Raw genomic sequence first — 57,671 nt, forward strand, 5'->3', positions numbered from 1 at the left:
GGGCGCTTTCAGCCGATCAGATTTCCGAACTGACAGGCACGCAATTGCACGCCATCAAGCCAGAGCATATCGCCAAGCTGGCGCCTGAGCAGGTTGCTGCACTGAGCCCCGAGCAGATCGGGCAGCTGACGTTTGATCAACTTGCGGCGCTTCGGCCGAAGCAGTTGCGGGCGCTGAGTGCCGAACAGCTCCAGGCGATCAGGCCAAGCAGATTGCAGGCCGTTGCCCCTGGCCGTATCACCGGCTTGCGACCGGATCAGGTCGCTGCCTTTTCACCCGAGCAGCTCGCTGCCTTGACCATTGAGCAAGTGCGCAAGCTGACACCCGACCAGATCGCCAAGCTCAGTGATGAGCAGCGCAATGCCCTTACGTCGGAACAAGTCGCCGCCATGAGACCTGCCCAATTCGGCCATCTCGATGCGACCCAGTTCGCGGCGTTGAACCCTGATCTCGTCGCAGCACGCGATCCGGTGGCAACGGCAAAGCTGTCGCCGGACCACATCTCGGCGCTTACGCGGGAGCAGCTTGGCGCTCTGACCATTCATCAGATCGAGGCGCTGACGAAGCAACAGATAGCGGCGCTGACGCCGAAGCAGCTTGCCGAGTTGAGCCCCGGCCAGTTGCGCAAGTTCACGCCTAAGCAGTTTGCCTGGATGTCGACGGAGCAAACAAACGCCCTCTCCGTGCTGCAACTGACGACCTATCGGGCAACGCATAAAAAGGCGATGACGCCGGATCAGGCCACCAGCGTCGATCTGGCCCTCAGCTATGCCAGGATGCGGGAAAACGCTCAGGCGCTCGCCACCTTTGGCGGCATGTCGACCACCTCCTACATGTTGTGGAGTTCATTGCCGCCAACCTGGACCGCCACCGCCGGATCGGTGGCATTTGGCGTGCGAGGCATGGTTTTCGGCGCCCAGGCGCTCTTCCCCAACGCAACCGCAGGTCACAAGCCGTTCGGGCGATTCCTCAACGCGCTCGGCGGAGCCACATTCATTGCCGCAGCGCCAGGTGCCGCGACCGGGATGATCCAGGGTAAGGATCTTGTCGTCAACAGCACGTTCACGCTCGGCAACATCGTCTATGGCACGAAGTCGATGCTGCAGTCGTTCACCGGCAGACCGGTGATCCGAAACCTGGCCGAACATCTGGCTGGACCCGGCTATGTGCTTGGCTGCGCCGTCTATACGCTGCACTCCTGGCCGGCGCCGATCGCCACAGTCGCCGGCACCATGTTCACCTTCGGTTGCGCGGAATTCTGGGCGTCGGCCATAAGGACGGACCGGATGAATCGCCGTTCAGTGCCGCGAACCGATGCTGATATCGCGGCGGCGGAAAAGTCCGACAAGAGATGGGCTGCATGGGATCGGTGGACTCTGGGCATCACCTTCGGCGTTGGAATGCTTCTCTTCTCGCTGGACGCCCTGCTCGCGGAGCCTTGGGAGGGCGCGAAGACGCCCCCTCCACCCGATCCGAAAAAACCGGATGGCGATGCCTCGTCCCAGCAACCCGATGATCCTTCGGATGTTCCAGGTGGCCCGCAGATCTCGGGGGAGGATTTCCCGCAACTTGTCGTGGTCGCCGATGACGGCCTGAATTTGCGGACCCAGTCTGACGGGGATTCGACTGTGGGAACGGTTCTGCAACCCGGCACATTCGTCGAACAGACCGCGAAGCCATCGACCGATCCGTCAGGGGAGACCTGGATACCTGTCGAAGGTTTCGCACCGGATGGCGAAATGCATAGCGGCTGGGTTTCCGGCGACTATGTCGAGGCTCATGCCGAGGGCAGCAGCAATCCTGAGGGCCGCACGAACCCAACGCTGGAGAAAGACGGTTATCGGTGGGTCGAGGTCAGGGATGGCGACAGCATTCGCCTGATAGCCAAGACCCATTCTGCGGATGTGGCGGACACGGTTGTGCTCAACATGGATCATATTCTGAGCCCGGACGTGATCTTCTCAGGCGACCGCGTCTATCTGCCGATCACCTCGATCGGCTGAGAAACCGCGGGCCGAGCCTATCGTCCATTGACTCCTGCGCCTTGTCGGTTCTCGCGGCATACGCGTTTGCGACACTGGCGGCGAGTTTTGCCGCCCGCTCAGCTGCCGGATTGGACGGTTCGGAGGAGTAGGAGGCGGTAAACTGCAGATCTGACGGATGCCATTCGCAGTCGACAATGCGCAGTTTACCGCTTGCGGTATAGTCCTGGACGACTTCCTCAGGGAGAGAGGCGATGCCGATACCATTGAGTGTCATTTTGATGGAAGCGGCCAGCGAATTAGCGGGAAAGATACGCGGCGTCTCTTCCAGTTCGCCGGTCAGCTTGCGGTAAAGTTCGCTGTAGGGTCTGGTGGTCCGCGCATAGCTGATGATTGGGAATTGCATCAGATCAGTCAGCGTCAGCTTGCGCCGCGGAGGCAGGTTCAGGTGCGGCGAGCAGACCCACACGAGCGGAAAGGACGGCATCTCGATGTTCTCGATGCTGTGTTCCAGAATTGGGCCCATCAGCACCGCAAGATCGAGTCGGTGTGACATGAGTTCATTGCGAAGGGTCGTCGTCGCATCGACGACGATATCCGTCTCGACAAGCGGATAGTTTGCCTTCAGTGCCTCGAGGAAATCCGGGAGCCAGGTGTGCACGATCGTTTCGGCCACCCCAAGCCTCAGCACCCTCGTCGTCTCTGAAGTCTGTGAAAGAGAGCTGGCCATCAGTTGCAGCCGCTCCGCTACGCGCAGAACCCGTTGGGCAGGTGGTAGCAGCCGTTGTCCTTCGGCGGTCAGCCTGACTGTGCTGCTGTGCCGCTCGAACAGCTTGGCACCCAGCGCTTCCTCCAACCCGGCGATTCGTGTGGATACCGCCGGCTGCGTGGTATTCAGGCGTTCCGCCGCCTTTCGAAAGCTTCCGAAAGTCGCCACCAGGAGAAAGGTTTCGAGCTGCTTGATGTTGAAAGGTATCATTACGGTCGATCGCTCATCTGCGGCTTTCGGGGAAGGGGGCGTCGAACCATCAATGCCGTACAATAATCTGGGTACCGATCTTCACTCGGTCGTAAAGATCGATGACATCTTCGTTGGTCATGTGAATGCAACCGGAGGAGTTGGCCTGTCCGACGGTCCATAGCTGGTTGGTGCCGTGGACGCGATAAAGCGTGTTGCCGATATACAATGCGCGCGCGCCCAATGGATTGTTCGGTCCTCCCTCGACGTGCGCGGGCAGGAAGCGGCCTTTTGAGGCTTCTCTGGATCGCATTTCGGCCGGCGGCCGCCAATCTGGCCAGTCCTTCTTTTTCGAAATCGTGTCGCGACCGGACCACTCCAGCCCCTCCTTGCCAACCCCCACCGCGTATCGCAGCGCTTTGCCGTCCCCCAGGATGTAATAGAGGCGCCGCTCCGTGGTGTTGATCACAATCGACCCCTTCGGCTGAGCCTCGCTGAATGTCACGACCTGCCTAGGAATCTCTGACTCTTCGGGCGTGAATTCTCCGCCCGCCGTCAGGCCGGAAGCGCTAGGCGAGACCAGTACATTTCTTCCCCGATCGTATGTCCAACTTCTAGGGTCATAACCGCTGTTCGATTGGGCCTGCGCCGACGCGATTGCGGCAATCGACGCCACCGCGACCAGAACCGATGCACTCAATGCCTCGATGAGACGCGTTGCCGCAAACCTCTTGCCTCGAGCAACGCCTGCGGGCACGTCCAACTTCGCGAGCAGGCTGTTGGTTGCCGTCACCGAGACCACTCCTTTCCACATTGAACCAATGACCCCGAACCCGGTGGTAACCGATTCCTACGCCGCACTGTATCGTCTTGCGGTTCCTTCGCAACATTTGGCACAGGTCGTTGATATGCAATCCAATTGGACTTCCAATTTTCGAGTGTCCACGATAGAATGACATCGGCGGACAAGCTATGAAGCAAGCGAGGCGGGGCATTACTCGTGGGTCGCTTTCGATAGGAGCAATGTGACGGGACCCGGTATCAACCATGCTGATCGGTTATCTGGAGGCAGAGCTGCCCTTGTGGCCCGCCGGCTTGCCGTCGTCCTGGCGCTCGGCTTTGGCTCCCAGCCTGCGTTTGCTGCCGAACCGCGCTGGCCCCCTGGCCCGTACAAATACATCACGATCGATCAGTCCGTGACAGACGCGCTGGTTGAGCTCGGCCGCAACATGCGGGTGCCCATGCGTCTCAGCAAGCTGGTAAAGGGGCGCCTGAGCGCCGGCATGCCGGTTGGAACGGCTCGCGAGTTCCTCGAAGAGATATGCAATCGATACGGGCTGGTCTGGCATTTCGACGGTATCGTCATGAACGTCGCGACGGAAGCGGAAGTCCAGACGGAAATGATCCCGCTTGATGCCAACATGGCTGCTGGCGCCGAAGACAGGCTTTCACGGCTGGGCGTCAGCGACCCGAAGTTTCCAATAAAGGTTTCCAAGCAAGACGATGTCATCTCGGTATCGGGGCCGCCATCCTACATCGAACTGGTCAGGAAAACGCTCGGGGTTCCTGCCACGCCGAGCACGAAGCAGGAAGCCGGCAAAGCTGTGTCGGTCCGCGTTTTCCGCGGAAAGCAGGCGGAGGCGCAGACTGTCCCCTCCGCCAAACCGAACTAAGAACTGGAGGGCACATTCATGCAAATCGCGCCGATTGGAGCCCTAGAGGCTACGCTTGCAAACTTGACCACCAGCATAAGTTCGCAACAGCAAATCACCGCCGGCGCGGCAGCGCAGCCCGGTAACCGAATGGTGGGCGCCAAGCAAGAAAAGCACGATGCCGCGAAGGTCAATATGCCTCAGCGCAGTGATGTCGCGACGCCGGCTGGTCAGCAGGTGGCGCAGACGCCCGGCGCCAATCCGGCAATAGGCGGACAGACTTCCAAACCGGAGAAGACCGAGCCGATCGTCGAACACAAACTCTTCGACTACATGGCCGAGACGGAAAAAGCCGCAGGTGGGGTGTTCACGGAACCATCGGCCCTTTTCGGTTCTGCCGTTAAGTCGCTCGAAGGAACCATGCAGCAGGTCCAGAAGGCTCTTGGCCAGGCTAACGCTTCCCCAAGTGCTGAAACGGCCGCCACGCCGGATCGCGCCGACAAGACGGCCCCGTCCGGCAAGGAAGGCGAAGACTCCCCAGCCAAGAACGCAGAGCAACTCCTGGAACGATCGATTTCGGTGATGTGGGCAGCCGCCAATCTCGAGGTGGTTACGAGCAGCGTGACGGCCGTCACGTCGTCCACCAGCACGCTGATCAAGCAACAGTAAGCGCCGCGGAGTGTTCGCGCCCATGCCAACCTCGCAGCGGCGTTTAACGCGATTGGATCGATGCGGCGCCAGGTTTCGCGTTGCGCTCGTTGTCATGGGTATGCTTGTGCTCCAGGCGTGTTCGGTGGAGTTGTATTCCAACCTCAACCAGCGGCAGGCCAACGAGATCGTGGCCACGCTCATACGTCACGGGATCCCGGCCCAACGCGAGGTCGGCAAGGACGGCAAGATGACGGTTTCCGTACAGAAGGGCCGCTTCGCCGAAGCTATGGCCATTCTCGACGAGAGCGGCTTGCCCAAACAGGAATTCCAGACGCTCGGCGAGGTGTTCAAGAGGGATGGGCTTGTGTCCTCGCCGGTGGAAGAGCGGGCAACGATGATCTATGGCCTGAGTCAGGAGCTGTCGCAGACGATTTCGGACATCGACGGCGTACTTTCGGCGCGCGTTCATCTCGTCCTGCCCGAAAACGATCCACTGAGGCAGCAACTGCTACCGTCGTCCGCCTCCGTGTTCATCCGGCATCGCGCATCCGTTCCGATGAATGAGCTCATCCCGCAGGTCAAGATGCTGGTGGCCAAGGGCATCGCCGGACTGACCTATGACAATGTTTCCGTCACCCTCATTCCGGTTGCAGCGACAGCCCCCGAGCAGGAAACCGGCGAGGCCGGGTTCACCAGCTTCCTCGGCCTGTGGCTACATCCCGACAGCGTCGCCGCCGCGATGTCACTGTTTTATGGCATGGCGGCGGCCATATTCGTGCTGGCTGGTCGGTTGGCCTACATGCAGTGGTATCGACGGCCCGGCATCTATGCGCTCGATGCTTCCGCAATGCCGGTGAAGAAAACATGACCCAGCCCGGCTCGGAGCAAACTGCCAGCCCGGAATGGCAGGCATTCATCTCCAAACCCGCATCCTATGTGGATGCGGCTTGGCTCGCGGAGTGCTTTGACGGCGCGGTCGGCGAGGCTGCCTGCGAGCGCATGCTGCGCTCGCAACGCTTGCAGGAGCGACTGTCGAAGCTTCTGCTCGATCGGCATAGGCTCTCTCCAGTGGTCGAAGAGCCGGCCGACGAGGTGGATCGAGCGATCGCCTTGTCGTCTGGCGAAGAGCTGGAGGAACTTGCACTTCGCTCGGGCGCGATCTACTGGGCTGGGAGTCTGGCCGCTGTCATTGTTGGGCGCGAAGCGGCCGCATTGCAGGCGGCGCTTGGGGCTGATCTGTGCGCTTTCGCCCTCGCCAACCGCGATCTGGCCGGCCCGATTGATCGATTGGGGCCGCTGGAAGACATTTCCGGTCGCGTCTACGGCGACGGCCTGAGCTGCCTTGGCGCCTGGTGTCAGATCATGCCGGGCGATACGAGCATGCGGGTGCGTCTCAAGCTGGTGCCGCAAGAGCTCATCCACCAGCCGTCAGCCGAACAATTTGCCGAGGTCGGCCCCGCAATTGTTCGACGAGCGATGAGCTAGACGAGATGATCGAATCGGGCAAAGCGTCGGAAGCTCTGAGGCGTCCCTACGCTCGGATCCTGCGGGCCGCCGAGGTGCGCGCTCTGCAGGATGGGCATGCGTTTCTCGATGAAGCAAGGCGTGATGCGCAGCAGTTGCGCGACGCCGCTCGGCGAGCCTATGCGGCCGAATATGCGCAGGGCTATGACGACGGCAAGACGCAAGGCGATGCCGAGGCCACGCGGCTAGTCAGCGAGACGGCGGTCAAGGTGGATCGCTATTTTGGTGGGCTGGAATCCGAAGTCATTGGCCTTGCCGTCGATATCGTCAGGCGAATTCTGGGAGAATTCGACGTCGGCGCCCTTGTCGCCAAAGCCGCAAGACAGGCGGTGACTGAAATCCGCCGCGCCAAGTACCTGAAACTCCGAGTTCATTCCGCGTCCATCGAAAGGGTTCGTGATGAGTTGGACGCAGTCTTGCGCGAGAGTGATCTGGCGATGACGGTTGAGATCGACGCGGATGACGCGCTGGCTCCGGACGCCTGCATCGTTTCGACCGACTTTGCCGTCGTCGACGCGAGCATCGACGCGCAGCTCAAAGCCATAGCTGCCGCGATTGCGCCGAAGACGGAGGTCCGATGACCGCGCCCGCCGCTGATATCGAAAGCCGTCTGGCCTCCATCATTCCGAATTTGCGTTCGGGCCTGCGCGACGATACCGGCCGGCCCAGGAAGGGGCGTGTACGGCGTGTCGCCGGCACCGTCATTCATGCGACTGTGGAGGAGGCCCGTATCGGCGAGATATGCGAACTCGTCGACCCTAGGACCGGAAGGGTGACCAAGGCGGAAGTCGTCGGCCTCATGGACGAAATGGCGATCCTTGTTCCGCTGGGCGATTTGGCCGGTCTTTCAAACCTGACTGAGGTCGTGGCGACCGGAAAAGACCAGCAGGTGCCCGTCGGCCCCAGCCTTCTTGGTCGCGTGATCAGCGCGCTTGGCGAGCCATTGGACGGCAAGCCGCTTTCGCCGGACGGCATCGCCGGCAGCTATCCGGTCAATGCCTATCCGCCATCTCCGCTGGAGCGCGGCTTGATTTCCCAGCCGATCCAACTCGGAATACGCGCGCTCGATGCGCTGCTCACCTGCGCGCGCGGCCAGCGCGTCGGAATCTTTGGCGAACCGGGCGTGGGAAAGTCGATCCTGCTTTCCGATATCGTCAGCGGCACCGATGCCGATGTCGCGGTGGTCGCCCTTGTTGGAGAGCGCGGACGTGAGGTACGCGAATTCCTCGAACAACAGCTCGGGCCCGAGGGCAGGGCGAGGGCCATTGTCGTTGTTGCGACCTCCGACCGTCCCGCCATTGAGCGTGTCAAGGCTGCCTATGTGGCGACCAGCATTGCCGAATATTTTCGCGACCAGGGCAAACATGTGTTGCTTGCAATGGACAACCTAACCCGGTTTGCCCGTGCGCACCGAGAGATTGGCCTGGCCGCGGGCGAGCCGCCGACGCGTCGCGGCTTTCCGTCTTCGCTGTTTGCGGTCTTGCCCCGTCTGCTCGAGCGGTCAGGCACGGGTCGCGTCGGATCCATCACCAGCCTCTACAGCGTTCTTCTTGAAGGCGACGGTACGCTGGATCCTGTCGCCGAGGAAGTTCAGGCCCTCCTCGATGGCCACGTCTTCTTGTCGAGCGAGCTTGCGCAGCGCAACCATTTCCCGGCCATTGATGTCCTGCGCAGCCGAAGCCGCCTCATGGATGCGGTTGTGGCGCCGGAACATCGGTCCGACGCCGGCCACCTGCGTGAACTGCTTGCCCGCTACGCTGACATCGAGCTTCTCCTGCGCGTCGGTGAATACGAAAAAGGCAGCGATCCCGTGGCGGACGAGGCAGTGGCGAAGATCGATGTCATCAACGCCTTTCTGCGTCAGGCGTCCGCCACTCATGAGAGCCTGGAGAGGACACGCCAACTCATGCGGGAGATCGTCGGTGAAAGATCGTGAGATGATCACTCGATTACGCGAGCTCAGACGCCGCCGTGAGGACCGTGCAAGGGAAGAGGTGATCAAACGGCACGCCGCTTTGGACCGGGCCGCGAGGGAGGGTCGGCAGGCGGCCAGTGCGGTCACGGAGCACCTGCAGCGCACGGTCGATGCCGAAGATGCAGCGTTCGGCTCGCTTATTGGGCATCGGATAAAAGCTGCCAGCCTTCACCAGCTACAGGGCCGGTTTGAAATCGCCGCCAGAAAAACCGAGCAATTGCGTGAAAACGAGAAGATGGCCGGCGTCGCCGAGCAGCAACGGCAAGCGGAACTGTCGGCAGCTCGCAATGATCATCGTGAGGCCATGAAAGCTCTGACGAAGCTGGACGGGGTATTGGACCATCTGATCAACCGCACCGCACGACGTTGCCTGGCGCTTGCCGAGCTTTCCGAGGAAGAAGAGCGCGGTCCAACGCGCCTGCCCACATAGCCCAGTTTGTGATCGTGAATATGGATGTGATGCCCCAAGCCTTTGCGTCGGGAAAAACGAGAGCGCAGGTAAAGCCGGCAAAATGCAAGGCCTCACGGTCGAGCGTTGGCGAGCGGCTGGTGCTGAACTCTGTTGCGTCTGTCGACGTTGAGGCATTGAACGCCTTCTACCGCCGGCGCGCGCACGCGGAAATCACGATCGCGGGCAGGGCGGTGCCGATTGCCGCCGTCTGGCCGGCGCCGAACCCTGCGGACCAGCGGTGGTACACCATTGCGTTCTCCGTCGGAGACACGATGGGCAAATTGCGCCTGCCGCTTTCCGTGGTCGAAAGAGGCTTCGCCAGGGCAGACGAACTGGTCGACATGAAGCGGCTGGCCCCCGCCCACGCCGCACTGCTGCTGGAATCCGCGTTTGAAGAGGATCTCGAATGGATTGAGGCCAAGCTGGGCGACAGTATCGCGCTCACCTCGGTCACACAAACAGAAGCAGTTTCGGTTTCGGGCGAGACCCCGTTGGCTTTTGTCCTGACTGACAGCCAGGAGACGATTGACTGCGTCTTGAACACGAGTGACGCCAGCCTGGCGGTTCGGATCGGCCGTCTTTTTGACGAGATCGCCAAGGCCAGACCGCCGATCCCGGCCGAATTTCCTTTGCCGATCTGCCTTCGGCGTGGCGCACTCAAAGTAACCCTTGGCGAGCTGAAAAGCCTCCAGGCTGGCGACGTGGTGCTTTTCAGGAATGAGGCGGAAGAACGCAACGCGGCACTCATCATTGCCGAGCACCTTTATGCATCGGTGGCCCTGACTGCCGCCGGGCCGCAATTGCTTGCCGCGCCGACCCCCGTCGCCGGATCCAATTGGGAGTGGACCATGAATCAGAACTCGCCGCCGTCAGTTGGCCAGACCTTGGAAGAGTCAACTCTGGACGAGTTGCCGGTTGTACTCGCTTTCGAAATCGGCCGCACGGCAATGCCTCTGGGAGAGGTGAGGCAGCTTGCGCCCGGCGCCATCGTTCCGCTCCCCGATGTAACGGAGGCGATTGTCGACATCATCGGCAACGGTAAACGTGTTGGCAGTGGCGAGATCGTGCGGATTGGGGAAAGCCTGGGCGTGCGGATCGTTCGTATGTTCGATAATGCTTGAGAATTCGCCCAATCTCCTTGGTATTCTGATCGCCGTCGGCTTCGTCGGATTGCTGCCTCTGGCGGTGGTCACGATGACGGGGTTCTTGAAGATTTCGGTCGTGCTGTTTCTCATCCGCAATGCACTCGGCGTCCAGCAGATGCCACCCAATCTGGTGCTGTACGGCATAGCGCTTGTGCTCACCGTCTATGTCACGACACCGTTGCTGAGCGAGATGTCTGGCCGACTTCAAGAAGGGCAAGTTCAGTTCCAGACGACCGATGACCTCGCCAGGGCAGCGCAACTGGTCAGGGAACCACTGCAGCGACACCTTATGAAATTCACTCAGCCGCAGGAGCGGCAGTTTTTTCTCGATGGAACGAGCCGCCTTTGGCCGGAACAGGCGCGGCAGAACCTGAAGGACGACGATCTCTCGATTCTTGTTCCGGCCTTTGTTGCGTCCGAGCTTACCCGAGCCTTTGAGATCGGTTTCCTGCTTTACCTTCCTTTCCTCATCATCGACATCGTTGTCGCCAATATCCTGATGACGCTCGGCATGATCATGGTCTCGCCGGTCCTTATTTCGATTCCCCTGAAACTGTTCCTTTTCGTCGCCATAGATGGCTGGTCGCGCCTGATGCATGGCCTGATCCTGAGTTACGCCTGACGACACGGCGGGTACGCATGAGCAATGACTTCATCCTGGCGAAGGTCCAAAGCGCGCTTTTGACGGTGCTGTTCGCGTCCAGCCCAGCGATCATTGCGGCACTGGCGGTCGGCATCCTCGTCGGCCTTGCCCAGGCGCTGACACAGATTCAGGACCAGTCGCTGCCGCAGACGATCAAGCTTGTCGTGATCCTGCTGGTCATCATCGTCTTAGGTCCTGTGCTTGGCCAGCAGATCGCGCAGCAGGCATCGACGGCTCTGGACGAATTCCCCGTCGTCACACGTTGAGGCACGCAGGTGCCGGTCGAACCACTCTTCGCATCTGTCAAAGACCTTCAGGTCTATCTCCTGGCAGGCGCTTTCGCGCTCGCACGCGTGGGTGGTTTCATGCTTCTGATGCCGCTGTTTTCGCGTGTGCCGCTATCAGGGCTTCTGCGCAATGGCGTGGCATTGGCGCTGGCAGTTCCAATCTTTCCAATGGTCGTGAGCAAGCTGACGAACAGCGACGTCACGACCACGATGATCGCAGCCTACATTCTCAAGGAGGTTGTGGTCGGTGTAACGCTCGGGCTGTGTATGGGGATACCGTTCTGGGCAGCAGAGGCTGCCGGTGACATCCTCGACCTGCAGCGGGGCTCTACGATGGGGACGCTGATCGACCCTATGATGACGCACGAGACGAGTGCTACCGGCACCTTGCTCGCGGTCATCATGGTCACAATCTACCTGGCTGCCGGCGGCCTGCAGCTTTCCCTGACCAGTCTCTACGAGAGCTACGGCCTGTGGCCGATCGACAGTCTTCTGCCTGTATTCAGCAAGGATGCTGCGGGAATATTCCTGCGTCTGCTGAATCGCATCGTGGCGATGGCGCTGACCCTCGTTTTCCCACTCATCATCAGCATGCTCCTGTCCGACATTGTGCTGGCTTTCCTGGCGCGGGCCTCTCCGCACCTGAATGTTTTTGCACTGTCGCTGGTCGTGAAGACGCTGGTGTTCAGTCTCGTCTTTGTACTCTATGCGGCTTTCCTGCTCTTCTACATGAACCGCGATCTTGGTTTCTTGCATGAGGCAAGCCGACAGATAGAAGCGATCGGCTGCCGCGAGTGTCAATGAGAATAAATATGAGCAAAAGCTAATAAAAAGCGCCATCCTTCGCCGGCCAATAAATACGATTTATCAATGAGGAAAGATTCTGATGATTTGACAAGCGGCAGACCCGCCGATGATCTTACGCGCTCTCGACGTGTCGTTGAAACGCGCATCCGTTGGAAGCCATGGCTCGCCCGATCACTTTACCGATCTACGAGGATTTGCGAATGGTCGATGCGGGCAGATTGCGCAGACTCGTCAGGATGGGTGCCTATGAAGGGCATACAGGAGGGCTTGCGCGCGGCAAGCTCCAGGCCAACGTCGTGATTGTGCCGCGCAGCTTTGCCGCCAATTTCTATCAGTTTTGTGTCCGCAATCCGAAACCCTGCCCTTTGGTCGGTGTGAGCCGTGCGGGCAGCCCATTTCTGCCTGCGCTGGGCGATATCGATATCCGGACCGATGCACCACAGTACAGCATCTATCACTTCGGCGAGATGATCCGCCAGACCACAGACATCATCGACCTGTGGCGAGATGACTTTGCGGCCTTCGCGCTCGGCAGTTCGCTCACCGTCGAGGCCGCACTTGTCGAACGAGGCGTGAAACTCCGGCGTATCGGCCGTGGAAAAACCGCCCCCAAGTTCCGCACCAACATCGAGACGTCCCAAGTCGGACCGTTCGGTGGCGAAATGGTCGTCTCCATGCGTCCGATACGGCATAGCGAAGTCGACAAGGTTCGCGTGCTCACCGCGCGCTTTCCGCATGCGCACGGGTCTCCCATCCATGTCGGAGAGCCCACGACGGTCGGCATCCGAAATTTGATGGCTCCCGACTGGGGTGATGCCGTCGAAGTCTTGGACGGGGAGATCCCTGTATTCTGGGCGAGCAGCCTGACCGCCCAAGACGCTCTTGCTCGTGCCGAACTCGCGATCTCCATCACAGTCTCGCCGGGCCATATGCTGATCACCGACGTGGATGCACGAGCGCTGTCTTGGCCTAATTTCGAACTTGGCGCGAGCTTGCAATGATCGTGCTCAAGTCGGAGCTTGCCTGATCCAACGGCTCCGAATCACTTCGACTGCAGGGCGGACGCGAGGATAGGCACCCTTTGCCGCCGTTCGGTTTTCTGAGAGCATGACTCGGGTACGCGCAATCCGGGAGCCGATATTCCATGCCGACAAGAACCGATGCCAGCGCGCCGATGATTTGCCGAAGACCTGCGTGTCGCGTCACCGGTCTTACACAACCCTGCGGTCATCGAGGCCTTCGCAAAGGTTCCGCGCGAACACTACCTTGGCAACGGGCCATGGCGCATCCATTCGAGGTTGCAGATCGGGGCGGTCCATACCAGCCCTTCAGCCGCACTTCATGAGATTTGCCACGACGTTCTGGTCTCACTTGACGAAAAACGCGGATTGCACAGCGGTTTGCCGTTGCTTTGGGCCTTGGTTTTCGACCATGTGAACATCGCTCCCGGCCAGACCGTCCTTCAGGTCGGCGCCGGTGTCGGCTATTTCACCGCCATCCTCGCTGAACTGACGGGTTCTCAAGGGCGCGTGATTGCCTATGAGATCGACGAAGAACTAGCCGGCGCGCGCAAAGCAATCTTGCCCATTACGCCCATGTCGAAGTGGTATCCGGTGATGCAACGCAGGCAGTTGATCTGCCAGACCTCAATGTCGTGGCGCCTTTGCCGGAGTGACGCACGTGCCGGAACGGTGGCTTTCGAATTTGTCCGACGCTGGCAGGATGGCACTGCCGTTCACGGCTGAAGACCAACGAGGCTTCATGATGCTTCTGCAAAGGGCTGGCGATACGTTTCCTGTACGGTCTCTTATGCCATGCGGGTTTTACCCCTCCAGCGGAGCCAGGCGCAGTGACGAAGAAAAGGCCTTGAAGGCTGCCCTCAAGGCTGCCCGAGGCAAGGTCACCCGTCTCGCGCAATACCATCGAGGGCGGCCAGCAAATGGTCTCGAGAACGGTTGGCTGATGACCGACACATACTGGATTTCGAAAGCATAGAGATTGATGTCAATCTTGCGTGTCGCCGTCGTAGCGTGCGGCACGTCGTTCCACGAGCGATCTATGCCGTCGGGAGCAGTCCGAAACATCATTGCATCCGAAATTTCCCCGATCCGCGCGCGCGGATCGCAACCGCGGTCCTGGCCGGCTGCAGCGCAGGCTTTCTCTTGGCTTCGAGAATGCTTGGCTGATGACCGACACATGCTGGATTCGAAAGCCTGGCGATCGATATCAATCTCGCGTGTCGCCGTCGTAGGGTGTGGCACGCATTGAAGGGCGTTCCACGAAGGATCTATACCATTGTGCCAGTCGTGGCCTTCCCTGCAGGAAGTCGGGCACTCCGCGGAATTCCAGCCAGCTTAGACAAGTGGCTAGCGCGATGTGGCCGGAGAGATAGTGATGCAGCACCTCGCCAAGGTTTCGCTTGTCGAACGTCTGGCTACACTCGAGGGCGATTATAGCGATGATTTTGGACCTCGCATCCGTCGCGACCTCGCCCGACTGAAGATACTCATTAGGAGGTCAATGTTGTCGGGCGACCCGTACTAAAAATCCAGAAATCAAATAATTAGAACATCTGGTAGCAGGAGCGCGCTGCCGCTTTTGCCATACTCACCGGAGTACCAGTTCCGGCTTCGCTGCTGCGGCTGAACGAACGGAGCCTATTCCGGATCTTCGCGTGCCGATTTTTTACTAGCTTCCCGCCAACGACAACCCACGGGCGCGCTCGCATAGCAGGGCAAGCAATTCGCTGCGCCGCGCTTCCGGTGTGTCGACGGGCAACACGAAGCAAAGCGTCTTGTTGATGGCCCCGTTGCCGTCGCGGATGGGCGCGGCCATGCACCACGTGAAGCGGTCGGCCAGAGCAGCCGTCTCGCTGAAACCTTGCTGGCGCGCCAGAGCGACATCGCCGAAGAACTCGGCTGGTGCAATGACGCGGCCGTCGGGAAGCTTGTAGTCGCCAGGCGCAATGAAGTCCCGTATTTCCTGCTCGCTCATATGGCCGAGCAGCAACCTTCCGGACGCCGTCCACGGGATCGGAACCTCGACTCCCACATCGCTTGAAATCCGGAACGGGCCAGGAGAGTCCCGGCAATCAAGGACGACGTATTTGTTCCCGCGCAGGCCACACAGTTGGACGGTCTCGCCCGTCTCCGCGGCTAGTCTGTCCAGGGTTTCGATGATGCGCCGGTAATGGGCATTATGATGTGAGTAGGCCCAGCCGAACAGATGCATCGCCTTTCCGAAATAGACGTAGCCTTCCGTTCCGACATTTTCGAGCATTTCGGCTTCAAGCAGACTGTTGACGATTTCATAAGTGGTTGAACGCGGCGCGCCGATCATCTTGGCGATGTCGCCGACGCGCATCGGCGCGCGGTGCCGCAGAAGGGCCTCGAGTAGCATGATGACGCGGTCGATCCCGCGGCGGCGCTCGCCATTGCGCGGCTCTGCGCCGGCTTCCGTTTCAATTAGACCAGTGACGCCATCGCTCATGTAGGCCGCACCCGCGCAAAAATCATTTCGGCCCTCGTCTCAAGACGCTTGAAAGATGTCAAGGCTCAGTCTAGCATCCATTTGTCCGATATACAGGCCTAACGTCTGAAATATCGGACAATAACGAGCCAGGCGCAGAAAGTCCTGACGAGAAAACAGGCGGTTTTCCGAGATGCGGCAACCGGCGGGTTTTCTCGTCCCGACCCCGCACGCCCAGGCCATAACCTCAGAAGGGAACAATCATGACGAAATCCTCGTTTTTCGCATCCGCCAGTGCCCTTTGCCTCGGCCTTCTCCTCAGCCTCGGCGCCGGTTCGCAAGCCAACGCCGCCGCTAAATGCATCAAGGGCGATCGCAAAGCACCATATACGATCGGCTGGGCCAATATCTATTCAGTGCCGACCTGGATGAAGCAGACACAGGGCACGATAGAAGCCGAAGTCGAGACTTTGAAAAAGCAAGGCTTGGTGGACAAGCTCGTCGTGACCGATGCCCAGGGCGACGCCAACGTCCAGATTCAGCAGATCCAGTCGATGATCGATTCCGATGTCGATGCCATCATCCTGATCGCTGGTTCGTCGACCGCGCCGGCGCGCGTGCTGGCGGACGCCTGCGCCAAGGGCATCGCCATCATCAACTTCGACAGCCTCGTCGATACCGACCAGGTGACCGCCAAGGTCAACACCGATTCCTCACAGTGGGGCGACCAGGCGGCCAAGTTCCTGATCGACGCCATCGGTGGCAAGGGCAAGATCCTCATCCTCAATGGCCCAGCCGGCGTTTCGGTCAGCGACGACCGGCGCAAAGGCGCCGATGCCGAGCTTAAGGCCCATCCCGATGTGAAGGTGCTTGCCGAGACGAACACGCCTTACAATGTCGCGCCCGCCCAAGAGGCCGTCACCAGCCTACTTTTCGCCAACCCCGAAATCGACGGCATCCTGTCGCTGGGCGGCGCGTTGTCGGCGGGCGCCGTGCTCGCGCTCGACAAGCAGGGCCGCGACCAGGTGCCGATCACCGGCGAGAATGCGCGCCAGTTCCTCGAACTGTGGAAGGAAAAGGGCCTGAAGAGCTGGGCGACGATGCAGCCGAACTGGCTCGGCGCCTTCGCCACCTACACCGCCGTCCAGGCACTGGAAGGCGAGGATGTGCCGGCTTTCGTCAAGATCCCGTTGCCGGTGATCGACAATTCCAACATCGACGAATACCTCGCCCGGGCGAAGGATTTCCCGGCTGACGGGTATATCTATTCGCCGTACGATGAGGATCTATTTAAGAAGCTGCTGGCCCAGAAATAAGCCTGAAGGGTTGTAGCATTGACAACCACGGCTCCGCTTCTCGCCGCGCGGGGGGTGTCGAAGTCCTTCTTCGGCAACCCCGTTCTGCGCAACGTTTCCATCGCTCTCCAGCCGGGCCGCGTGCATGCGCTGCTGGGCGAGAACGGCGCAGGTAAGTCGACACTGATCAATCTTTTGTCCGGCGCCTTGCGCCCGGACGGCGGGGCGATCGAGGTCGATGGGCGCCCGGTCTCGCGCATGACCCCCGCTAATGCGCGACAGGCCGGGATCGCTGTTGTCCAGCAGGAACTGAGCCTGACGGCCAGCTTGTCCATTGCCGAAAACATCGGGCTCGGTGCCTATCCCAAACGGTTCGGCTTGATCGACTACAGCGAGCTTGCCGTCCGGGCCAAAGCCGCATGCGATCTTGTCGGGCTTTACGAACCGCTGTCTACGCCGGTGGGGCACCTGTCCCTCGGCCGCCGGCAGATGGTGGAGATCGCCAAGGCGCTTTACCGCCGGCCGCGCGTGCTCATTCTCGACGAACCCACCTCATCGCTATCGGCAACTGAGACAAAAATCCTCACCGACCTGCTGGAGAGGCTTCGGGGCGAGGGCATCGCTATTCTCTACATCTCACACCGACTGAACGAGGTGATGACGCTGTGCCAGCATGTCACCGTGCTCAAGGACGGGACCTGCACGGCGGACTGCTCGCTGGAAGGAACCGATGCCGCCGGACTGGTACGGCTGATGGTCGGCCGCGACCCCGGCGATCTCTTTCCACGATGGCGGCCTTCGCCATCGCCGGCCGACGCCATCTCGGTTCGTAAATTTTCGGCCGGCCTGATGCGCGACGTCGATCTCGACATCAGGACGGGCGAGGTGCTTGGCATTGGCGGCCTGGTCGGGCAGGGGCAGGAAGATCTGCTGCTTGGCCTCTACGGCGCGATCCCCGCCAGGACGGTATCCGCGACGGTAAACGGTGTTTCGGGTTTGCCCCGCGGCGTGCCGAACGCCAATGCGCTCGGCCTCGCTTATGTCCCGGCTGACCGCAAGCGCGAAGGCCTGCACCTGATCCATCCCATCATCACCAATATGATGCTGCCCGCCTTCGCAAGGCTGCCGGCGCTGAAGCTGCGCAGCCGGCGTGCCGAGCGCGATATGGCAAGGCGTCTCGCCGCCCAGCTTGCCATAAAGGGCGACCTCGACCGCCCGGCGCAGGCACTCTCAGGTGGCAACCAGCAGAAGGTCGCGCTGGCGAAATGGATGCCACACGAGCCGCTTGTACTTCTCCTCAACGACCCGACGCGCGGCGTCGATGTCGAGACCAAGCGTGAGATCTACATGATGCTTCGCAAACTCGCCGCCGCCGGCAAGGCGATCGTGCTGCTCAGTTCCGACACACCCGAACTGGTGCACCTTTGCGACCGCGTCGGCGTGGTCCGCGAAGGCCGCATCGTGGCCATGCTCGAGCGCGAGGCACTGAGCGAGGAAGCCATCGTTTCCGCCGCAATGGGTGCCGAACAGCAGAAAGTTGCGGCATGAGCGCGGTTGCATCCTCAAGCCAAGCCGGCGCGCTCTACTGGCCGGTTCAGCTGCGCCGCAATGTCGGCGTGCGCAGCCTGTTCGCTGTGGTCCTGGCGTTCGTCATTGCCTACGGTTCCCTGTTTCCCGGCCTCTTGACAGCGTCCGGTTTCGCGAAATTCACCCAGAGCTGGTTTCCGCTGGCGCTGGTCGCCATGGCCCAGGCGATCCTCATGCTCACCGGCGGCATAAGCCTGGCCATCGGTGCCATGGTCAGCCTGGGCGCGGTGATCGCTGCGACGACGATGACTGGGCCGCTGGGCGTAGCCGGCGGTGCCGCTGCGGTGGCGCTGACCGGTCTCGGCATCGGTGCCGCGATCGGGTTCATCGTCGTGAAACTTCGGTTGCCGGCGATCGTGGTGACGCTCGCTGGCTCCTTCATTATCGGCGGCGCTGCCCTGCTCATCCTGCCGAGGCCGGGCGGCGCCATACCCGAGTGGCTGTCGGACCTGCTTGCCGGCAACACGCCGGCGGCATTCGTGCTGCTGGTACTCATCGTGCTTTTGTGGAAACTCTATCTCGCCACGCCGCTTGGTTTGAGCATCTATGCTGCAGGCGAAAATCCCGTCGGCGCCTACCGCTCCAGCGTGCCGGTCGACGGTGCCCGGATCGCCGCCTACGCGATTAGCGGACTGCTTTGCACAGGCGCCGGCCTGTTCATCGCCGCGCAAACGGGTTCGGGCGATCCAGTCATCGGCACGGCGTTCACGCTGAATTCCATTGCCGCCGCAGTGCTCGGCGGCATCGGTTTCCTCGGCGGCCAGGGTACCATGCGCGGCGCTCTTGCGGGCAGCCTGCTGCTCAGCCTGATGATCAGTGTCATGTTCTTCCTCGGCTTCACGCCGGTCGCCCAATATGTCGCCCAGGGCCTCATCATCATCGGGGCGGTCGCCATCCCGCAATTCCGCAAGGTGCAGCAATGACAGCACGGAAAGACAGCGTGAGCGGCAGGCGCGCCGTGACGATTCTGCGCAGCCGGCCCTTCCTTACGATCGCTATAGTTGCGGCGGTATGGATCGCGGCGAGCTTCGCTTCACCTGGCTTCGGCGCTTATGGGCATTTGCGCTATTTGGTTGAATTGGGCGCGGTGATCGGCCTGGTCGCGGCGGGCCAAACTTTCGTGGTGATTGCCGGCGGCATCGACCTTTCCGTCGCGGCGATCGTCACGGTTAGCGCTGTCAGCCTGCCGCTGCTTTCGTGGCAGGCGGATCCGACAGGGCTCACCGCCGTTCTTGCAGTTCTCACGTTGACGAGCGCAATCGGTCTGGTGAACGGGCTGGGCGTGGCGCTGTTGCGCGTTCATCCAATGATCATGACACTGGCGATGGCGACATTCCTGCAAGGTCTGCTGATCATCATCGCCGGCGGCAGTGCCGTGACCGCCGAGAACCCGCTGGTCCGCTGGCTCGGCAATGCGCGGCCGGTCGGTATTCCGGCAGGCGTGCTTTTGTGGGTGGTCATTTCAGTGATCGTTCTGACCACGATGCATGCGACATCCCTTGGCGCCCGGATATTCGCGATGGGCGCCAATCCGCTCGCCGCGGCGCTGTCCGGGGTTCCCGTCGCCTCGACCACGCTGGCGGTCTACGGCATCAGCGGCTTCTGTGCGGGACTTGCCGGTGTGTTGGTCCTCGGCATGAACGGACAAGGCTATGTCGGTATCGGCGATCCTTATCTGCTCGCCTCGATTGCCGCCGTGGTGCTTGGCGGCACCTCGATCCTCGGCGGGCTCGGCACCTATGCCGGCACCATCCCCGGCGCCATCCTGCTGGTTACGATCACGGCGCTGATCACCGTGGTCAACGCATCGCCCGGCTGGCGCAGTATCCTGTTCGGGTCGCTGATCCTGGGGCTGCTGCTTCTCTCAGGCAGAGAGCAGGCCCGCCGATGACATATCCTCCAGCCGATAAATGCGCCGTGCATTGCCGTAGAACAGTGCCGTCTGCTCGTCCGCGGAAAGCTCTCCTGCAATGGCCTTGAAGCTGTCATACACCGCATCGAACGATGCATGCAGGCCGGCGACTGGAAAGTCGCTGCCGAACATCGCGCGCCACGTACCGAAACAGTCGATGCAATGCATGACAACCGACCTTAGGCTGTCGAGCGTCCAATCATGATCGTAGGCGACCAGATCCGATATCTTGATGGCGACGTTCTCGCGTTCCGACAAAAGCCGCAGCCCTTCGCGCCACACCCGCATCCCGTCCGCATCGCGATCGATCGGGCTGCCGCAATGGTTGAGAACAAAGAGCTGGTCCGGAAAGGCCGCTGCGAGGCGCGCCGCGCCGGTGAGCTGGCGCGGAAACACCATCAGGTCAAAAACCAGCCGGCGGCGCCCAAGCAGGGACAGGCCGGCACGCCAGGCCGGATCGTCCATGATGCCGTCGCGGGCGGCAAAACGACGGGCGGGATTCGGATCCCAGCTCAGTATGTCGCGTACGCCGACGACACGGTCGAATGCCGCCTGCGCCTGGACCAGCGCCGGCGCTTGGCGGTTCGCCAGAGGTACGTGAACGACGTAACGGGCGGCCACGCCGCGCGACTTGTCGAGGGTTTCAAGCCACCGCGTTTCACCGACGCAGTCATCCCCGGCCCAACCGGCTTCAACATGGACGGTGGCGACGACACAGTGCTGGCCGGCGTCGCGCAAATAATCTTCAGGAAGGTAGTTTCGCCGCAAGGGGCCAAGCTCGCCCAGACCGCCGCGTTCGCCAGCCGTGGGCGTGAGCCAGGGATGGCGGCCGAGGCCGAGATCCCAAAGGTGATGGTGGGCATCGATGATCGGTCCGCAGTAACGCTTTGGCACGTATCTCTCTCATGGGTGTGGCCGGCATCGGAAATCGATCCGGACTTCATCCTGCGAAAGCGAAAGGACTAGCATCGGATGACCGAAAACTCACCCGTACTGTCGCTCGCGACTCGTGAAAATTTCCTGCTCGACGATCGTATCCGCGGCGTGCCGCCTGGCACCCTCGGGCTGGACAGCAGCTTTGTCGCATCTGAGCGCTGGCATCCAGCGCATGGACGTATGTCGTTGCCGGTGTTGACCCTCGACGAGGAGGCCTTCATCGCCAATCGTGACCTGTTCCTGGGGTATGCGCGAGAACAGGGCGCCGTGATCGCCCCGCATGCCAAGACCCCGATGGCGCCTGACCTTGCCCGGTCGCTGATCGAGGCCGGAGCATGGGGCACGACCGTCGCCGACATAAGGCAGGCCACAGTGATGCTCAGAGCCGGGCTCTCTCGGCTGATCATCGCCAATGAGGTCGGCGGACCAGGTGGTGCGAACCGACTTGCTGTCCTTGTCGGCGCCTGGCCAAGCGCCGAGTTCTACGTTTTTGCCGACTCTTTCGACGCAGTGAATGCGCTTGCTGAAGCTTGGCGCGCCAATGCGACGCTGCCGCCATTGCGCGTGCTCGTCGAACTTGGTGTGGGAAGGGCAGGCGCCCGGACCACCGGCGAAGCCGAGGCGATCGCCGACGCGGTTGTAGCAGCCGGAGGGCGGCTGCTGATCGCCGGCGTCGCAGCCTACGAAGGTGCCGCGGCGCAAGCCGATCCTGGCCGCACCGATGAGGCGATATCCGCCCTGTTGGCAATGACAGCCGATATGTTCCTGCGGCTCCGCGCCCGCGTCGGCGGCGACACCCCGCTGATCGTCACCGCCGGCGGCTCGGTGTACTTCGACAAGGTGGTCGCAGCGCTTTCGCCCCTCGTCTCCAGGGACGGCAATGCCACGTTGGTGCTGCGCAGCGGCGCCATCTTCTTTCACGACCATGGCGTCTACGACAGGTCGCTCGGCGCACTCGATGCCCGCGACGGTTTTGCGATCGGCGGCGTCAGTGCTTCCGCACGAAATTCCTTCCATCCGGCTTTGCGCCTGTGGGCCGAGGTACTGTCGCGGCCGGAGCCCGGCCTTGCTATCTGCGGTATGGGCATGCGCGACGTGTCGTTCGACCAGGGCTTTCCGAAGGTCGTGACCATCTTTCGTGCCGGCAAGCAGCTGCCGAAAGCGCGTGCCGAGGTCTTCAAGCTCAACGACCAGCACGCCTTCCTTACAATTGCGTCGGGCGACGATATTGCCGTTGGTGACGTCGTTGAATTCGGCATCTCGCACCCCTGCACCTGCCTCGATCGCTATCGCGTGATTTTCGGCGCCGACGCGGACGGGTATGTCCGCCACGCCTTTCCCACCTATTTCGGCTGACCAGATATCGCGGCCACTTCCAAAAAAGAGAACCTCGAAAGGATCTGATATGATCAAGTACTTCCAGTCCGGCTCCCGCATGTCCCAGGCAGTCGTCTATGGCGGCCTCGTGCACATCGCAGGCCAGGTGGCAGACGACCGCAAGGCCGGCATCGAGGCTCAGACGAGCGACGTGCTCTCCAAGGTCGAGGCGCTCCTCGTCGAGGCCGGCAGCAGCAAGTCGAGGCTAGTGGCGATCAACATCTTCCTGCCGCAGATCGCCGACTTCGATGCCATGAACAGCATCTACGATGCCTGGGTGGATCCTGCGCGCCTGCCGGCGCGCGCCTGTGTCGAGGCGCGTCTCGCCGATCCCGACCTCCGCATAGAGGTCACTGCGATCGCAGCTGTCTGAGCCGCCGCCATGCACACCGGCCTCAGCCATACGCTCGACTTCGACCGGGACGGCAAGACACTCGGCCATCTCAGCATTCCGTTTTCGATCGACCGTTCGCCCTATTTCCAGGTCAAGGTCCCGATCTGCCTTGTCCGCAACGGCGAGGGCCCGTCGGTGCTTCTGATGGCCGGCAATCACGGCGACGAATATGAAGGCGAGCTGTCGCTGGCAAAGCTGGTGCGCCGGCTCGATCCCAAGCAGATCAAGGGTCGCGTCACCATCCTGCCGATGGCGAACGTGCCGGCGGTGATTGCCGCAAAGCGCTGCTCGCCACTCGACGGCGGCAATCTCAACCGCGCCTTTCCGGGCGACCCGTCAGGCACGCCAACAAGCCGGCTTGCCAATTTCCTGGAGATGGAACTGTTTCCCCGCCACGACGTCATCTTCGACATTCATTCTGGCGGCACCTCGATGGAGCATCTGCCGACCGCGCTTGTCGAGCACAATACCGATCCCGACCGGCATCGGCGCGGTGTGGAGCTAATGCGGACGCTCAGCATGCCCTATGGGTTCGTGGCCGACAACGGCCAGGCCTCACCGACCTCCATGGGTGCGGCGCGCCGGGCCGGCGCCATCGGCGTCAGCGGAGAGTTCGGCGGCGGTGGCACTGTCACGGTCGATACGATGGAGATTACCGCCCGCGCACTCGACGCCCTGATGGCCGCCTTGGGAGTGGTTGAGGCGCCGGTTCTTGCACCGGCAACCGGGCCTTCGGCGCCGACGCGGCTTCTTTCGTTGTCTCGGCACAGTCAGGGCCTTTATGCCACAAGCCGTGGTTGGTTCGAGCCGGCAGTCAGGCTGGGCGACAGCGTGACTTCAGGCCAACTGGCGGGCTGGTACCACGACCTCGAACGGCTCGACCTCGCCGAGCAAGCCCTGCACTTCCTCGAAAGCGGCATTGTGCTTTCGCGGCGGCTGCACACGATGTGCGAGGCGGGAGACTGCCTCATGCAGGTCGCCGAGCCGGTCGACTGATAAGAAGCCCTCCCGACCATACGCTCATATCGGGATCAAGACTGAGGATAACCGGATGCAACTGTCCATGTGGACCTATCCTTGGGATGTCCAGGATCTGGGCTTGGAGACGGTCGAGCGCGATCTTGTCGAGCGTGCCGGGCTCAACATGATCAGTCTGGCGACTTCGTATCACGCTGGCCGGTTCCTGCAGCCGCGCAGCCCGCGCCGGAAAGCCTATTTTCCGGAAGACGGAACCATCTATTTCAAGCCAGATGCGGCACATTGGGCCGACCTTGCCATCCAGCCCAAGGTGGCGGACGTGATCATGGAAGGCGGCGATGTGCTTGGCGACCTTGTGCGCCGGCGCGAGGTGGGCGGGCTCGGCGTTTCGTGCTGGACGGTCTGCTTGCACAACACCCGGCTCGGCATGCTTCATCCGCAGGCCGTAACCCGCAACGCCTTCGGCGATGCCAACTACTACAATCTCTGCCCATCACATCCGGAAGCGCGCGCTTATGTCCGCGCGCTGGTCGCCGATATCTCGCACAGCTACAGGCCGGACCGGATCGAGCTTGAAAGCCCGTCCTTCATGGGCTTCGCCCACGAATACCATCATGAGAAAGATGGTGTCGGGCTGACGCCGGAAGACGATTTTCTGTTGTCGATATGTTTCTGTCCGTCCTGCCTTGCGCGCGCGGCCGAGGCCGGCGTTGACGGCGAAGTAGCGCGCAAGCTCGTCGGGCAATGGATCGTCGAGACCTGCGAGCGCGCCGTGCCCGAACGGCGCTTTCCAGACTTTCCGGGGAGCGGCCTCGACACTTTTTTGCCATGGCCGGAACTCCATGGCTACCTGCTGTGGCGGTTCGAACCGGTGACCAGCCTGGTCGCCGAACTGCGCGAGGTGGCCAATCCGGCGACCCGCGTTGTCATCATCGATTTGAAAGACGGTTGGCTTGGCGGCTGCGATCTCGCGGCGCTCGGCAAGGTCTGTGACGGGGCAATCCTGTGTGCCTACGACATGCAGCCAGGCGATGTCGCCAGCCTGATGGCGGCCGGACGCGCAGCCCTTGGCGTGGAAAAGTTCCTCGGCGCCGGCTACCGGCTGTTCTATCCGGAAATGGCAGGCCCCGACATCCTCACCGCCAAGGTGAAAGCTGCGATGGCGCCGGATGTCGACGGCATCAATTTTTACAATTATGGCCTTGTCCCTGCCGCACGACTCGATTGGGTGAGTGCCGCAACATCCGTTTGAAAAACCGATCCGTTGCCGCAGTCTGCTAGGACTGACCTCACTTTGCCTTGGAGCTTTATGAGCATGCCGACTTTCGCTTCGGTCACATTGGCCGGCGGCGGCCGGACAAGCTGAAAGCATGGCCATGACGGTCCCTGCGGATCGAAGATCATACGCCCGACCATATTTGCTGCTTATACGCTTCCGAGTATACAGAGTTTTATACGGAAAAGCGTATATTGAAATTTATCTGCGCGAGCGTATAATACCATGGCCAGAGAGGTACGCTGTGGACCAAATCGCCCGAACACCCAAGCAAATTGGAGATGCCGTCCGCCGGCAGCGTCGCAAGCTCCGCCTGAACCAGACCAATGTCGGGGACCAAACGATGCTGCGTCAGGCGACCATCTCGGCCGTAGAGAGTGGCGCGCCTGGGACCCAGCTCGGAACGCTTTGCGACATTCTCGCAGCGCTCGACCTCGAATTCGTCGTCCGCCCTCGGACCAAGGCAAAGCCGGCCGAGATCGAGGACATCTTCTGATGGCTCGTCCGCGGCGGCACATCCCGCTAAATATCTTCTTGAACAGCCGTCTCGTCGGGCGGCTGAATAGACAATCCAGCGGCGCGATCGATTTTCAGTACGATCCGTCTTGGCTTGCTTGGGAGCACGCGCTGCCCGTCTCGCTATCACTGCCTCTGCGTGAAGATCGTTATATCGGTGCGCCCGTCATCGCCGTCTTCGACAATCTCCTGCCCGACAACATCCCCATTCGCCGCCGTATGGCGGAGCGTGTTCATGCTCAAGGAATAGACGCCTACGACCTGCTTGCCGCTGTCGGACGCGATTGTGTCGGCGCATTGCAATTCCTGCCGGATGGTGTCGAGCCAGGCCCCGCTGGTATTGTCAACGGCAAACCCGTTGACGATACCGAGATTGCCCATCTTCTCCGCGATCTGGCATCGGCTCCCCTTGGGCTTGGCGAGGACGAGGACTTCCGGATCTCGATCGCTGGCGCTCAGGAAAAGACTGCGCTCTTGTTCTGGAAAGGACGTTGGTACAAGCCGCTGGCGACGACTGCCACGACGCACATCCTCAAACCACAGATTGGACGGTTGCCAAATGGCATCGACCTTTCCTTCAGTGTCGAGAACGAATTTTTCTGCCTCAAGCTGACAACCGCCCTAGGGCTCCCGAGCGCCGTCGTCGCAATCGAGGAGTTCGAAGGCAATCGCGTGCTCGCGGTCGAGCGGTTCGATCGCCGATGGACCAGTGACAATCGTCTCCTGCGTTTGCCCCAGGAAGACTGCTGCCAGGCCCTTTCTGTGCCGCCGTCACTGAAATACGAATCCGACGGCGGGCCTGGCGTTCCGGCTATCCTCAATTTGATGAAGGGAAGCGACCAACCGGAGGTAGATCAAGCTGCGGTTTTAAAAGCCGTGGTTGCCTTTTGGCTTCTCGGCGCCACAGATGGGCACGCCAAGAATTTTAGCGTCTTTCTTTCTCCCGGCGGCCGGTTCCGCATAACGCCGCTCTATGATGTGATTTCAGCGCAGCCCAGCCTTGATGCGGGACAGATCAAGCACAACAAAATGAAACTGGCGATGGCCATTGGTGACACACGCCACTACCTCGTCGACAGCGTCATGCCACGCCATTTTATCCAGACCGCCGCCAAAGCAGGGATCGGTCCGAAACCCGTCAAGGCGATCTTTGATGAGCTGCGCCAACAGGCGCTAGCGGCGGTCGAACTGGTTTCTGCATCGCTCCCAAAGGATTTTCCTGCGGAAGTCGCTGATGCCATCGGCAATGGGGTCAGGGCTCGTGTACGCAGACTGGAAGAGGCGTGATGCTGAAAGTCGAGACGCAACCAGACTGATGTCGCCATTGCGACAACGTTCAAATGGTCTTCTTCAGCAGCAGCAGCATCCCGGCGGCCACGGCCGCCGCTGCGTCGTCCAGCATGATGCCGAACCCACCCCTTACCTTCTCATGCGCGATAGGATGGGCCAAGGTTGACCACGTCAAAAAAACCGGAAAGCAAGGAACCTGCCGATTACCAGAGCGGCTCGAGCGGCAGCATGGAAAGTGTGACGCGGCGCTACCCGATCCTAGCCAGTGCCTTTCTGGGATAGGATCAACTCACGGATTTGCCAGCCTGTAACTTTCTTACGAGGCCGATCAACTGATCCAGATCAGCGCGTGGAAGCGCAAGTATCTCGGGCGGGGGCTTGTGATATTCCCTTGTCAATTCCTCAATGGTTGCAGCACCCTTGGCCGTAAGCTTGACAAGTTTGACACGGCGATCGCTTGGCGACGGAACACGTGCGGCGAGCCCCGCCTGCTCAAGCCGGTCGACCAGCCAGGTCGCCGTCGATGGATCGCACTGCCATTGAGCAGCCAATGCGCCGATCGGCTTGCCCGCGTCTTTGTCGAGGGTGAAGAGGGCGCGGGAGTCGTTGGGCGTCAGGCCCAATTTCCGCTGGATCTCCAACCGGTCCGGCGCGGACCGGATCAGGAAATCAAACATCAGGCGCCATGCCTCGGTGGCGTGCTGCAAGCGATCTTGGCTCGGTCTCATTCCACGCTCCTTCGAGTCTTGACACATACTTGGACCAATCATATGATTTGATCAATCAAAATGTTTTTGTGGTCAAAGCAATGAGAGGAGATCCGAGATGACCAATACCACGGTTCTCGTCGTCGGAGGCGGCCTGAACGGTCTGACGGCGGCCGCCCTATTGGCTCACAACGACATTGCGTGTGTCCTCGTCGAGCGTCATCCCGACACGTCAATCCAGTACAAGTTTGCCGGCATCTCCCCGCGCAGCATGGAGATTTTCCGAAGCCTCGGCCTCGAGGAGGAGATTCGTACAAATCGGACGGGGGACCAGCAGGCAGGCGCTATTGCGCGCGCCAGGAATCTCGCCGATCCGGAGATTCAATGGGGCGGACCGGCGTGGCCGGATGCAAGTGCCCTCAGCCCCACGCAACCGGCGACGTGTGATCAGCACGTCCTGGAACCGATTCTGCGCCGCTACGCCGAGCGGAACGGTGCAGACGTGCGTTTTAGCACGGAGCTGGTGACTTTCGATGAGGACGAGACCGTCGTCCGCGCGGAAATTCGCGATATCGCGACTTACGCAAAGGAGGTCATCTCGGCCGACTATCTGATCGTCGCGGACGGTGCGAACGGTTCCCTGCGAGAGAGGCTGGAGATCAGCCGCAGCGGGGCAGGCGGCCTTCAGAACTGGATGAATGTAGTCTTTGACATGGACATGCCTCCGACGATAGGCGGCAAGCGCTTCACGTCGTGCTTCGTGACGGACCTCAACGGGACCTTCACGCCCAGGGAGGGTGGACGATGGCTTCTGGCGCTCCAGTACTTTCCCGAAAAGGGCGAGAAACCACAGGATTTTGATGAAGCCAAGTGCAGGGAACTGATCATACGAGGTGCGGGCCGGTCGGACATCACGACGAGGCTTGTCGATGCGCGCTCCTGGGAAGTGGCCGCCCTCACAGCGCGCCAATTCCGCCGAGGCCGCGCGTTTCTTGTGGGGGATGCCGCACATGTGATGCCCCCAACAGGCGCTTTCGGTGGCAATTCAGGTATCCACGACGCCCATAACCTTGCCTGGAAGCTTGCGATGGTAGCACGCGGGCATGCCGATCCCTCGTTGCTGGATAGCTATGACATGGAGCGCCGGCCGGTCATCGAGGCTACGTTGGCGCAAGCGCTCGCCCGCCTACAGAAATGGTTCGACGATCCGTCGAAGCGGTTGCCTCCTCCTGTTGCGATCGTCGAGGATTACGACGTGGTATTTGGCCAACGCTACACTGCAGGCATCGTGGCTCGGGAATCCACACCGGACGATCACCCGTTCCAAAAATCCGCCGAGCTGTCGGGTCGCCCTGGCACGCGTTTACCGCATTTCGCGGTCGGGCGCGCCGGCCAGCGGATTTCGAGTCTCGATTTGTGCGATCGCGATCTTCTTCTCCTCTGCGCCGACGAAGCATGGTGTCAGGCCGCTGACGCCGTAAGCCAACGCCTCCGTATGCCGCTGACCTGCCACGCCTTGGGTGCCAATGGGGATCTGATTGACTTGGACCATCGGTGGCCTTCCGCGCTCGGGGTTGAAAGCGGCGGTGCCGCCTTGGTCAGGCCGGACGGCTTTGTCGCGTGGCGGTCAATGCACGGTGTGCCTGATCGCGTACAGGTGCTGATCGAAACACTTGATGGGTTTGGTTTCCGTACTCAGGCACACGAACACCATCGGTGAGCGGCGGCGAGTGCGGATGCCTCCTGCGTTCTGGCACGCCGATGTCGTCGCCGGGAATGCGGGCGATGCCAGGGCGCAGACGGCCAGCGCACGAAGCCCGGCCGCTACGACTCCCTTGCCGATCCCATCGCCTGGAATGGCCGCGATCCTGTGGCTTCGCATCGGTCCGGTCTTCCCTTGTGGCGCTAAACTCCGATGGACCACCGTGGCCTTGGCAGACCGAATGTCGCCGTTACCGCAAATGGTTAATCAAACCGTTCAGCAGGAGCAGCAACGCCCCAGCGGCGACAGCCGCGGCCGCGTCGTCCAGCATAATGCCGGCCCCACCCCTTACCTTGTCATGCATGATACGGATGGGCCAAGGCTTGAGGACGTCGAAAAACCGGAAAGCAAGGAAGCCTGCTGCCCACCAGAGTGGGTCGATCGGAAGCATGGAAAGTGTGGCGGCGGCGCCGAAGGTCTCATCGATGACGACGATCTGCGGATCCTCCGTCCCGGTACCGGAGATAACATGCGATGACGCCCATACGCCAACGGCGAACAGTGCCGCATAGGCAAGCACGGTCAGCCAAGGCGATGCAGGTATCAGAGCTGCAGCAACCGCCACTCCAACCATTGCGCCGACCGTGCCCGGCCATATTGGAGATAATCCCGCGCCAAGAGAGGTCGCGAGCAGGTAGGCAAACTTGGGTGAAAATTTATGCATCGAGTTTCGGCCGGCTTCCGACGGATGGCAAGCAATCATAGTCACATCGTTCGGGTGCGGCCGCCAGACCGCCGGCCGATTTGCTCCGTCAGCTTGGCGAGCGCCTTATTCCGCCGGCCGCATTCGTCGAAAGAAATCGCTGTTGCGGCGAGTTGAGAATGTTGCTGAGCCCGGTCTCGGCCCGCTTTGACCAATTGGAACGTTAGCGACGGTGGAACAAACCCGCAAATTGCTGGTAAAGCTCGGTGAAACGACATCATCAGAGGAGCCGCCATGATCGCCGGTCTCATGAAAAGTCGCATCGACCCGCTATGGGAGCAGGCCGCCTCTCCGCTGATCGGGATCGGCATGACGCCGAACCAGGTTACGGCTAGCGGGCTCGTGCTCGTCGCTTTGTCCTCGGCCGCCTATGTCTATCACCATTCAAGTCTTGCCTTTGGCCTTTGCCTGGCGTTTGCCTTCACCTTCGATGCGCTGGACGGTGCGGTAGCCCGCCGGACAAATATGAGCACCAAGGCCGGTGGCTATTTCGATGCCGTCGTCGACCGTTATCAGGAATTGGCCGTCTTTGCGGCAATCGGCTGGGTCGCCGATCTGTGGGCGATCGCAATGTTCGCGTTCGCCGGCGGGATCCTGACCAGTTACGCCAAGGCGCGGACGGCGCTGGAAATCCCTGTGGAAAACCACGGTTGGCCGGATTTCTTCGAGCGGATGGAACGACTGGTTTTCATTTGCGTGCTGCTCGCCACGGACGGAGTCGCGACCGCCATGGGCGCGGCTTCGCCCTGGATTCTGGCGGGTGGGTTCGCGCTGTACGCAGTGCTGGCCAACGCCACAGCGCTGCAACGGATCAGTCGCGCATTTGCGATGCTGAAACGAGCCGACGGGAAGCAGCCGTGAGACCGCTAGAACGCGAGCATCGTATCGACCGCCGTGGGTTTTTCCAACAAAGTCGCGCGTCAGCGCCAGCCCAAGCCAGGGGCGACATGGGTCAGGATCGCCTCGATGACATGGGCATTGTAGTCGACGCCGAGCTGGTTGGGGACGGTAAGCAGCAGCGTATCGGCCTCGGCGATGGCTTCGTCGCCCTTTAGCTGCTCGATCAGGACGTCCGGTTCGGCGGCATAGGAGCGGCCGAACACCGCGCGTCTGTCTGCCTCGATGTAACCGAAATGATGTCCGCTCTGGTTGCCGCCGAAATAGGCCCGGTCGCGATCGTCGACCAGCGCAAAAATGCTCCGGCTCACCGACACCCGCGGCTCGCGCGTGTGTCCGGCCGCCTTCCAGGCCTCACGAAAAGCCCTGATCTGTTCGGCCTGCTGGATGTGAAACGGCTTTCCGCCTTCGTCGAATTTGAGCGTGGAACTCTGCAGGTTCATCCCCAGCTTCGCCGCCCATTCGGCGGTGGCGTTTGTGGCGGCGCCCCACCAGATGCGCTCGCGCAGGCCCTCCGAGTGCGGCTCGACGCGAAGCAGGCCAGGCGGGTTGGGAAACATCGGCCGCGGGTTGGGCTGCGCAAAGCCTTTGCCCAGCAACACTTCGAGCAGCACTCCGGTGTGTCTGCGGGCCATGTCGGCATCGCTCTCGCCCTCTTGCGGGGCGTAGCCGAAGTAGCGCCATCCCTCGATCACCTGCTCCGGCGAGCCGCGGCTGATGCCCAGCTGCAGACGCCCTCCGGCGATTAGGTCGGCGGCGCCGGCGTCCTCGGCCATGTAGAGCGGGTTCTCATAGCGCATGTCGATCACCGCCGTGCCGATCTCGATTCGGCTGGTCTTCGCCCCAACCGCTGCCAGCAGCGGGAAGGGCGAGGCGAGCTGGCGCGCGAAGTGATGCACGCGGAAATACGCGCCGTCCGCACCCAATTCCTCGGCCGCGACGGCCAGCTCGACGGACTGCAAAAGCGCGTCGGCTGCCGTCCGCGTCTGCGATTGCGGCGAGGGCGTCCAATGCCCGAACGAGAGGAAACCAATCTTCTTCATGAAAATAGCCAGCCTAGAGGGAAAACAGGTGCAGACTATGCTTCGGCGCAGAGCAAAGCATCCCGAAATCGGAACCGACCGCCCCAGTTTGAGGTGAACGGTCCGTTGTTGATCAGCGATGCCGTCAATGGCGAGCCTGTTGCCGGCGCCGCATCTAGGAAGGTGCCGCGAACGCGAGCACTATCGCGATGAGGATCAACAGCGGCCCCATCCATTTAAAATGGGTTCCAAAGTTGGTCCACCATGCCTGCTGTTGGCCCGGGCGAGCTTGAGAGGGGTCCGAGAAAAATCCGAAGCCGACGCCAGCCATCCACAACCCGGCGCAGAACATGATGAACTCGTCGATGTATTCCGCGACCACGCTTCGAAACTTTCGAATTTATGCCGCCGCTACATGCGCCGAATTCGAGCCGATATAGTTACGGATTGTTTCGATGATCCGGTCCTGGTCAGCCTCGCTCAGATAGGGATGCATCGGCAGGCACAGGATGCGCTTCGGCAGCTCTTCCGAAACGGCAAGGCCGGTCGGCGTGCGCGGATAATCGCGATAGGCAATCTGGCTGTGCAGCGGTTTCACATAGTAGATGACCGACGGAATGCCCTTTTCACCGAGATGTGCCTTGAGCCCGTCGCGTTTCGGCGTTTCGATGGCGTATTGCGCCCAGGCCGAGCGGCCGCCGCCCAGATTGCGCGCTGCCTTGACGATATCGCCGAGACCTTCGGCATAGCGATTGGCGACCGCTTGCCGCACCACCATCTCGTCTTCGAGAATGGCCAGCTTCTCTATCAGAATCGCCGCCTGCAGCGTGTCGAGCCGTGAATTGATGCCGACGCGGACATTGTCGTATTGCGTTTCGCCCTTTCCGTGAAAGGCGAACGAGCGCAGCTGTTCGGCCAGCGCATCGTCATTGGTGAACATCGCACCGCCGTCGCCATAGCAGCCGAGCGGCTTTGCCGGATAGAAGCTGGTCGAGCCGACGGTGCCGAACGAGCCGCACATCTTGCCGTGAGCCGAGCCGCCGGTCGCCTGCGCCGCATCCTCGATGACCATCAGGCCTTCGCGATCGGCGATGGCCATGATCGCCTCGTAATCGGCGGCGAGGCCGAACAGGTCGACGGGAATGATTGCCTTCGGCCTCAGCCGGCCCTCCGCCTTGATCATGGCGATTGCCGCCTCGAGGCTGGCGATGTCGATATTGTAGCTGTCGGCATCGACATCGACGAACACCGGTTCGGCCTTGGTCAGCGCCACCACTTCGGCCGTGGCGGCGAAGGTGAAGCTCGGCACGAACACCGCGTCGCCCGGGCCGATGCCGGCGGCAAACAGCGGCAGCAGCAGCGCATCGGTGCCGTTGGCGCAAGCGACCACATGCTTGGTGCCGATATAGGCGGCGAGCTTGTTTTCGAGTTCGGTGACCTGAGGTCCGAGAATATAGCGGCCTTCGTCGACAACCCGGTCGATTGCGGCTTTCAGCCTGTCGCGGATGCGTTCGCGCTGCGCGCCAAGATCGATAAACTGCATGTCGGCCTCAAACGGTTTTAGCCAGATAACCGGCCGCTGGTAGCAGACTTGGCACGGCCGAGAAAGCCGCAGGGCAAAACCCTGAATTGCTCAAGTGTCGCAGCCTGTTACCTCTGATTTCCGATCTGCCCTCTTAAACGCGGGGAAATCCGGGCTTCGGCCGGCCTGATACGGGCTTCGCATCCCGCCCGCCAGGCTGGACGAAACATAAAGTGATCGCCGGTGAGCAGTCCATGGGCTGCGCACCAGCCGGTCAAGCGAGTTCATGCCGCCATGGCGGATTGGCGCCGGCCCGCGATACCGTCACCGCCGCGGCCTTGGCGCCGAGCGTCAGCGCCTTTTGGATGGCGCCTTCCGGCAAACTGGAGATTGCCGTCTTCGAGAGCAGACCCTGTTCGTGCAAGGAGGCAAGAATGCCGGCATTGAATGTGTCGCCGGCGCCGACCGTATCGACCACCTCGATCTTGTCCGGCACGACGGTGACCCGGTGCTGGCTGCTGTAACCGACCGCGCCCTCGCTGCCGTGGGTGACGACGATCAGCTTCGGACCGCGGTCCAGCCAGTTGCGGACTACGTCCTCATGCGAGCCGGCTTCGCCGAACCAGTTCAGATCCTCGTCCGACAGTTTCACGATGTCGGCCATCGCCATCATGTTGCGGATGCGCCTGAGGTGCTTGGCCTTGTCGGGAATGAAGTTTGGCCGGATGTTGGGGTCGAGCATCATCACGCGGCGCTCATGCTCGCGTCGCATGAACTCTTCATAGGCCGACCCGGCCGGCTCCGAGATCAGGCTGATGGCGCCGAACAGCATGGCCTCGATCTCGCTGCCGAGTTCCGGCAAGTCCTCGATGGTCAGCATGCGCCCGGCGGTGTTCTCGTCGTAGAAGGTGTAGGTCGCCTGGCCGTTGTTGAGCCGCACGAAGGCGAGAGTAGTCGGACGCGGCGAGGTGTGCGCATAGGTGGAACTGACCTTGCTGGCCCCCAGCGCCTCCCTGAACTGCCCGCCGAACAGATCGGACGACAGGCCGGAGAAGAAGCCGGCCGGCGCTCCGAGCCGGCCGAGCGCAATGGCCGAGTTGAAGACGGCACCGCCGACATAGGGCGCAAAGGCCGGCTCGCCCTCCGTCGTGGTGCGCGGCAGCATGTCGATCAGGGCTTCGCCGCAGCAGAGAATCATGAAGTTTTGCTTTCCGGCGGATAGATCACGCCCTTGCGAATGATGATGTTGGCATAAAGCCGCGGCTCGCTTGTCGCGACGATCGCATGCGCGGCCTTGACCCGTGCATAGAAGTCGGCGCCGGCAAGCGCAACCACCGTGCGGCCCGGCGCACGCCTGGCGCAGATCGCTTCCATCTCATGGTGAACCGGATCGGCTAGCAGGGGATCGCCTTTGGCCGAGGCGCGAAACAGCGCGTGCGGCACGGCGTCGTCGACCGGCAATACGCTCAATACCGCATCGAGCACGGGGACGAGATGATGACCGTCGGCGCGGATCAACCGTTGTGCCTGTTGCTCGGCCGGGTAGTTGCCGTCGACCAGCGCGATCTCGTCGCCATGGCCCATTGCGCGCAATATCGCCAGAAGCTCCGGGCCGAGCAGCGCCGGGATGCCGATCAGCATGCTCAGAAGCTCCGGGAAATCGTGGTCGAGCCGATGAGGAAGCGCTCCGATAGCGGCAGGCTGGCACCACCCAGCGCCCGCGCATGGATGCCGACCGTTCCCTCGCGAACGGTCGGAAGCCGCAGGCCTTCGCCGTCGATCCTGCCGATTGCCTGGATGACCGCATTAACAAGCCGCCTGCGCACGGCAAGCGGCATCCATCCGTCGATCACCGCGGCTTCGAAATCGATGACGGAGGACGCCGCAACAATGGCATAGGCGAGCGCCTGCGAGGCGCTTGCGATCCAGTCGTCGAGCTCGGCGCCGATCTCGCCCCAGTCCTGTGGCGAGGTCCACAGATGCGACGCCTCGACGCCACGCGCGTTGAGCGCCTTTTCCAGCGTGGCGATCGAGGCCACGTCGATCAATTGCGTCGGCTTGCCGTCCGGCCCGGGCACCGGCATCGAGCCCAGCGCGCCGGCATTGCCGGTTGGGCCGCCAAAAAGCCGGCCGTTCAGCACGATGCCGCCGCCGGCAAAGGCGCCGATGTAGAAATAGACGAAATCGCGCGCCGCACCCGCCGCCTGGCCAAACACGAGCTCCGCGCCGCAGGCCGAGGTGGCATCGTTCTGCAGATAGACTGGAAATTCGCATTGCGCCTGGATGTCGGCGCGAATATCGCGATGGCGCCATTCGTCCATTATTTCGAGCGGCGCGCCGGCGGTGTCGGCCCAGTTCCACAGTTCGAACGGCATGGCGATGCCAAGCCCGGCGATGCGTTTGTCCTGCGCCGGGGTGAGTTCGCCGCGCATCTTCTTCATGCCGCTCGTGACGAATTCCACCGTCTCGCGCGGCGCCGGATAGCGGTAGGAATGCTGCAGCATCGAGCGTACGTTGCCGAGGAAATCGATCAGCACCAGTTCGGCGCTGCGGCGGCCGATCTTCAGGCCGATGAAATAGGCGCCGTCGGGATTGAGCGCCATGGGTATGGAAGGCTGGCCGATCTTGCCGCGCAACGGCGCCTGGCGGACGAGCAGGTCGTCCTCCTCCAGCTCGCGCATTATGACCGAGACCGTCTGCGCCGAAAGGCCCGTCATGCGCGCAATGTCGGATTTGGCCAGGCTGCCGTGCTGACGCACCAGCGACAGCACCAGCCGCTCATTGTGGTCCCGCATGCCGCTTTGATTGGTGCCGCGGTGCAGACGGCTTTCGGCCGCATCGGGCGAGCCGTGCCTCGTAATGCCGGTCTCCACCCTGTTCCTCCCGTCGGTTCCCCTCAATGCTTTTGGTCTAGAGTGAGTGAACAATCCTGCGTTGTCAATAATAAATAAGAGTGATTTAATTATTGACAGTGCTGGCGGACTGGTGTCTCTTGCGATCGGCGTCGACACTGGGAGATTTCGTCGGACGCGCTGCAGATGCCGGTTGGCCGGCATCCTAAATGGTTCCATGGGAGGAAAATCGTGACCACGTCAAAACTGTTGAAATCCACCGTGTTTGCCGCGGCCGGACTGAGCCTGATGGCCTTTGCGTCGACGGCATCGGCCGCCGGGGTCGGCGCCTGCTTGATCACCAAGACCGACACCAATCCCTTCTTCGTCAAGATGAAGGAAGGTGCGACGGCCAAGGCCAAGGAGCTTGGCGTCGATCTCAAGACTTACGCGGGCAAGATCGACGGCGACAGCGAGAGCCAGGTGGCTGCAATCGAGAGCTGTATCGCCGACGGCGCCAAGGGTATCCTCATCACCGCGTCCGACACCAAGGGCATCGTGCCGACCGTGAAGAAAGCGCGGGACGCCGGGCTGTTGGTGATCGCGCTCGACACCCCGCTTGATCCGATCGATGCGGCTGACGCGACCTTCGCGACCGACAATCTGGAAGCCGGCAAGCTGATCGGCGCATGGGCCGCCGCGACGCTTGGCGACAAGGCCAAGGATGCCAAGATCGGCTTCCTCGACCTGACGCCGTCGCAGCCCACGGTGGATGTGCTGCGCGACCAGGGTTTCATGACGGGCTACGGCATAGACGTGAAGGACCCCAACAAGATCGGCGACGAGGACGATCCGCGCATCGTTGGCCACGACGTGACGAACGGCAATGAAGAGGGTGGTCGCAAGGCGATGGAGAACCTTCTGCAGAAGGATAACACCATCAACGTCATCCACACCATCAACGAGCCCGCAGCTGTCGGCGCCTACCAGGCGCTCAAGGCCGTCGGTCTCGAAAGCCAGGTGCTGATCGTCTCGGTCGACGGTGGCTGCCCCGGCGTGAAATCGGTGGCCGAAGGCGTGATCGGCGCTACCTCGCAGCAATATCCGCTCCAAATGGCGGCGCTCGGCATCGAGGCGATCGCCACTTTCGCCAAGGACGGGACGAAGCCGAAGCCGACCGAAGGCAAGAACTTCTTCGATACCGGCGTCAACCTAGTCACCGACAAGCCCGCCAACGGTGTTAAGTCAATGGACACAATGGAAGGCCGCGCCATGTGCTGGGGCTTTGCCTTGCTTGACCGGCAACTGATCGGGGTCGTCGGGGGGTTGATCCCCGGCCGCTCCGGGTGGACGATGTGCCGATCTAAACGCAAATAGTGCCGGCGGCAGACCGGAAGGCGTGGATGGCGTCGGCGGTTGGCCGAAGCCCAGGGGAGGAAACATGGCTCAAGCACAAGAATTCGAAAAAGTTCTATCGAGCAGCGACACAAGCGTCGCCGCGTTCGACGAGCATAAATCGGCCGTCAAGCGTGCCCAGCATTTCCTGCATTCCACGCCGGCAGCGGTGCCGCTCATCGTGCTGGTTCTGGCGATCATTATTTTTGGCATCACCATCGGCGGGCGTTTTTTTTCATCCTATACGCTGACGCTGATCCTTCAGCAGATCGCGATTGTCGGCATTCTGGGCGCCGCGCAGACGCTGGTGATCCTGACCGCCGGCATCGACCTGTCGATTGGCGTGATCATGGTGATTTCGGCTGTGATCATGGGCAATTGCGCGGTCAGCTACGGTATGCCGGCCGTGCTCGCGGTGGCGATCGGGCTTCTCGCCGGTGGCGCATGCGGCCTGCTCAACGGTGTGCTGGTCGCCTACATGAAGCTGCCGCCCTTCATCGTGACGCTCGGCACCTGGAACATCGTCATGGCCACCAATTTCATCTATTCGGCCAATGAGACGATCCGCGACACCGACGTCGACGTCCAGGCGCCTCTGCTGCACCTGTTTGCCCTCAGCTTTAAGGTCGGCACGGCCGTGTTGACGCTTGGCGTCATTGCCATGGTCGTTCTCGTGTTGGTCCTCTGGTACGTGCTCAACCACACCGCGTGGGGCCGCCATGTCTACGCGGTCGGCGACGATCAGGAGGCTGCGAAACTGTCGGGCATCCAGACGAAGAAGGTGCTGATGACCGTCTATGCCCTTGCCGGGCTGATCGCCGCCTTCGCAGCCTGGGTCTCCATCGGCCGCAATGGCTCGATCTCTCCTTCCGCCGCGGTCACCGACTACAATCTTCAGGCCATCACCGCGACGGTGATCGGCGGTATTTCTCTGTTCGGCGGGCGCGGCTCGATCCTCGGCACGCTGTTCGGCGCCATGATCGTCGGCGTCGTCTCGATGGGCCTCAACATGCTGGGCGCCGACCCGCAGTGGAAGGTGCTGCTCACCGGCGTGCTGATCATCGGCGCCGTGGCGATCGATCAATGGATCAGAAAGGTTTCGGCATAGCCATGACCCAGGAACCCATCCTCATCGCGCGCGGTCTGGTCAAGCGCTATGGCCGCGTCACCGCCCTCGACAACGCCGATTTCGACCTCTATCCGGGCGAAATCCTTGCCGTCATTGGCGACAACGGCGCCGGCAAGTCGTCGCTTATCAAGGCGATTTCCGGCGCGGTCGTGCCCGACGAAGGTGAGATACGACTTGAAGGCAAGCCCGTTGCGTTCAAGTCGCCGATGGAGGCCCGGGAGGCCGGCATCGAGACGGTCTATCAGAACCTGGCTCTGTCGCCGGCGCTGTCTATCGCCGACAACATGTTCCTCGGCCGGGAGATCCGCAAGCCGGGGTTCCTCGGCGAATGGCTGCGCATGCTCGACCGCCCGGCGATGGAAAAGCGCGCCCGCGACAAGCTCACGGAGCTTGGCCTGATGACCATCCAGAACATCAGCCAGGCCGTGGAAACGCTTTCCGGCGGCCAGCGTCAGGGCGTGGCGGTGGCGCGCGCCGCCGCCTTTGGCAGCCGGGTGGTGATCATGGATGAGCCGACGGCCGCGCTCGGCGTCAAGGAGAGCCGCCGCGTCCTCGAACTGATCCTCGACGTGAAGAAGCGAGGCCTGCCGATCGTGCTGATTTCACACAACATGCCGCATGTTTTCGAGGTGGCGGACCGCATCCACATTCACCGGCTCGGCCGTCGCCTGTGCGTCATCGATCCGAAGCAGTATACGATGTCCGACGCGGTCGCCTTCATGACCGGCGCCAAGGTGCCGCCGGAAGCGGCGCTGGCGGCTTGAGCAAGAACTTGAGGCCATCGCCGAGGGCCCAAACGCGCTGTTTCCAAATGCCAAATTGCCGCAGGGCAACCCGGCTTGCGATCACCCGAATCGATTGAACATCCGGTGGGATGCACTAGCATTGGCAGAGATGGTGAAAGCCGCATGATCCTGGCAACGTCACGAGAGGCAGCATGACGCGCGCGATGACAACCGAAGCTCCTCTGCCCACGCTCAAAAACCCGGATCCCAAGACGCTCGCCGAGGAAGTCTTGCAAGCCCTCAAATACAGGGTCGGCAAGGGCACCAACGTTGCAACCCAGTACGATTGGCTCACCGCCTCAATCAAGGTTGTACGCGACCGCATAGTCGATCACTGGATGCAGGCGACCCAAGAGGCCTACGCCCAGCAGGAAAAGCGCGTCTACTACCTGTCACTGGAATTCCTCATCGGCCGCCTGATGCGCGATGCCTTCTCCAATCTCGGCCTGATGGACAATATGCGCGAGGCGCTGTCGTCGCTTGGCGTCGACCTCGACATCATTGCTACGCTCGAACCGGACGCTGCCCTTGGCAATGGCGGTCTGGGCCGGCTCGCCGCCTGCTTCATGGAAAGCATGGCGACCGTCAATATCCCCGCGCATGGCTACGGCATCCGCTACGCCAACGGCATGTTTCGGCAGGAGATCCATGACGGCTGGCAGGTGGAGCTGCCCGAGACATGGCTCGATCACGGCAATCCCTGGGAGTTCGAGCGCCGCGAACGCTCCTTCGAGGTCGGCTTCGGCGGCTCGGTGGAATCGGTCACGTCGAACGACGGCCGGCTCGAGCGCCACGTCTGGAAGCCGACCGAACATGTTCTGGCAGTCGCCTATGATACGCCGGTTGTCGGCTGGCGGGCCAACCGCGTCAACACGCTGCGTCTGTGGTCCGGCATGCCGGTCGACCCGATCCTGCTCGACAAATTCAACGCCGGCGATCACATCGGCGCGCTCGCCGAAAGCAACAAGGCCGATGCGTTGTCGCGCGTCCTTTACCCGGCCGATTCCCACAAGGCCGGCCAGGAGCTGCGGCTCAGGCAGGAGTATTTCTTCTCCACCGCCTCGCTGCAGGACATCGTCCAGCGTCATCTCAGCCAGTATGGCGACCTGCAATCGCTGCCCGACAAAGCGGCGATCCATCTCAACGACACCCATCCGGCGATCGCCGTAGCCGAGCTGATGCGCCTGTTGATGGATGTCCACGGCATGGATTTCGACCAGGCCTGGAGCATCACCAAGCGCACCTTCGGCTACACCAACCACACGCTGCTTCCCGAAGCGCTGGAAAGCTGGCCGGTGCCGCTGTTCGAGCGGCTGTTGCCGCGCCACATGCAGATCGTTTACGCCATCAACGCCGAAGTGCTGCTCGAGGCGCGCGCCTCCGACCAGTTCTCGGACGAGCAGATCAGCCGCATCTCGCTGATCCAGGAAAATGGCGATCGCCGCGTGCGCATGGGCAATCTGGCCTTTGTCGGCTCGCACTCGATCAACGGCGTCTCTGCCCTGCACACGGAATTGATGAAGGAGACGGTGTTTGCCGACCTCCACAGGCTCTACCCGGATCGCATCAACAACAAGACCAACGGGATCACACCGCGGCGCTGGCTGATACAGTGCAATCCCGGCCTCACTGCACTCACCCGAGAGGCGATTGGCGACGGCTTCCTCGACGACATCGACGAGATAAAGCGGCTTGATCCTTTCGCTGAGGACGCCGCCTTCCGCGACAAGTTCGCCGCCGTCAAACGGGCGAACAAGGCGAGGCTTGCCAAGCTCGTTGCCGACCGGCTCGGCATCAAGGTCGACCCATCGGCGCTGTTCGACATCCAGGTCAAGCGCATCCACGAATACAAGCGCCAGCTCTTGAACATTCTCGAAGCGGTCGCGCTTTACGACCAGATCCGCTCGCATCCGGAGCGCGACTGGATGCCTCGCGTCAAATTCTTCGGCGGCAAGGCGGCGCCCAGCTATCACAACGCCAAGCTGATCATCAAACTTGCCAATGACGTCGCCCGGGTCATCAACCGCGACCCGGCGGTGCGCGGCTTGCTGAAAGTGGTGTTCGTGCCGAACTACAATGTCAGCCTTGCCGAGATCATGATGCCGGCCGCCGATCTTTCGGAGCAGATATCGACCGCCGGCATGGAAGCGTCCGGCACCGGCAACATGAAGTTCGCGCTGAACGGCGCGCTGACCATCGGCACGCTCGACGGCGCCAATGTCGAGATCAAGGAATGCGTGGGCGACGACAATATCTTCATCTTCGGCCTGACCACCGATGAGGTCGCCGAACGACGCAACAATGGTTACGATCCGCGCGCTGTGATCGAGGGATCGCCTGAATTGGCGCAGGCGCTGGCCGCGGTTTCATCCGGAGTCTTTTCACCTGACGATCCGGATCGTTATCGCGACCTGATCAACGGTCTTTACCAGAGCGACTGGTTCATGGTCGCCGCGGATTTCGATGCCTACGCCGCCACACAGCGCGACGTCGATGCCGTCTGGCGCAACAGCCCGGACTGGTACGCCAGAGCCATCCGCAATGTCGCGCGCGTCGGCTGGTTCTCGTCCGATCGAACGATCCGCCAATATGCGAAAGACATATGGCACGTGCCCGCCTGATATGATTGCATGAGGCCACGAACAATGTGGTCCTAGTGGAGTGGATTTGACCCTCGCATCGCTTGGAGGGTTAGGCGGCATGCGAATGTCGAATTCAAAACTCCACTAGAAACATACACTTGGTGCCCGGGGAGGGTCACTGCCTGATGAGCAAGCCGCGCGCGACCGTTGCGACAAGCGGGCCGGACGGACTGGCGCCAGCCGGCGATGTCGCGGCGATTGTCGCCGGCACGCACGGCGATCCGTTTGCCGTGCTTGGCGTGCATGAGGCGGGAAAGGGCTTTGTCGCCCGCTGCTTCGTCCCTCATGCCGAGTTCGTCACCGCCTATACGCTGACCGGCAAGAAGGCCGGCGAGCTGTCGAGACGCGACGACCGCGGTTTCTTCGAAGGCAAACTGTCGCTGCGCAAACGCCAGCCGCTGCGCTATCACGCCAGGAATTCCGGCGGTGACTGGTGGCTGACCGATCCATATTCCTTCGGTCCCGTGCTCGGCCCGATGGACGATTATTACATCGCCGAAGGGTCGCATCTCAGGCTGTTCGACAAGCTCGGCGCCCATCTCATCGACCATGAAGGTGCATCGGGTGTGCATTTTGCGGTGTGGGCGCCCAATGCAAGGCGCGTCTCGGTGGTCGGCGACTTCAACGAGTGGGACGGCCGCAGGCATACCATGCGCGTCCGCCGCGACACCGGCATCTGGGAGCTGTTCATTCCCGACATCGGCGCAGGCCGCCCATATAAGTATGAAATCATCGGGCCGGATGGCGTGAGATTGCCGCTCAAAGCCGATCCGTTCGCCTTCAAGTCCGAACTGCGCCCGGCCACCGCCTCGGTGACGGCACTGCCGCCGGCGCATGAATGGGGTGACGAGGCGCACCGGAACTACTGGCGCAATGCCGACCACAGGCGCGAGGCCGTATCGATCTACGAGGTCCATGCCGGGTCATGGCGGCTTCACGACGACGGCAGCTTCCTGTCGTGGGATGAGCTCGCCGACAGGCTGATCCCTTACGTGGTCGAGAGCGGTTTTACCCACATCGAATTCATGCCGATCTCCGAACACCCTTATGACCCGTCCTGGGGCTACCAGACGACGGGTCTTTATGCGCCGACTGCCCGCTTTGGCGATCCGGACGGTTTTGCCCGCTTCGTCGACGGCGCCCACCGTGCAGGCATCGGCGTCATCCTCGACTGGGTCCCGGCGCATTTCCCGGTTGACGAACACGGTCTGGCAAAGTTCGACGGTACCGCGCTCTACGAACATGCCGATCCGCGCAAGGGCTTCCATCCCGACTGGAACACCGCGATCTATAATTTTGGGCGCCGCGAAGTGATTTCGTTCCTGGTCAACAATGCGCTGTTCTGGGCCGAGAAATATCACGTCGACGGACTGCGCGTCGATGCGGTCGCCTCGATGCTTTATCTCGATTATTCTCGCAAGGCCGGTGAATGGATTCCCAACGAGAAGGGCGGGCGGGAGAACCTCGAAGCGGTCAGCTTCCTGCAGCGTATGAACAAGGAGGTCTACGGCCACCATCCAGGTGTGATGACCATCGCCGAGGAATCGACCTCGTGGCCGAAAGTCTCGCAGCCGGTGCATGAAGGCGGACTGGGCTTCGGTTTTAAATGGAACATGGGCTTCATGCATGACACTTTGGAGTATTTCTCCAAGGAGCCGATCTTCCGCAAGCATCACCACAACGACATCACCTTCGGTCTGGTCTACGCCTTCAGCGAGAATTTCGTGCTGCCGCTGTCCCATGACGAAGTGGTGCACGGCAAGGGCACGCTGCTCAACAAGATGGCCGGCGACGACTGGCAGAAATTCGCGACGCTGCGCGCCTATTACGCGTTCATGTGGGGTTATCCCGGCAAGAAGCTGTTGTTCATGGGCCAGGAGTTCGCACAGCGCCGCGAGTGGAGCGAGGGGCGGGCGCTCGACTGGAACCTGCTCGATTTCCGGCTCCACCGCGGCGTCTGGCAGACGGTGCGCGATCTCAACTATCTCTACCGCTCGCGCCCCGCGCTGCATGCCCGCGACTGCGAGCCGGAGGGCTTTTCCTGGCTGATCGTCGACGACAGCGCGAACTCAGTATTTGCCTGGCTGCGCAGCGCGCCGGGCGGCAACCCGATCGCGGTCATTTCCAACTTCACGCCGGTGCCGCGCGACAATTACCGCGTGCCGTTGCCGCACGCCGGAAAATGGCGCGAGATCATCAACACCGATGCCACGGATTATGGCGGTTCCGGCAAGGGCAATAGCGGCGGCGTCGAGGCTCAGGCGGAAGGAGGAGGCATTTCGGCGACGATGCTTTTGCCGCCGCTGTCGACGATCATGCTCGAATTCGTCCCGGACTGAGCTATGTCTGGAGCATCTAACCTGGGAGGATAGGAATGGCTGAAATAAAACGAACACAGCCGCTGGCACGCGACGCCATGGCTTATGTGCTGGCCGGCGGCCGTGGCAGCCGGCTCAAGGAACTGACCGACCGCCGCGCCAAGCCGGCGGTCTATTTTGGCGGCAAGACCCGCATCATCGATTTCGCGCTCTCCAATGCGCTCAATTCCGGTATCCGCCGCCTCGGCGTCGCCACCCAGTACAAGGCGCATTCGCTGATCCGCCATCTGCAGCGCGGCTGGAACTTCCTGCGGCCCGAGCGCAACGAGAGTTTCGACATCCTGCCTGCCAGCCAGCGTGTATCGGAAACGCAATGGTATGAGGGCACCGCCGACGCCGTTTACCAGAACATCGACATCATCGAGGCCTACGGGCCGGAATACATGGTCATCCTGGCCGGCGACCACATCTACAAGATGGACTACGAAATGATGCTGCGCCAGCATGTCGAGGCCGGCGCCGACGTCACCGTCGGCTGCCTCGAAGTGCCACGCATGGAAGCCACCGGCTTCGGCGTCATGCATGTCGATCCCAAGGACACCATTATCTCCTTCATCGAAAAGCCCGCCGATCCGCCGGGCATTCCCGACAAACCGGATTTCGCGCTCGCCTCGATGGGCATCTATGTGTTCAAGACCAAATTCCTGATGGAGCAATTGCGTCGCGATGCGGCGGAGCCCGGCTCGAGCCGCGACTTCGGCAAGGACATCATCCCCTACATCGTCGAGCACGGAAAGGCGATCGCCCATCGTTTTGCCAAATCCTGCGTGCGCTCGACCGCCGAGAACGAGGCCTATTGGCGCGACGTCGGCACGGTCGACGCCTATTGGGAGGCCAATATCGACCTGACCGACATCACGCCGGAACTCGACCTTTACGACCGCGATTGGCCGATCTGGACCTATGCCGAGTTGAAGCCGCCGGCAAAATTCGTGCATGACGAGGATGGCCGCCGCGGGTCGGCCGTGTCGTCTCTCGTGTCGGGCGATTGCATCGTTTCGGGCGCTTCGCTGAAGCGAAGCCTGATCTTCACCGGCGCCCGCATCAATTCCTATTCGACGCTGGAGGAGGTCGTCATGCTGCCGGACGTCCATGTCGGCCGCAACGCCAGGCTGAAGCGCGTGGTCATCGATCACGGCGTCAGGATCCCGGAGGGTCTGGTGGTCGGCGAGGATCCCGTCCTCGACGCCAAGCGTTTCCGCGTTTCGGAAAAAGGCATCTGCCTCGTCACGCAGGACATGATCAACAGGCTGGGATCGTAGTGCATGCAGGTTCTGTCGGTGGCGCCCGAGATCTTTCCGCTGGTCAAGACGGGCGGGCTCGCCGACGTGACCGGCGCCTTGCCCGTGGCATTGGCCGGCAAGGGCGTCATCATGCGCACGCTCGTCCCCGGCTATCCTCAGGTGATGGGCGCCTTCAGGAAAAAAAAGCCGGTTCAGCAATATCCGTTGCTGCAGGGCGGCAAGGCCTCGGTGCATGCCGTCCAGATCGCCGGGCTCGACCTGTTCGTGCTTGACGCGCCGCATCTTTTCGACCGTCCCGGCGGCCCATACGGCAACGCGACCGGCGCCGACTGGCCGGACAATTGGCGGCGGTTCGCGGCCTTGAGCCAGGTAGGCGGTGATATTGCCGGCGGCGCAATCTCGGGCTACCTGCCCGATATCGTCCATGCCCATGACTGGCAGTCGGCAATGACGCTCGCCTACATGCGCTACGGCAAGGCGGTCGGCACGCCGTCGATGATCACCGTGCACAACCTCGCCTTCCAGGGTCAGTTCGGCGCCGGCATCTTTGGCGAGCTTGGCCTGCCGGCGGCGGCGATGGCGCTCGACGGCGTCGAATATTACGGCGGCGTCGGCTTCCTCAAGGCCGGCCTGCAGGCGGCGTGGGCGATCACCACGGTCAGCCCGACCTATGCGCAGGAAATCCGCTTGCCCGAATTCGGCATGGGCCTCGACGGCCTGATCAACATGCGCTCCGTCGATCTCCATGGCATCGTCAACGGCATCGATACCGAGATATGGAACCCGGAAACCGACAAGCATCTGGTTTGCAACTACACCGCAAAGACGCTCAAGGCACGGATGCCCAACAAGGCCGCGGTCGAGGACCGCTTCAGCCTCGATCGCGATGACAGCCCGATCGTCTGCGTCATCAGCCGTTTGACCTGGCAAAAGGGCATGGACATATTGGCGGCGGCCGTCGACGGCATCGTTGCAAGAGGTGCGCGGCTGGCGATCCTCGGCTCCGGCGATGCCGGGCTCGAAGGCGCATTGCTTGCCGCCGCAGCCCGCCATCGCGGCCGCATCGGCGTCGTCGTCGGCTATGACGAGGGACTCTCCCACACCATGCAGGGCGGCAGCGACGCCATCATTATCCCATCGCGCTTCGAACCTTGCGGGCTGACACAGCTTTACGGCCTGCGCTATGGCTGCGTGCCGGTGGTCGCGCGCACCGGGGGCCTTGCCGACACGATCATCGATGCCAACGAAGCCGCCATCTCTGCCGGCGTTGCGACCGGTTTCCAGTTTGCGCCCGCCAATGCCGGCGCCTTGCTGCACGCCGTCCGCCGCCTTGTCGAGGCGCATGCCAATCCCGCAGTGTGGACGTCGATGCAGCGGCAAGGCATGAAGGCCGACGTTTCGTGGGACAAAAGCGCCGAAAAATATGTCCAACACTATCGCTTGCTGCTTTCGAAAAGGGCTGCCTGACTGATGATCCGCACCGTCGCCACCAAACCCTATCCCGACCAGAAGCCCGGCACCTCCGGGCTGCGTAAAAAGGTCCCCGTGTTCCAGCAGGAGCACTATGCCGAGAACTTCATCCAGTCGATCTTCGATGCGCTGGACGGGTTCGAGGGCAAAACCCTGGTGATCGGCGGCGACGGCCGCTTCTATAACCGCGAGGTCATCCAGAAGGCCATCGCCATGGCCGCGGCAAACGGCTTCGGCAAGGTGATGGTCGGGCAGGGCGGCATCTTGTCGACGCCGGCCGCTTCGCATGTCATCCGCAAATACAAGACCTTTGGCGGCATCATCCTGTCGGCCAGCCACAATCCGGGCGGCCCGCATGAGGATTTCGGCATCAAATACAATGCCGGCAATGGCGGCCCAGCGCCGGAAAAGCTGACCGACGCGATCTTCGAAAAAACCAAGGCGATTTCAAGCTTCAAGATCGCCGATATCGGGCAGGTCGACATCGACACGATCGGCACGGTCAAGACGGGGGACATGACCGTCGAAATCATCGATCCTGTCGCCGACTATGCCGAACTGATGGAAAGCCTGTTCGATTTCGACGCATTGCGGGCGCTGTTCAAGTCGGGCTTCCGCATGCGCTTCGACGCCATGCATGCGGTGACCGGCCCCTACGCCAAGGAGATCCTCGAAAACCGGCTCGGCGCGCCCAACGGCACCGCCCGCAATTTCATTCCGCTGCCGGATTTCGGCGGCCATCATCCCGATCCCAATCTGGTGCATGCAAAACACCTCTACGACGAGATGATGGGGCCGGATGCGCCAGACTTTGGCGCCGCCTCGGATGGCGACGGCGACCGCAACCTGATTATCGGCAAGGGAATTTTCATCACCCCGTCTGATTCGGTGGCGATGCTCGCCGCCAACGCCCATCTGGCGCCGGGCTACAAGGCTGGGCTGAAAGGCATCGCCCGCTCGATGCCGACCAGCGGTGCTGCCGACCGGGTCGCCGAAAAGCTCGGCATCGGCATCTACGAGACGCCGACCGGCTGGAAATTTTTCGGCAATCTGCTCGATGCCGGCATGGCAACGATCTGCGGCGAGGAGAGTGCGGGCACCGGCTCCAACCATGTCCGCGAAAAGGACGGCCTGTGGGCTGTGCTTTTATGGCTCAACATCCTTGCCGTGCGCGGCGAAAGCGCCAAGCAGATCGTCACCCAGCATTGGGCGGCCTATGGCCGTAACTATTATTCGCGCCACGACTACGAGGAGGTCGAGATTGATCGTGCCAACGCGCTTGTCGACGAGCTGCGCGCCAAGCTCGGCTCGCTGCCTGGCACCAGCGTGCGCGGCATGACGATCGCCAGCGCCGATGATTTCGCCTATCACGATCCGGTCGACGGCTCGGTCAGCAAGAACCAGGGCATCAGGGTGTTGTTCGAAGGCGGCTCACGCGTCGTCTTCCGCCTGTCCGGCACCGGCACCTCGGGCGCGACGCTGCGGCTTTATGTCGAGCGCTACGAGCCGGACAAGAACCGCCACGATCTCGACACCCAGGAGGCACTTGCCGATCTGATCGTGGCGGCCGACGACATTGCCGGGATTCGCCGCCATACCGGCCGCGCCAAACCGAGCGTCATCACCTGATGTCGTCGGGACTATCCGCCGGCTATCGTCCGCGATTTGGCGGGCTTGCCGGGGAGGGCGGCATCCGCTTCGCCGCATGGTCCTCGTTGGCTCGGCGCATCTGGGTTTCGATTTTCGACGAACACGGCAACCGCGAAATCGACCGGCTGGAACTCCAGTCGGAAGGCGAGGGCGTCCACGCACTTTTTGTTGCCGGTCTCGCCGCTGGCACCCGATACGGGTTCCGTGCCGATGGCGACTACGCGCCGGAACACGGTTTCTGGTTCGATCCCGACAAGCTGCTGGCCGATCCCTATGCCGTCGAGATCGACAGGCCCTATGCCTATGACGGCCGGCTAGCCGCGCGCCGGGGTGAGGGGGCCGACACGGCGCCGCTGATGCCGAAAGCCATTGCTGGCGCCTTGCCGGAACCCTTGCCTGCCTTGCCGCCTCTGTTTCGGTCCGGCGGCCTCATCTACGAAGTGCCGGTACGCGCGTTCACAAAGCTGCATAAGGACATTCCCGAGAAGCAACGCGGCACCATTGGAGCGCTCGCTCACCCCCTCGTTGTCGAGCATCTGCAAAAACTCGGCGTGGCAGCCATTGAGTTGATGCCGGTGACTGCATCGATCGACGAACGGCATTTACCGCCGCTCGGTCTGCGCAACGCCTGGGGTTATAATCCCGTGACCTTCATGGCGCTCGATCCGCGACTGGCGCCCGGCGGTCTGGCCGAGTTGCGCGGAACGGTCGCCGCGCTGCGCGAGGCCGGCATCGGCACCATTCTCGACCTGGTGTTCAACCACACCGGCGAAAGCGACCGGCTCGGCCCGACATTGTCGCTGCGCGGGCTCGACAATCGCGCCTATTACCGGCACGAGGCCGACGGCGCTCTGGTCAATGACACCGGAACCGGCAATACGCTCGCCTGCGAACATCCGGTCGTCCGGGAAATGGTCCTCGACACGCTTCGCCACTTTGTCCAGCGCGCCGGTGTCGACGGATTCCGCTTCGACCTGGCGCCGATCCTCGGCCGCGTCGACGGCGTTTTCGACGCCGATGCGCCGCTGCTGAACGCCATTCGCAAAGATCCTGTTCTTGGCGACCGGGTGCTGATCGCCGAGCCTTGGGATATCGGACCGGATGGCTATCAGCTCGGCAATTTTCCGCCACCCTTCCTCGAATGGAACGACAAATGCCGTGACGATATCCGCCGTTTCTGGCGCGGCGACGGCGGCATTATCGGTGCCTTGGCGACGCGGCTTGCCGGTTCGTCCGATGTCTTTGCCAAACCAGGCCAGACAACGAGCCGCAGCATCAACTTCATCGCCGCGCATGACGGCATGACGCTGGCCGATATCGTTGCCTATGAGCACAAGCACAATGAGGCCAATGGCGAACAGAACCGCGATGGCCACGACGACAACCTGTCCTGGAACAATGGCCTCGAGGGCGAGACCGGCGACCAGTCAATCGTTACGGCCCGTTTCGATGACCAGTGCGCGCTGCTGGCGACGCTCTTTGCCTCGCGCGGCACGATCATGCTGACGGCCGGCGACGAGTTCGGCCGCACGCAGCGCGGCAACAACAACGCCTACGCGCAGGACAATGACATCACCTGGCTCGACTGGGCCGGGCGCGACCGGGCGCTGGAGCTGTACACGGTTCTGCTCGCCAAGATGCGTCGTGCCGTGCCGGCGCTTTTGGACACAACATTCCTGACCGGAGAACCGCCTGCGGGCTCGGAAATCCCAGACGTAGCCTGGCTGACGGAAACCGGCATGCCGCTCGACGAGGCCGCCTGGCACGATGCCAGGCGGCACCGGCTGGTCATGGTTCTCGGGAGCGGTGAGAACAGTCGCCTTGCGGTGGTCATCAATGGCGACCGCCGGGCCTGCATGTTCACGCTGCCGGAACGGGCGGGTTTTCATTGGCGCCCTGCCATCGAAACGGATACTGGCGACATCTCACGGCCGGTGCCTGGGCGAACGGTCATGTTCATGATCGAACGCGGGGCCGCGCGGGTGGGCGCAGGGGAGAGCCACGATGGCTGACAATGCCGAATGGTGGCGCGGCTGCGTCATCTACCAGATCTACCCGCGCTCCTACCAGGACACGACAGGCGACGGCAGCGGCGATCTCAGCGGCGTCACCTCGAGGCTGGCCCATGTCGCATCGCTGGGTGTCGACGCGGTTTGGCTGTCGCCTTTCTTCAAGTCGCCAATGGCGGATATGGGTTACGACGTTTCGGATTACTGCGCCGTCGATCCGATGTTCGGCACATTAGAGGATTTCGACGCACTGATTGCAGAGGCGCACCGGCTCGGCCTGAAGGTGATCATCGATCAGGTCTTGTCGCATTCGTCGGATCGGCACGAATGGTTCGTCGAAAGCCGCACGAGCCACGACAACCCCAAGGCCGACTGGTACGTCTGGGCCGATGCGAAGCCCGACGGCACCGCCCCCAACAACTGGCTGTCGCTTTTCGGCGGCCCGGCCTGGGAATGGGACGCAACGCGCAGGCAATATTACCTGCACAATTTCCTCGCCTCGCAGCCGGACCTGAATTTCCACAACCCAAAGGTGCAGGACGCCTTGCTGGAAACGGTGCGGTTCTGGCTCGAGCGCGGCGTCGACGGTTTCCGGCTGGATACGGTCAACTATTACGTCCACGACCGCTGGGTGCGCAGCAACCCGCCTTTGGCGGAAAGCGTCGCCGGCACCAATACGGCAACCAGCCCCTATCTCTATCAGGAGCATCTGTTCGACAAGAGCCAGCCGGAAAACCTTGCTTTCCTCAGGCGCTTCCGGGCCTTGCTTGACGAATATGAAGGCCGCGCCGCTGTCGGCGAGATTGGCGACGAAACGCGTTCCTTGCAGACACTCGCCGCCTATACCGGCGGTGGCGACAAGCTCCAAATGTCCTACACGTTCGACCTGCTCGGCCCGCAATTCTCGGCGTCGCATGTGCGTGGCTGTGTTGAGGCCTTCGAGAGTACGGTGTTCGACGGCTGGGTTTGCTGGGCGTTCTCCAACCACGATGTCGTGCGCCATGTCAGTCGATGGACAAGGCCGGGCGGCGATCCGGACAGGGTGGCGAAATTCTCGATCGTGCTGCTTTCCTGCCTGCGCGGATCGATCTGCCTCTACCAGGGCGAAGAACTCGGGCTGGAGGAGGCCGAACTGGCGTTCGAGGATTTGCGCGATCCCTTCGGCATCCGCTTCTGGCCGGCAATCAAGGGACGGGATGGGTGCCGAACGCCGATGGTCTGGGAGGCTGGCGCCGACAATGCCGGCTTTTCGACCGGCAAGCCGTGGCTTCCGGTCCCGGCAAGCCATCGTGCCCAGGCGGTCGACGTCCAGGACGGCGAGCAAACCTCCGTCCTGGCGAGCTACCGGGCGATGCTGGCCTTGCGCAAGCAGCATCCGGCGCTGGCTCGAGGCTCGATCCGGTTCCTCGATGCCGAAGGCGACGTCCTTGCTTTCATTCGCGAAGGCGGTGACGAAAAGCTGCTCTGTGTCTTCAATTTCGCCGACGAGCCGGCCGGCTGGCAATTGCCACCGGATCTGGAAGCGATAGAGCCGATAGACCTTGGCGGTGCTGCCGGCGTCTTGCAGGAAAGAACTCTGTCGCTGCCGCCGCTGGGCTGCTTCCTCGGCCGGATCGGCTGAGCTCTATTTCATTATCTCATTGAACGAGCACGGAGCGCCCGCAAGTCGCGCCGACAACCCGCACATCGGCCTCGCCGACATGCACGCCGACAGCTGCAAGCACGTTATAGACCAGTTCGTCGACCGGCGCCGTCACGCCGTTCAGAACCGTTACCACCGCCGGCTTAACCGTTCCGAGCAGGGCCGTCACGTCCAGCCCGAGGCCCAGTGCATTGACCGAGAGCGAGAGGCCGCTGACCAGCGATGTCGTGAGTGATTGCGTCAGGTTTTTTGTGGCGACAGTTTTTATCGTCTTGTTGGCGATATCGGTGCTGTCGAACGTCAATGCGGTCGGATCGTTGTTGGTGATGGCAAGTGATGACGAACCCTTCACATCGAGCAGATTGAGGGTGAGCAGCAGAAGCTTTACGCTTACCTGTGCAATCGTGGCATCGGAGAACGATTGCGGATTGCTGAAATCGGCGAAGGCCGATGGGTTGTTGTCGGCGTCGCTGGTGGCAAGGTGCAGCGAGGCCACGCCAGGCTGCGCGGCGATCGAGACCTTGATGCTATCCGGCCGGCCCGTCGGGCAGCTGATGTCGGTTAGCTTGGCTTCCGCATAGGCGACTTCGACATGCAGAGGCAGGTTGACGGACAGCAGACTGATGCCGCCGCCGAGATTGGAATTGCCGATGCCAACTGTGGTGACCAGCTTGATGCGCGTCTGCGCGGTGCGCACCACGGTGCCTTTTTCCCCGACGGCCAGCCAGGGTGAATATTGCATTGGCTCACCGATGGCGATGGCGAGCGTGGTGGCGGTAAGTCCCGGAATAGTGGCGCCGAGATCGACCTGGACCTGGTTTGAGCCATTGGCCAGCGAGGCGGCGGCACCCAGCATGCCCATCGCGCTTGCGTCGACGGAAAAGCCGGGAGACTTTTGTCCGAGGCCGAGCTTACCGATCGAGCCAAGATCGATAAGATGACTGAGGGGTATCTTGACTGTGTTGGTGGCCCTCGACGCGATCGTCTGCAGCACAAGTTTGCTGGCGCTGCCCGACCCGGACGCATTGGCCATGGCGGTCGCGATCTGGCCTACCGTCGCTTTTGACGCCAGCACGTCGGAATAGCTGACACCTGTCAGTTGCAACTGTACGGCAAGGGCATCGACGAACGAAAGCACGTTTACATCGGCCGAGATCAGCGCGTTGTAGTCCATGACGCTGAGCGAAATGTTGGCGCCCAGCAACTTGCTGAGAAGCGCGTTGAGGATGCCGCCATTGACGCTGAGGAGCCTGGACCCGACCGAGAACATCGCTTGCGGGGTCACACTGGCAATGGCTTCGGTGCCGACAACCGGAGTAGGGATGAGCGAACTGGCGAAATACCGGGCGGGGATTTTTTGCAGAGTGACGCGAACGGCGTTGTAAGGCGCTTTACCGGCTTCGAAGCGCTTGTCGACGCCAATGGAGGACGCCGCTGAGTATCGGCCGCCGGTCACCGACACGACGGTTTTGCCAACCGTGGGAACGATTGTCTGACCTGGCTTTTGAACAATGATGCCGGGCATTCGGTTGTCACTGAGCGTGGTTACCGCCGCGGCTTCCATATCTTTGATGTTCGACGCCGCGGTGATCGCCGCCAGGTCGGTCATCGCCTGGGCCTCCCTGCGCTCCGTGTAGATCGAACCTTCGTCGACAGCGAAGGCCGCCAGCCCCAGCGCGAATGGCGCTGTCAGCGCCGTCATGACGGCAAAGTTCGCCTTCTTGTCGCCAACCATCGAGCGAGCGATCCGCCCGATGCTCCTCAGCAAGAACTGCGACATTTCAAATGCCTCCAATCCTGATGGTAGATCTGCGCGAGATCGTGGTTTGCGGCATCGCAAGGCTTGGTAACAGGTTCCAGATCGGCAGGTTGCTGGCATCGTACTGGATTGACACGACAAACTGATTTCCGTCGGCCGTGCTGTCCGTCGCCTGGTAGGTCAGCTTGCCGGAATCGACGAACGGGTATCCAGTGGCATTGTTTTTGACGAAACTCGCCACCAGCGCCTGGCGCTCGGTTTGATTCAATCCGGCAATTGCGGTGCGGGCGGCATCGGCGGCGATTTGCTGCAAGGAGTTGCTTGCACCAAAATAGATACCATATGCAACCATTCCGAGCACGAGCAGGATAAAGATCGGCGAAAGCAGGGCAAATTCGACCGCGGAAGTTCCGGACTCATCTCCAATTTTGCGTAGATTCGCCCGTATTTGGCGCAATATTTTACGCTTTAATGCGACAGTGTTACTGTCTATCTTGTTCATTGCCCTTGCCCGTTGGAACTCAAGGTCGATGTGCCGATCCCATTGAAATTTGTAACCCTTGGTTGCTAAGAACCAATTAATACATTCCGGTAAACTGAAATGATCGGCCAGATTATTTCCCAGATCGGCGTTCTGGCCAGGAAACCCAGTCAAACTCATGGCTTTGACCATTGATTGGCCGCTCGCAAGGCGACTGTCCCGGCCCCTTACTTTGCGTGACCCCGAGAGTCTGTTGAAATAAAAAATCTCCACGTTACTGTTTGGCCACCAGCTGCCGGAAAGGGAACCGGCTGCGCGCTCGAAAGGAACCAACCAATCGGTTTCGGGGGCGTCAACACTTAGAGACGTGGCCGAAGGGCGACGTCATTAGGGAGAACTCCATGCTGAAACATGTGCTGAAGGCGACGGTACTCGCCACGACCATGGTCTTGGCCGCCGGTACGTTCTACACGCCGGCTTTCGCCGAGACCGTCTACAACCGCGGAGCCGCCGCCGAAGCGGAGACGCTCGACCCGCACAAGACCTCGACGGTCTACGAAGCCGATATCATACGCGACCTGTTCCAGGGCCTCGTCATGCATGACCAGAAGACGAATCTCATTCCGGGCGCCGCCGAAAGCTGGACGGTGTCCGACGACGGCACTGTCTACACCTTCAAGCTGCGCAAGGACGGCCTCTGGTCGGATGGCAGCCCGGTGACGGCGGACGACTTCGTTTATTCGTTCCGTCGGCTGGAAGATCCGGCCACCGCTGCCGAATACGCTTCCATGCTCTATCCAGTGAAGGGTGCCGAGGAAGTCAACACCAAGAAGGGCAAGCCGGAGGATATGGGGGTCAAGGCGATTGACGCAAATACCCTGGAAGTCACGCTCAAGGCGCCAACGCCTTACTTCCTGGAGATGCTGACCCATCAGGCGACCTATCCGGTCAACAAGGCGTCGATCGAAAAGCTTGGCGCCGACTGGATCAAGGCAGGCAAGCTGGTCTCCAACGGGGCCTTTACAGCGGCAGAGTGGGTTCCCAACGACCATCTGAAGCTGGTCAAGAATCCGAAATTCTGGGATGCCGCGAGCGTCAAGTTCGACGTGGTCAACTACATCCCGACCGAGGATCGTTCGTCGGCGATGAAGCGCTTCGAGGCTGGCGAACTCGACAGCTACGGTGACCTGCCGACGGAACAGCTCGGCGACCTCAAGGCCAAATTCGGCGACCAGGTCCGTGTCGGGCCATATCTCGGCACCTACTATTATGCGATCAAGACCGATAAGGCGCCGTGGGACAATGTCGAACTGCGCAACGCCATCTCGATGGCGATCGATCGCGACTTCCTCGCCGAAAAAGTCTGGCAGAATTCGATGCTGCCCGGCTATTCGATGGTGCCTCCGGGGATCGAGGGCTACACGCCGGCACTGGCCAAATACGCCGACATGCCGCAGATCGACCGGGAAGATGAAGCCAAGAAAATCCTGGAGAAGCTCGGCTATACGCCCGAGCATCCGTTGAAGATGGAAATCCGCTACAACACCTCGGAAAACCACAAGAACACCGCTGTCGCCATCCAGGAACAGCTGAAGCCGCTTGGCGTCGAGGTCACGTTGCTCAACACCGATACCAAGACTCACTACTCTTTCCTCGAGCAGAAGGGCGACTATGATGTCGCGCGTGCCGCCTGGATTGCGGATTACAAGGATCCGGAAACTTTCCTTGGGATCTCCCGCAAGGCTAGTGGCAATAACTATTCGAACTACAACAGCCCGAAATACGAAGAGGCCATGGACAAGGCCGCCGCCGCCGGCGGCAAGCCCGAAGAGCGCATGAAGGAACTCGCCAAGGCCGAGCGCATCCTCGTCGATGAGGTCGGCAACATTCCGATCCTCTACTATAGCTACCACGACATCGTTTCCTCGAAGCTGCATGGCTTCGACGACAATGTGATGGATATCCATCCGTCCCGCTTCATCAGCAAGGACTGATCCCTTAGCCAGGCCGCGGCGCAACTCAATGCGCGGCGGCTCTGGTTTGCCATCGCATCGGCCCGGGAACCGGATTCGATTTTCGACAATGTCGGTGCGAAGATTTGAAGGCTAGAGCGCAATCGTCCAGCCGGACGCGCGCTGCTCTGGATCAAGCGGGGCATCGATGCTGCGTTACGTATTCCGGCGGCTGTTGACCGCCATCCCGACGCTGTTCGTCATCGTGACCATGGCGTTCTTCCTGATACGCGTCGCACCGGGCGGACCGTTCAACCAGGAGCGGGGCCTGAGCCCCGAGATCAGAGCCAATCTCGAAACCCAGTTCGGCCTCAACGACCCGCTCTGGCTGCAGTACCTCCATTATCTAGGCAATCTTCTGCGCGGCAACTTCGGTCCCAGCTACAACATGCCGGATTTCACCGTCGGCGAGCTGTTCAGGGAAGGCCTGCCGATCTCGATCCAACTCGGCGCTTCGGCGCTCGTTCTGGCGCTGCTCCTGGGCACCGTGCTCGGCACTGTTGGCGCGCTCAACCAGAACAAGCTTG

General features: G+C 61.6%; 51 protein-coding genes and 1 pseudogene (2 of these 52 cut by a window edge). 38 read left to right on the plus strand and 14 right to left on the minus strand.

The features are described from left to right. Nucleotides 1–2,003, plus strand: partial view of a LysM peptidoglycan-binding domain-containing protein gene (locus NKJ32_RS05440; RefSeq protein ID WP_352826985.1) — the end only. 5,914 nt of this gene lie to the left of the window's left edge; 2,003 of the gene's 7,917 nt are visible here — the last part of the coding sequence; its start codon lies off the left edge, out of view; it ends in the stop codon at nt 2,001–2,003. On the opposite strand, the gene NKJ32_RS05445 is transcribed toward NKJ32_RS05440, so the two are convergent. Further along, nucleotides 1,987–2,961 carry a LysR family transcriptional regulator gene (locus NKJ32_RS05445; RefSeq protein ID WP_352826986.1) on the minus strand — a complete coding sequence of 325 codons (975 nt, stop codon included), beginning with the start codon at nt 2,959–2,961 and terminating at the stop codon, nt 1,987–1,989. The two genes, NKJ32_RS05440 and NKJ32_RS05445, sit on opposite strands and share 17 nt — an antisense overlap. 49 nt (nt 2,962–3,010) lie before the next feature. Further along, entirely contained in the window at nt 3,011–3,733 is a 723-nt protein-coding gene (locus NKJ32_RS05450) for a L,D-transpeptidase (protein ID WP_352826987.1), read from the minus strand. A gap of 289 nt (nt 3,734–4,022) precedes the next feature. On the opposite strand from NKJ32_RS05450, the gene NKJ32_RS05455 reads away from it, so the two are divergent. The 13 genes from NKJ32_RS05455 (at nt 4,023) to NKJ32_RS05515 (ending at nt 13,820) form a co-directional block, all read left to right on the plus strand. Then, on the plus strand, nt 4,023–4,613 hold the full coding sequence (locus NKJ32_RS05455; protein WP_352826989.1) for a type III secretion protein: 591 nt from the start codon (nt 4,023–4,025) through the stop codon (nt 4,611–4,613). Between the two features lie 18 nt (nt 4,614–4,631). Next, nucleotides 4,632–5,261 (plus strand): hypothetical protein, encoded by a 630-nt coding sequence (locus NKJ32_RS05460; protein WP_352826991.1) that lies wholly within the window; start codon nt 4,632–4,634, stop codon nt 5,259–5,261. Between the two features lie 10 nt (nt 5,262–5,271). Beyond that, nucleotides 5,272–6,111, plus strand: a complete 840-nt coding sequence (gene sctJ, locus NKJ32_RS05465; protein WP_352826993.1) for a type III secretion system inner membrane ring lipoprotein SctJ — start codon at nt 5,272–5,274, stop codon at nt 6,109–6,111. After that, complete coding sequence (locus tag NKJ32_RS05470; protein WP_352591455.1) at nt 6,108–6,728, plus strand: SctK family type III secretion system sorting platform protein; 621 nt, start codon at nt 6,108–6,110, stop codon at nt 6,726–6,728. The genes sctJ and NKJ32_RS05470 overlap by 4 nt, the downstream gene beginning before the upstream one ends. Before the next feature lie 5 nt (nt 6,729–6,733). Continuing rightward, nucleotides 6,734–7,348 carry a type III secretion system stator protein SctL gene (gene sctL / locus NKJ32_RS05475; RefSeq protein ID WP_352618689.1) on the plus strand — a complete coding sequence of 205 codons (615 nt, stop codon included), beginning with the start codon at nt 6,734–6,736 and terminating at the stop codon, nt 7,346–7,348. Further along, nucleotides 7,345–8,703 carry a FliI/YscN family ATPase gene (locus tag NKJ32_RS05480; protein ID WP_352623078.1) on the plus strand — a complete coding sequence of 453 codons (1,359 nt, stop codon included), beginning with the start codon at nt 7,345–7,347 and terminating at the stop codon, nt 8,701–8,703. Before sctL ends, NKJ32_RS05480 begins: the two co-directional genes overlap by 4 nt. Beyond that, nucleotides 8,690–9,172: a hypothetical protein gene (locus NKJ32_RS05485; RefSeq protein ID WP_352623079.1), complete on the plus strand. Its 483-nt coding sequence runs from the start codon at nt 8,690–8,692 to the stop codon at nt 9,170–9,172. Before NKJ32_RS05480 ends, NKJ32_RS05485 begins: the two co-directional genes overlap by 14 nt. Before the next feature lie 20 nt (nt 9,173–9,192). Then, the gene (gene sctQ, locus NKJ32_RS05490) at nt 9,193–10,314 is read left to right on the plus strand and encodes a type III secretion system cytoplasmic ring protein SctQ (RefSeq protein ID WP_352826994.1); all 1,122 of its coding nucleotides are present in this window, start codon (nt 9,193–9,195) and stop codon (nt 10,312–10,314) included. Continuing rightward, nucleotides 10,307–10,960: a type III secretion system export apparatus subunit SctR gene (gene sctR, locus NKJ32_RS05495; RefSeq protein ID WP_352826995.1), complete on the plus strand. Its 654-nt coding sequence runs from the start codon at nt 10,307–10,309 to the stop codon at nt 10,958–10,960. Before sctQ ends, sctR begins: the two co-directional genes overlap by 8 nt. A gap of 17 nt (nt 10,961–10,977) precedes the next feature. Continuing rightward, complete coding sequence (locus NKJ32_RS05500) at nt 10,978–11,247, plus strand: EscS/YscS/HrcS family type III secretion system export apparatus protein (protein WP_352467364.1); 270 nt, start codon at nt 10,978–10,980, stop codon at nt 11,245–11,247. 9 nt (nt 11,248–11,256) lie between these two features. Beyond that, nucleotides 11,257–12,072 (plus strand): type III secretion system export apparatus subunit SctT, encoded by an 816-nt coding sequence (gene sctT, locus NKJ32_RS05505; RefSeq protein ID WP_352786186.1) that lies wholly within the window; start codon nt 11,257–11,259, stop codon nt 12,070–12,072. A 161-nt stretch (nt 12,073–12,233) separates the two neighbouring features. Next, entirely contained in the window at nt 12,234–13,076 is an 843-nt protein-coding gene (locus tag NKJ32_RS05510) for a D-glutamate cyclase family protein (protein WP_352826997.1), read from the plus strand. 189 nt (nt 13,077–13,265) lie between these two features. Beyond that, complete coding sequence (locus NKJ32_RS05515) at nt 13,266–13,820, plus strand: rRNA adenine N-6-methyltransferase family protein (RefSeq protein WP_352623091.1); 555 nt, start codon at nt 13,266–13,268, stop codon at nt 13,818–13,820. Nucleotides 13,821–14,763: 943 nt separating this feature from the next. Here NKJ32_RS05515 and NKJ32_RS05520 read toward each other — a convergent pair. Beyond that, on the minus strand, nt 14,764–15,564 hold the full coding sequence (locus NKJ32_RS05520; protein WP_352623083.1) for an IclR family transcriptional regulator: 801 nt from the start codon (nt 15,562–15,564) through the stop codon (nt 14,764–14,766). A 242-nt stretch (nt 15,565–15,806) separates the two neighbouring features. On the opposite strand from NKJ32_RS05520, the gene NKJ32_RS05525 reads away from it, so the two are divergent. The 4 genes from NKJ32_RS05525 to NKJ32_RS05540 are packed head-to-tail and all read left to right on the plus strand — an operon-like array spanning nt 15,807 to nt 20,316. Continuing rightward, nucleotides 15,807–16,859 carry an ABC transporter substrate-binding protein gene (locus NKJ32_RS05525; protein WP_352470927.1) on the plus strand — a complete coding sequence of 351 codons (1,053 nt, stop codon included), beginning with the start codon at nt 15,807–15,809 and terminating at the stop codon, nt 16,857–16,859. 18 nt (nt 16,860–16,877) lie between these two features. Beyond that, nucleotides 16,878–18,386, plus strand: a complete 1,509-nt coding sequence (locus tag NKJ32_RS05530) for a sugar ABC transporter ATP-binding protein (RefSeq protein ID WP_352623084.1) — start codon at nt 16,878–16,880, stop codon at nt 18,384–18,386. Further along, nucleotides 18,383–19,348, plus strand: a complete 966-nt coding sequence (locus NKJ32_RS05535) for an ABC transporter permease (RefSeq protein ID WP_352591481.1) — start codon at nt 18,383–18,385, stop codon at nt 19,346–19,348. The genes NKJ32_RS05530 and NKJ32_RS05535 overlap by 4 nt, the downstream gene beginning before the upstream one ends. Continuing rightward, the gene (locus tag NKJ32_RS05540; RefSeq protein ID WP_352449116.1) at nt 19,345–20,316 is read left to right on the plus strand and encodes an ABC transporter permease; all 972 of its coding nucleotides are present in this window, start codon (nt 19,345–19,347) and stop codon (nt 20,314–20,316) included. The genes NKJ32_RS05535 and NKJ32_RS05540 overlap by 4 nt, the downstream gene beginning before the upstream one ends. Here the strand turns inward: NKJ32_RS05540 and NKJ32_RS05545 are convergent. Continuing rightward, nucleotides 20,290–21,231, minus strand: a complete 942-nt coding sequence (locus NKJ32_RS05545) for an amidohydrolase family protein (RefSeq protein ID WP_352623085.1) — start codon at nt 21,229–21,231, stop codon at nt 20,290–20,292. The two genes, NKJ32_RS05540 and NKJ32_RS05545, sit on opposite strands and share 27 nt — an antisense overlap. A 78-nt stretch (nt 21,232–21,309) precedes the next feature. Here NKJ32_RS05545 and NKJ32_RS05550 point away from each other — a divergent pair, with 78 nt between their 5' ends. The 6 genes from NKJ32_RS05550 to NKJ32_RS05575 all read left to right on the plus strand — a co-directional run bounded on the left by NKJ32_RS05550 (nt 21,310) and on the right by NKJ32_RS05575 (nt 27,101). After that, entirely contained in the window at nt 21,310–22,629 is a 1,320-nt protein-coding gene (locus NKJ32_RS05550) for an alanine racemase (protein WP_352623086.1), read from the plus strand. Nucleotides 22,630–22,678: 49 nt separating this feature from the next. Then, nucleotides 22,679–23,023: a RidA family protein gene (locus NKJ32_RS05555; RefSeq protein WP_352623087.1), complete on the plus strand. Its 345-nt coding sequence runs from the start codon at nt 22,679–22,681 to the stop codon at nt 23,021–23,023. A gap of 9 nt (nt 23,024–23,032) precedes the next feature. Further along, nucleotides 23,033–24,040, plus strand: a complete 1,008-nt coding sequence (locus NKJ32_RS05560) for a succinylglutamate desuccinylase/aspartoacylase family protein (RefSeq protein ID WP_352470934.1) — start codon at nt 23,033–23,035, stop codon at nt 24,038–24,040. A gap of 55 nt (nt 24,041–24,095) precedes the next feature. Next, complete coding sequence (locus NKJ32_RS05565; protein WP_352623088.1) at nt 24,096–25,274, plus strand: hypothetical protein; 1,179 nt, start codon at nt 24,096–24,098, stop codon at nt 25,272–25,274. Nucleotides 25,275–25,641: 367 nt separating this feature from the next. Next, a complete protein-coding gene (locus tag NKJ32_RS35490) occupies nt 25,642–25,794 on the plus strand; it encodes a helix-turn-helix domain-containing protein (RefSeq protein ID WP_502896956.1) in 153 nt (50 codons plus the stop codon). Next, on the plus strand, nt 25,794–27,101 hold the full coding sequence (locus NKJ32_RS05575) for a type II toxin-antitoxin system HipA family toxin (protein WP_352591498.1): 1,308 nt from the start codon (nt 25,794–25,796) through the stop codon (nt 27,099–27,101). Before NKJ32_RS35490 ends, NKJ32_RS05575 begins: the two co-directional genes overlap by 1 nt. Nucleotides 27,102–27,388: 287 nt before the next feature. On the opposite strand, the gene NKJ32_RS05580 is transcribed toward NKJ32_RS05575, so the two are convergent. Beyond that, on the minus strand, nt 27,389–27,832 hold the full coding sequence (locus NKJ32_RS05580; RefSeq protein WP_352591501.1) for a MarR family winged helix-turn-helix transcriptional regulator: 444 nt from the start codon (nt 27,830–27,832) through the stop codon (nt 27,389–27,391). A 97-nt stretch (nt 27,833–27,929) separates the two neighbouring features. On the opposite strand from NKJ32_RS05580, the gene NKJ32_RS05585 reads away from it, so the two are divergent. Continuing rightward, nucleotides 27,930–29,531, plus strand: coding sequence for an FAD-dependent monooxygenase (locus NKJ32_RS05585; protein WP_352623089.1), 1,602 nt, complete (start codon nt 27,930–27,932; stop codon nt 29,529–29,531). Nucleotides 29,532–29,763: 232 nt separating this feature from the next. Here the strand turns inward: NKJ32_RS05585 and NKJ32_RS05590 are convergent, their stop codons facing one another. After that, complete coding sequence (locus NKJ32_RS05590) at nt 29,764–30,237, minus strand: phosphatidylglycerophosphatase A family protein (protein WP_352827001.1); 474 nt, start codon at nt 30,235–30,237, stop codon at nt 29,764–29,766. A 273-nt stretch (nt 30,238–30,510) separates the two neighbouring features. On the opposite strand from NKJ32_RS05590, the gene NKJ32_RS05595 reads away from it, so the two are divergent. Next, entirely contained in the window at nt 30,511–31,137 is a 627-nt protein-coding gene (locus NKJ32_RS05595) for a CDP-alcohol phosphatidyltransferase family protein (protein WP_352591510.1), read from the plus strand. A gap of 59 nt (nt 31,138–31,196) precedes the next feature. Here NKJ32_RS05595 and NKJ32_RS05600 read toward each other — a convergent pair whose 3' ends face one another. From NKJ32_RS05600 to NKJ32_RS05625, 6 genes are all read right to left on the minus strand, one after another. Continuing rightward, nucleotides 31,197–32,216: an LLM class flavin-dependent oxidoreductase gene (locus NKJ32_RS05600; protein WP_352827003.1), complete on the minus strand. Its 1,020-nt coding sequence runs from the start codon at nt 32,214–32,216 to the stop codon at nt 31,197–31,199. Nucleotides 32,217–32,370: 154 nt separating this feature from the next. Then, the gene (locus NKJ32_RS05605) at nt 32,371–32,577 is read right to left on the minus strand and encodes a hypothetical protein (protein WP_352591516.1); all 207 of its coding nucleotides are present in this window, start codon (nt 32,575–32,577) and stop codon (nt 32,371–32,373) included. Nucleotides 32,578–32,595: 18 nt separating this feature from the next. Beyond that, nucleotides 32,596–33,738, minus strand: coding sequence for a DegT/DnrJ/EryC1/StrS family aminotransferase (locus NKJ32_RS05610; RefSeq protein WP_352591519.1), 1,143 nt, complete (start codon nt 33,736–33,738; stop codon nt 32,596–32,598). A gap of 253 nt (nt 33,739–33,991) precedes the next feature. Next, complete coding sequence (locus tag NKJ32_RS05615; protein ID WP_352591522.1) at nt 33,992–34,915, minus strand: carbohydrate kinase family protein; 924 nt, start codon at nt 34,913–34,915, stop codon at nt 33,992–33,994. Beyond that, nucleotides 34,912–35,358 (minus strand): RbsD/FucU family protein, encoded by a 447-nt coding sequence (locus NKJ32_RS05620; RefSeq protein WP_352591525.1) that lies wholly within the window; start codon nt 35,356–35,358, stop codon nt 34,912–34,914. Before NKJ32_RS05620 ends, NKJ32_RS05615 begins: the two co-directional genes overlap by 4 nt. Before the next feature lie 2 nt (nt 35,359–35,360). Further along, complete coding sequence (locus tag NKJ32_RS05625) at nt 35,361–36,590, minus strand: ROK family transcriptional regulator (protein WP_352827005.1); 1,230 nt, start codon at nt 36,588–36,590, stop codon at nt 35,361–35,363. A 267-nt stretch (nt 36,591–36,857) separates the two neighbouring features. Here NKJ32_RS05625 and NKJ32_RS05630 point away from each other — a divergent pair. From NKJ32_RS05630 to bglA, 10 genes and pseudogenes are all read left to right on the plus strand, one after another. Continuing rightward, nucleotides 36,858–37,832: pseudogene (locus tag NKJ32_RS05630) on the plus strand (sugar ABC transporter substrate-binding protein); the annotation flags it as partial. Between the two features lie 157 nt (nt 37,833–37,989). Further along, complete coding sequence (locus NKJ32_RS05635) at nt 37,990–39,051, plus strand: ABC transporter permease (RefSeq protein ID WP_292653631.1); 1,062 nt, start codon at nt 37,990–37,992, stop codon at nt 39,049–39,051. Between the two features lie 2 nt (nt 39,052–39,053). Continuing rightward, complete coding sequence (locus tag NKJ32_RS05640; protein ID WP_352470952.1) at nt 39,054–39,836, plus strand: ATP-binding cassette domain-containing protein; 783 nt, start codon at nt 39,054–39,056, stop codon at nt 39,834–39,836. Nucleotides 39,837–40,009: 173 nt separating this feature from the next. Beyond that, nucleotides 40,010–42,478 (plus strand): glycogen/starch/alpha-glucan phosphorylase, encoded by a 2,469-nt coding sequence (locus NKJ32_RS05645; RefSeq protein WP_352591532.1) that lies wholly within the window; start codon nt 40,010–40,012, stop codon nt 42,476–42,478. 146 nt (nt 42,479–42,624) lie between these two features. Next, nucleotides 42,625–44,838: a 1,4-alpha-glucan branching protein GlgB gene (gene glgB / locus NKJ32_RS05650; RefSeq protein ID WP_352591535.1), complete on the plus strand. Its 2,214-nt coding sequence runs from the start codon at nt 42,625–42,627 to the stop codon at nt 44,836–44,838. A 35-nt stretch (nt 44,839–44,873) separates the two neighbouring features. Next, nucleotides 44,874–46,139, plus strand: a complete 1,266-nt coding sequence (gene glgC, locus NKJ32_RS05655; RefSeq protein WP_352490794.1) for a glucose-1-phosphate adenylyltransferase — start codon at nt 44,874–44,876, stop codon at nt 46,137–46,139. Nucleotides 46,140–46,142: 3 nt separating this feature from the next. Further along, nucleotides 46,143–47,588: a glycogen synthase GlgA gene (glgA, locus tag NKJ32_RS05660; RefSeq protein WP_352591538.1), complete on the plus strand. Its 1,446-nt coding sequence runs from the start codon at nt 46,143–46,145 to the stop codon at nt 47,586–47,588. 3 nt (nt 47,589–47,591) lie between these two features. Beyond that, complete coding sequence (locus NKJ32_RS05665) at nt 47,592–49,220, plus strand: alpha-D-glucose phosphate-specific phosphoglucomutase (RefSeq protein ID WP_352591541.1); 1,629 nt, start codon at nt 47,592–47,594, stop codon at nt 49,218–49,220. Then, nucleotides 49,220–51,253 (plus strand): glycogen debranching protein GlgX, encoded by a 2,034-nt coding sequence (gene glgX, locus NKJ32_RS05670; RefSeq protein WP_352591544.1) that lies wholly within the window; start codon nt 49,220–49,222, stop codon nt 51,251–51,253. The genes NKJ32_RS05665 and glgX overlap by 1 nt, the downstream gene beginning before the upstream one ends. Continuing rightward, nucleotides 51,246–52,871, plus strand: coding sequence for a beta-galactosidase BglA (bglA, locus tag NKJ32_RS05675; RefSeq protein WP_352624584.1), 1,626 nt, complete (start codon nt 51,246–51,248; stop codon nt 52,869–52,871). Before glgX ends, bglA begins: the two co-directional genes overlap by 8 nt. 16 nt (nt 52,872–52,887) lie before the next feature. Here bglA and NKJ32_RS05680 read toward each other — a convergent pair whose 3' ends face one another. Together NKJ32_RS05680 and NKJ32_RS05685 are read right to left on the minus strand one after the other, a co-directional pair. After that, nucleotides 52,888–54,672 carry a pilus assembly protein TadG-related protein gene (locus NKJ32_RS05680; protein WP_352591550.1) on the minus strand — a complete coding sequence of 595 codons (1,785 nt, stop codon included), beginning with the start codon at nt 54,670–54,672 and terminating at the stop codon, nt 52,888–52,890. Between the two features lies 1 nt (nt 54,673). Then, nucleotides 54,674–55,108, minus strand: a complete 435-nt coding sequence (locus tag NKJ32_RS05685) for a TadE/TadG family type IV pilus assembly protein (protein ID WP_352591659.1) — start codon at nt 55,106–55,108, stop codon at nt 54,674–54,676. A gap of 425 nt (nt 55,109–55,533) precedes the next feature. On the opposite strand from NKJ32_RS05685, the gene NKJ32_RS05690 reads away from it, so the two are divergent. Continuing rightward, nucleotides 55,534–57,126: a peptide ABC transporter substrate-binding protein gene (locus tag NKJ32_RS05690; RefSeq protein ID WP_352591553.1), complete on the plus strand. Its 1,593-nt coding sequence runs from the start codon at nt 55,534–55,536 to the stop codon at nt 57,124–57,126. A gap of 166 nt (nt 57,127–57,292) precedes the next feature. Then, on the plus strand, nt 57,293–57,671 hold the beginning of the coding sequence (locus NKJ32_RS05695; protein ID WP_352591556.1) for an ABC transporter permease subunit. Its footprint extends 545 nt past the window's final position; 379 of the gene's 924 nt are visible here — the first part of the coding sequence; its start codon is at nt 57,293–57,295; its stop codon lies off the right edge, out of view.

It is taken from the genome of Mesorhizobium sp. M0159, from assembly GCF_040322295.1.
In the GTDB taxonomy this organism is placed as follows: Bacteria; Pseudomonadota; Alphaproteobacteria; order Rhizobiales; family Rhizobiaceae; genus Mesorhizobium.

What these genes read in the sequence shown, in the direction of transcription:
- sctL (WP_352618689.1), top strand. Translation starts at nt 6,734, where the DNA reads ATGATCGAATCGGGCAAAGCGTCGGAAGCTCTGAGGCGTCCCTACGCT.
- NKJ32_RS05590 (WP_352827001.1), bottom strand. Translation starts at nt 30,237, where the DNA reads ATGCATAAATTTTCACCCAAGTTTGCCTACCTGCTCGCGACCTCTCTT.
- NKJ32_RS05585 (WP_352623089.1), top strand. Translation starts at nt 27,930, where the DNA reads ATGACCAATACCACGGTTCTCGTCGTCGGAGGCGGCCTGAACGGTCTG.
- glgB (WP_352591535.1), top strand. Translation starts at nt 42,625, where the DNA reads ATGAGCAAGCCGCGCGCGACCGTTGCGACAAGCGGGCCGGACGGACTG.
- NKJ32_RS05480 (WP_352623078.1), top strand. Translation starts at nt 7,345, where the DNA reads ATGACCGCGCCCGCCGCTGATATCGAAAGCCGTCTGGCCTCCATCATT.
- NKJ32_RS05645 (WP_352591532.1), top strand. Translation starts at nt 40,010, where the DNA reads ATGACGCGCGCGATGACAACCGAAGCTCCTCTGCCCACGCTCAAAAAC.
- bglA (WP_352624584.1), top strand. Translation starts at nt 51,246, where the DNA reads ATGGCTGACAATGCCGAATGGTGGCGCGGCTGCGTCATCTACCAGATC.
- NKJ32_RS05600 (WP_352827003.1), bottom strand. Translation starts at nt 32,216, where the DNA reads ATGAAGAAGATTGGTTTCCTCTCGTTCGGGCATTGGACGCCCTCGCCG.
- NKJ32_RS05610 (WP_352591519.1), bottom strand. Translation starts at nt 33,738, where the DNA reads ATGCAGTTTATCGATCTTGGCGCGCAGCGCGAACGCATCCGCGACAGG.
- NKJ32_RS05680 (WP_352591550.1), bottom strand. Translation starts at nt 54,672, where the DNA reads ATGTCGCAGTTCTTGCTGAGGAGCATCGGGCGGATCGCTCGCTCGATG.
- NKJ32_RS05550 (WP_352623086.1), top strand. Translation starts at nt 21,310, where the DNA reads ATGACCGAAAACTCACCCGTACTGTCGCTCGCGACTCGTGAAAATTTC.
- NKJ32_RS05520 (WP_352623083.1), bottom strand. Translation starts at nt 15,564, where the DNA reads ATGAGCGATGGCGTCACTGGTCTAATTGAAACGGAAGCCGGCGCAGAG.
- NKJ32_RS05560 (WP_352470934.1), top strand. Translation starts at nt 23,033, where the DNA reads ATGCACACCGGCCTCAGCCATACGCTCGACTTCGACCGGGACGGCAAG.
- NKJ32_RS05580 (WP_352591501.1), bottom strand. Translation starts at nt 27,832, where the DNA reads ATGAGACCGAGCCAAGATCGCTTGCAGCACGCCACCGAGGCATGGCGC.
- NKJ32_RS05635 (WP_292653631.1), top strand. Translation starts at nt 37,990, where the DNA reads ATGGCTCAAGCACAAGAATTCGAAAAAGTTCTATCGAGCAGCGACACA.
- NKJ32_RS05615 (WP_352591522.1), bottom strand. Translation starts at nt 34,915, where the DNA reads ATGATTCTCTGCTGCGGCGAAGCCCTGATCGACATGCTGCCGCGCACC.
- NKJ32_RS05525 (WP_352470927.1), top strand. Translation starts at nt 15,807, where the DNA reads ATGACGAAATCCTCGTTTTTCGCATCCGCCAGTGCCCTTTGCCTCGGC.
- NKJ32_RS05540 (WP_352449116.1), top strand. Translation starts at nt 19,345, where the DNA reads ATGACAGCACGGAAAGACAGCGTGAGCGGCAGGCGCGCCGTGACGATT.
- sctQ (WP_352826994.1), top strand. Translation starts at nt 9,193, where the DNA reads ATGGATGTGATGCCCCAAGCCTTTGCGTCGGGAAAAACGAGAGCGCAG.
- NKJ32_RS05595 (WP_352591510.1), top strand. Translation starts at nt 30,511, where the DNA reads ATGATCGCCGGTCTCATGAAAAGTCGCATCGACCCGCTATGGGAGCAG.
- NKJ32_RS05470 (WP_352591455.1), top strand. Translation starts at nt 6,108, where the DNA reads ATGACCCAGCCCGGCTCGGAGCAAACTGCCAGCCCGGAATGGCAGGCA.
- NKJ32_RS05690 (WP_352591553.1), top strand. Translation starts at nt 55,534, where the DNA reads ATGCTGAAACATGTGCTGAAGGCGACGGTACTCGCCACGACCATGGTC.
- NKJ32_RS05500 (WP_352467364.1), top strand. Translation starts at nt 10,978, where the DNA reads ATGAGCAATGACTTCATCCTGGCGAAGGTCCAAAGCGCGCTTTTGACG.
- NKJ32_RS05555 (WP_352623087.1), top strand. Translation starts at nt 22,679, where the DNA reads ATGATCAAGTACTTCCAGTCCGGCTCCCGCATGTCCCAGGCAGTCGTC.
- NKJ32_RS05665 (WP_352591541.1), top strand. Translation starts at nt 47,592, where the DNA reads ATGATCCGCACCGTCGCCACCAAACCCTATCCCGACCAGAAGCCCGGC.
- NKJ32_RS05640 (WP_352470952.1), top strand. Translation starts at nt 39,054, where the DNA reads ATGACCCAGGAACCCATCCTCATCGCGCGCGGTCTGGTCAAGCGCTAT.
- NKJ32_RS05620 (WP_352591525.1), bottom strand. Translation starts at nt 35,358, where the DNA reads ATGCTGATCGGCATCCCGGCGCTGCTCGGCCCGGAGCTTCTGGCGATA.
- NKJ32_RS05445 (WP_352826986.1), bottom strand. Translation starts at nt 2,961, where the DNA reads ATGATACCTTTCAACATCAAGCAGCTCGAAACCTTTCTCCTGGTGGCG.
- NKJ32_RS05535 (WP_352591481.1), top strand. Translation starts at nt 18,383, where the DNA reads ATGAGCGCGGTTGCATCCTCAAGCCAAGCCGGCGCGCTCTACTGGCCG.
- glgA (WP_352591538.1), top strand. Translation starts at nt 46,143, where the DNA reads ATGCAGGTTCTGTCGGTGGCGCCCGAGATCTTTCCGCTGGTCAAGACG.
- glgX (WP_352591544.1), top strand. Translation starts at nt 49,220, where the DNA reads ATGTCGTCGGGACTATCCGCCGGCTATCGTCCGCGATTTGGCGGGCTT.
- glgC (WP_352490794.1), top strand. Translation starts at nt 44,874, where the DNA reads ATGGCTGAAATAAAACGAACACAGCCGCTGGCACGCGACGCCATGGCT.
- NKJ32_RS35490 (WP_502896956.1), top strand. Translation starts at nt 25,642, where the DNA reads ATGCTGCGTCAGGCGACCATCTCGGCCGTAGAGAGTGGCGCGCCTGGG.
- NKJ32_RS05460 (WP_352826991.1), top strand. Translation starts at nt 4,632, where the DNA reads ATGCAAATCGCGCCGATTGGAGCCCTAGAGGCTACGCTTGCAAACTTG.
- NKJ32_RS05575 (WP_352591498.1), top strand. Translation starts at nt 25,794, where the DNA reads ATGGCTCGTCCGCGGCGGCACATCCCGCTAAATATCTTCTTGAACAGC.
- NKJ32_RS05565 (WP_352623088.1), top strand. Translation starts at nt 24,096, where the DNA reads ATGCAACTGTCCATGTGGACCTATCCTTGGGATGTCCAGGATCTGGGC.
- sctR (WP_352826995.1), top strand. Translation starts at nt 10,307, where the DNA reads ATGCTTGAGAATTCGCCCAATCTCCTTGGTATTCTGATCGCCGTCGGC.
- NKJ32_RS05510 (WP_352826997.1), top strand. Translation starts at nt 12,234, where the DNA reads ATGGCTCGCCCGATCACTTTACCGATCTACGAGGATTTGCGAATGGTC.